Origin of the sequence: Bacteroides sp. Ga6A2, assembly GCF_000702225.1 — a bacterium.
Classification (GTDB): domain Bacteria; phylum Bacteroidota; class Bacteroidia; order Bacteroidales; family Bacteroidaceae; genus Ga6A1.
Genome location: NZ_JNKX01000015.1, coordinates 1 through 57,671, shown reverse-complemented (window position 1 = coordinate 57,671; position 57,671 = coordinate 1). Strand labels below are relative to the sequence as shown.

Here is a 57,671-nt window from a genome sequence, read left to right as displayed (position 1 = left end):
TGAGACGGTTCAGAAATTCGGGCTTGAAAGTCTTTTTCACTTGCTTCATCATGCTTTCGCCGCTCGATGCCGATGGGAAATATCCGATGCTTGCCTGACTTGCGAACTGTGCTCCTGCATTCGATGTCATGACGAGCACGACGTGCCTGAAGTCGGCCTTCTGACCTTTGTTGTCGGTCAGTCGGGCATAATCCATAACTTGCAGAAGGATGTTGTATATGTCGCCGTGAGCCTTCTCAATCTCGTCGAGAAGAAGCACGCAGTTTGGCGATTTGCGGATGGCATCGGTCAGCAGTCCGCCGTCCTCGTAGCCGATGTATCCGGCTGGTGCGCCAATCAGTTTGGCAACGGTATGCTTCTCGGTGTATTCGCTCATGTCGAAGCGCACGAGCTGGATGCCCATCTGTTCGGCAAGAACCTTGCACAACTCCGTCTTTCCAACGCCAGTCGGTCCGACGAAGAGGAAGCTTGCGATGGGCTTATTCTCGTCCACCAATCCGGCTTTCGACATCTGGATAGCCTCAACAACCTGTTCTACGGCCTTGTCCTGACCGTATATTTTCTGCTTGATGTTCTGTTCCAAGTTCTTTATGTCCTTGTCTTCCTCCTTCTTTATCGCCATTGATTCAACCTTGCAGACCTTGCTCAGAATATCGGCGATATGCTGTTTTGTAACTGTCTGCTGCTTTTTTTCTTCCAACGGATGCATTTCGAGAAATGCTCCAGCTTCGTCGATAAGGTCTATGGCTTTATCTGGAAGAAAACGGTTGTTAATGAATCGCGCGCTCATGTCAACGGCATATTCGATAACGCCCTTGCCATATTTCACGTTGTGATATTTCTCGTATTTGTTTTTCAGACCATTGATGATTTTTACACACTCGTCGGTCGAAGGTTCGGCAATCTCGATGTCTTGGAAACGTCGAATCATGCCCTTGCTTTTGGCGAAATAGCGCTTGTATTCATCGAACGTGGTTGAGCCGATGAAGCGTATGCTATTTTCCTCGAGGTAAGGCTTCAGAATGTTCGAAGCATCCATCGAGCCGTCGTTGCTTGCACCTGCGCCAACAAGGTTGTGAATCTCGTCGATGTAGGCGATTGCCTTGCCGTCTTTCATCATGCCGTCCATAACCATCTTGATGCGCTTCTCGAACTCTCCGCGATACTGAGTTCCGGCGAGCATTCCGGCGAGATCAATCTGGTATATTCGGTAATTGCGCAGACGCTCTGGAACCTTTCCGCCTTCGATGAGTGCTGCCAGTCCACGCACTATTGAGGTTTTTCCGACTCCCGGCTCGCCGATGTGCAGCGGATTATTTTTGTCCTTTCGGCAGAGAACCTGAATTGTTCTTTCAAGTTCTTTCTCCCTGCCAATCAACGGATTGTAATTCTTTATATTGTCGTTCAGGCAGACGGTAAATTTTTTCCACTCGTCTTCCGTCTTTTCATCAGTATTGTTGTTCATTTCATCAAAGTCAGAGTCGTAAAAATCCTCATCTTCGTCGTGCTCAAAATGTTTGTCGTGGGCAAAGTCGCGGTTTCTCTTAACCTCGAACGAATTGTTCATCTCAGCCCATTTGTATGATTTCGACAGTTCGCTCAGGAACAGCGTAGTGTCCGAAACGACGCTGTTCAGAAGGTTTGAAACCATTGAGTTTGTGAGCGATATCGCAGCAAAGACAAGTCCCGGAACGCAGAGGTCAGCCTGAACGCCGTCTTCCTCGGCATAGAAATCGATGCAGTTCTGCATGATGTATTCGGCCTGATAAGACCTTTCGAGCATGTATTCGATGTCGTCGCTAACATGCTCGTACTTATATATTTCGTCGGCAAGACATGTCGAGATTTCGTCGATGTCGTAGTCCATCTTCTGGCACACCTCCCTGAACGGAACGTGCTCGGTTATGGCATAGATTATATGCTCGGGCGTTACGAACTCGTTTCGCTGAATGCTGGCAATTTCGAAAGCACGGTTAAGTGCGTTTATTACAAAATCTTTCTGACTCATTATTCTGCGGGTTCTACGTTTATAACTAAAGGAAAGCCGAGGTTTCGTGCCATGGATGTTGCCTTTCGCTGCTTAGAGCGGGCAATGTCGTAGGAGTAGATGCCCACGACAGCCTGTCCGGTGCGGTCTATCTTCATTGTCAGATATTCTGCTTCGTCGGACGGCTTCATGAATACGGTTTTCAGAATCATTATTACGCAGTCGAAGGTTGTGATGTCGTCGTTCATCATTATCACCTTGAACTTCTTGGGTTCTTGGAAATCGATTTTCTGACGGTCTTTTATAGCGGTCTGTCCTTGTGCCATATTTATTCTTTAGAAATTGCCATTACAATAGTTTTCTTTTAACACATCAATATATGTGCCATTCTTCTTGATGTAACTCAATAATTTGCTGAATATCGAGTTTTTCGAGAGCAGACGGCTGTTGCCTGTTATTATCATGTGCTCTCGTGCCCGTGTCAGAGCCACGTTGAGTTTGCGGTCTATAACAACGCCGTCGGTATCGGTAAACACGTTGCTGGTGAGGAAGTTGAGTTGATAAATCTTCTGAACGGTAAATCCGTAGATGATGTAGTCTCGCTGGCTTCCCTGAAAACGTTCTACCGTGTCGATGGTTATGCCGTTGAGAGCCTTGATGCCGAGTTTCTGAACCGTTTTTCTCACGGCAGAAATCTGGTTTCGGTACGGAACTATGACTCCCACGGTCTTGTCGGCATCGAATCTGTCTTTTTCTATTTCGAAAATCGACTTTATCGTGGCGGCTATGATGTCAGCCTCGTTCTGATTGACTTTTTCTGATACCGAATGTTCGGGCAGTTCAGCCTCGACGAAGGCTACTCGGCTTGTCTTCAGCATTCGGGCTATGCCGTTGCTTTCTTCTGCCTCTTCAGAAAGTTCTTTTGTCTGATGGGGTAGCGGAACGATTCCGAGTTTGCCGTTGTAGAATGCTTGGTTTGTGAAGAAGGCTATGTCGGTGTGCATTCGTCCTTGCTTGCTTAGCAGATGAATGATGTCGTCGTTGTCGCGGTTCAGCCTCAGAAGTCGTTCGAAGAGCGACAGACGGCAGTTTGTCAGTCCTATTTCCGTCAGAACCTCGTCGTCAACGGCAGATTCGTATTCTTCTTGCTGAACTACCGCCGGGAGTTGCTTGTGGTCGCCAATCATCACAAACTTCCTGACTGCCACCTCGTTGCCGTTCTTTGCCGAGAGGATGGCGAGAAGATGCGGTTCGAGAATCTGCGAAGCCTCATCGATGATGGCAAGGTTGAATTTCTTCAGGTCGAACAGATTAGTGTTGCTGCTCAGACTCGTCGTTGTGCCCACGATTACGCGCGTCTGCGCCACCGCCTGCCTTATGCTCGTTATGTTTCTGCAAGATTTCAGTTTGTTTTCCATCAGAAACGGGCGATATTCCTTGGCGCACGACAGTTTTGTGCCGATGCGCATAAAGTCGATGTTGTTCTCGACCAACTTGCTGCAAACCTCGTCAACCGCTCTGTTGGTGAATGATACAACGAGAACCGTGCCGTCGGGTTCAGAGAGTTCTTCTTTCAGCACGTTCAACATTCCGTAAGATGTCTTTCCTGCTCCCGGAGGACCGATAATGATAAAGTAGTCCTTTGCCTGTTTCGCTTTCAGAACCAGAGTGTTGAAGTCGTCGTTGCCGTAGTCGTTGTTTAGCGAAACAGATTTGTCAACCTCTGGCATTCGTTGTGCCAAGATAAGGTCGCGGCGGTCTTCGGTGGTAAGCAGAAACATCTGCATAGCCTTGTATTGCGCGTTGTACGACGAGTCTATAAAGTCGTGCTCAACCGCCCATTTGTAGTTTTTCGGCGTGTCGAACACCGATTCGTTGCGTTGCGCCGCCCTCAGCAGAAGCGTTATCTCCTCGTTCGTGATGTCCTCGATTGATGCTCGATGAACCATCGTCTTTCGTGCATCGGGAATCTCCGTTGAATTGTATCTGTAAAGAATCACCACATCGCCCACGCGGAAGTTCGGATTGTCGAACGTGTCGCTTTCCGGAATCTTCAGAGTGATGGTTGTGATGCCGTCGTCGCCTGTTTTCTTGTTGCAGATAGACAGACTGTCGTAGATGTTTCCGGCAAGATGCTTCTCGGCAAGCGACGAGTTCCAGAGGGCTGCAAAGCCCGATGCTGGCTGCTGACGGTTGCCTATTTTCGACAGGATATGCTCCGTGGCAATAAATTTCATAAATTGCAGATAGTATTTCTGCTCAAGACTGATGGCATTGTGCAGCGGCGCGAGAACTTCCTGAATCTGAGGCTCTTGATATCGCTCCCAGAAGAAGCCGTAGTTGCATTTTGTGTTCAGCGAATCGGGCGTGATGTCGAGCAGTTGCGACATCGTTCCCTGCGGATACGAAAGTTCGTTGGCTACAATCTCGTTGCGCAGTTTGAAAGCCTCGAAAAGTTCTTTCGGGGCAGGCGAGCACTTGACCAGACTCTTGGCATATTTCGAATAAAGCAGAAATGCGTAGATGTTTTCGTTTCTGAGGCCGTAATTGTAGTGAATCAGAGCCATGTAGAGCAGAAGTTGCACGAGATGTTTCTCCTGTGGCTGCGGAACGGCAGAATCAGACGAGAACGTGTTTGCCTTTCCACTTTTCTGCTCAATCAAAACGGTATTGTCGTTGAGCAGAAGGTCCATTCTCCCTTGAATTCCGAGCTCCTCGCTGAAGAACGACGGTTCGAGCAGGACTTTCTCTATATCGAATGTCTTTACACTCTCTTTCAGTGCGTTTCTTACGGTATTTCTGATGTATTGCTGCTGTCGTCGTGCCTCTTCGTGAAACGAGCCGTCGAGTTCGCAGCACGTTGCAAAGTTTATGGCATTCTTCTTGAAGAATCGGTTTATGCTGTCCTCGTATCTCACATCCTTGTCGAGGTTGTGAATCTCCTCATCGAGGAATTGTCCGGCAAGATTTCCAAGAAGAATGTATTTCGTGTTTGGATACAGTTTTATCTTATTCAGCAGATATTGCTCCGGGCTGTGTCCGTAACTCTCGAAGCACGCTGCAATCTGCGAGATGTCGATAAGGTAGTCTGGCTCGAAAATGATTAGTTCGGGATAATAGATTTCGTTGGCTATTCGCGGCTTGACGATGTTCAGCTGGCAGCCTTCCGACAGCATCGGCTCAATGTAAGTCCAGTCGCCAAGGCTGTACTTGTCGCTAAAGTTATAGCAGATTTTCACCTCGTTAAGGTCGTTGTATTCTGCCGTTCCGTAGATATAAGTGCTGTCCCAGCTGCTCACCACTATTCTGAAATATTCGGCGGCGAGTTTCCTGCCCGAAATCTTGCGTGTTACGAGCGGAAAATGCTTCTGCAACTCGGCAGGAATGTGAACCGAGAAAATGTCGGCAATAAATTCGCACAGAGTCTGTAGGTCGTGCGGACAAAGTTCAATCAGTTGGTTCTGGTTGAATTTCGTCGTGTCCTTCAGTCTTATTCTCAGGTCGTGAATCCGATAGGAGAGTTCGCTGCTGGTGTTGTGCTGCTTCAGCAGATAGTCTATTTTTGCAAACTGTCCGCTGAATAGAATCTTCAGTTCTCGTGTGCAGTCGTCGGCAATTCGTGTGAAAATATGGCTGAAAATATCGTATATTTCAGCAATGTCAACATCGTTCGTTCTGTTGAACAAGTCCTCAAGTTCCGCAAAGTAGTCATCGGCCTTTATATCCATATTTTCTCAATCAACTTTTCTGTAAATTGTTATAATCCGCAAAAATATTAAAACTTTTCCGAATAATGCCTAAAAAATGTGAAATTGGTAGTCCGTCCTTCCGATTTTCGGTAGTGGTATCTCGTAGTATTTTCTGCGATGCAATATGGATTTGTTGAATAATGTGCTAAAAATGCTTCTCCCTCGTCAATGCAGATGCTGACGTCGCCAATTCAAGAAAGCATGATGAGGGATAAATATTACAATCTTATTAAAGTGAAGATCTTCATAAATTGGTCTGTAATAAATCTTGCCAATTCGAGTACAAGGAAATATGTCATAACAGACTTCCAGTTTGTACCCTTTAAGCCTTTTTCTAACTTTTTCCACTCTGACGTTTTTTTTAGCATCTTGTAGAGAATTGTGAAACTTGCAATATATAGCAAATGTATGACGGCAAGATAAGTCTCAGCTATTGGTATTGACGAAAATTGGAATAACTTCGGATAGGTGCTGATATATCCTATTGTATTGATAAAAGTAAAAACGCCACCGCAAGTAACTAAATAAAATCCAACTTTCCGATAATGTAAAAGCAAGAGAAAACCTACGAAATAAATTGTACTAAACGTGGTTTGTAATGTCATTAATGCCAAATTTGCCTGACCATAATCGACTAAAATCTTATACCAATGAATAAGGTTTATTGTTATGCCACATGTATAGAGTAGCATCAGGCAGATATAGAATCGAACATAGGTGTTCTGTATAGTGCATACTTTATTTTCGATATTGCACTCATCGTCTTTTTTATCTCCTTCTAAGAAAAGTAACGGAAGAACCTTAAATGGTACGCTTGATAGTTCGAAGTCATGAGTTCGCTTGATAGTCTGCGCCAACAAGAACCAGAGAGCCAAGGTGAGCAATGGATATTCAATATTGTTGATAAAAATTTCGATATCTGCATTTATAAGATACGGCCTATATATAAAGGCTAAGATTGCTGTAAATACGATAAGGAGTGTCAGAAAATACTCCAACCGTCCAATTCTGCCGTCGAAAGAGAGCGGTGCTGCAAACATTTTTCTGCTTTTCATACTTTTTTAGTTTGGATAAAATTAGTTGTTATTGAGGTTTTGATTAAAATCTCGACAAAAATAATGCTTTTTGGGGGCATATCTGGTTGTTTTTTATGATTTTCTTTGCCCATGTCCTTGTAGTTCGGTTGGAAAGCCTTGCAGTCAGATGCAGAAGAAAGTCGAAACAGACATGCGTTTTTTGCAAATGTAGAAATGTTTTTTAGGATAGCAACTTTTTTATAGCGGCAATCGCATCATCACCAATTCTTGAAAACCTTTATTTCGCGAATTAAAACCCATCGGATTGCGCCCAAATTCTATGAAGCCAAGGCGGCGATAGAGGTTCAAAGCCTTTTGATTTTCTGCCACACATTCGAGTTCCAACTGACTGTAACCTGCTTTTCGCGCACATTCGATACAGGCTTCGGTGAGAGCCTTGCCGATGCCCAAACCCCAATATTTTTGGTCGATGCCGATACCAAATTCGGCGCGGTGCTTTACCTTTGCGTGCTTGCCGATTTTTGAAATTCCCGCTGTGCCAACCACCTTGCCGTCGATTTCTGCGAGGATTTCAATCTCGTCTTGGCTGTCGGATTTTTCTTTAAGATACATCGCCTCATCGTTGGCTGTAAAAGTGTTTTCATCGGGATACGAGAGTAAGTTATCTGTTTGAGCGTGAGTGAGTAAAAACACTTCGAGCACCGCCGCACCATCGGCAAAATCAGCATTGCGGAGAGTGCAGACGGCGGAGTTTTTTAGGGTGATAATTTTGTTGTAATGCATAGTTGACGAATTTATATCTCCTCCAACATTTGTCCCGGATTTTCAGCCGCCTTGACGTTTGAGAAAGCCTTTACGATTATTCCGTTTTCGTCGATTAGATACGTGGTGCGCACTACGCCGAAAGATTTTTTGCCGTAGAGGGTTTTCTCTTTCCAAACGTCGTAGGCTTGGATGGCGGTCTTTTCGGTGTCGGCGAGGAGGGTGAACTTGAGGTTGAATTTCTCCTGAAATTTTTTGTGCGAGGCAACGCTGTCTTTGCTGATGCCGATGATTTCTGCGCCCTTTTCGCGAAAATGCGGAAAGAGTTCCGAAAAAGCGCAAGCCTGTTTTGTGCAGCCCGAAGTGTTATCCTTTGGGTAAAAATAAAGCACAATCTTTTTGCCTTTGTAGTCGCTCAGACTATGTATTTTTCCGTCCTGATCGGGCAGAGTAAAATCAGGAGCTTGTGTGTTGATTGTCAGCATTGTTGATATTTGTTTTTATTTATTCTGTACGTCTGTTCGTGATAGGGCAGTGCTTCGGACTTTCAGTGCGTATGTAATATAACGTAAAATGAGTTCTTTTATTGCATTGTGCCGCACAGTGACACAGCTCGAAATTTTGATTGTAGGAGGCAGATTTACTGTTTATTAACTTGTTTCTCTAAATCTTTCTTCGATACTCTGTCCGTGATGGCTGGGCGAGATGACTTATCCTGCATCTCTACGCTGCTACGGCTCTGCTTGTCACGCCAGTCGAGGTCTGCATCTGTGTAGGGCTGTGCTGGCTTGATTTCGTGCAGTGTTCCACCTGTTACCTCTGCCAACTGCTGGGCCACATCCTTTGTCACACCTGAAGCCGAGAAATAGGCAACTAATACTTTGTTCATGTTTTTACTCTCATTCTTTTGTGAGCATACACTCAGACTCATAGCCAAGAGTGCCGTCAATATCCTTACTATCTTTTTCATATCTTACTGTAGTTTGTTGTATATCTCATCCGTTACAGGTTCCAGCCACTCATGGCTTGCACCTTCTTTTACGTCTTTATGATACGTCAGATGCTGGAACCATGAGTCTTTGGCTGCACCGTGCCAGTGCTTCACCTCGGCGGGAATAGCGATGACGGTGCCAGGAGTCATTTCCACAGGCTCCTTGCCCCATTCCTGATACCAGCCGCGACCTGCTACGCAGATCAGTACCTGCACCTGTTTGTGATGGATATGCCAATTGTTGCGGCAGCGTGGCTCGAAGGTGACATTATGTACATCACCGCCAACGTTGGACAAATAACTATTGCCGATGAAATACTGCGCATAGCCCGTGTTGGGTTCGCCCTTCGGCCATTTACTCTTCAGCGTGTACCCTTCTTTATCAAGCCAAGCACAGAGCTCGTCGACGAGTTCTTGCGGGTTGCCCATATTTACGGCGCCCTTCTTGTGGGCAGTCAACTGAGGAGCAACACCTTCGAGACCGCTCAGTGCTGCAACGGTCACTATCTCGCGGTCGGCATTTGTGAGTTGGTCGCCGGCGAAAATGTCGCCAAAGAGGTGTGCTTTCAAATAGTAATCGTCTTGCGGACAGAAGGTGTAATCGAACGGACTGCCAGATAGCTGCGTCTGGTTCTTCGTGCCCAGTTCATATGCCTTGCGGGCATTATCCCACTCGGCAGGGCGCATCCAAGGCTTACCCTCCTGCCAGTTTTTACTTCTATTCTCTAATACCTTGTTCAATACGCCCAGTGCATTCAGACTACGCGGAAAGCCCGTGTAGGCATATAGTTGCGAGAAAGCCTCTTTCACTTCATTGATGGTTACGCCGTTGTCGAGTGCTTGTCGCACGACTGGTTCCAAGCGTTCCAAGTTACCTTGTGCCATCAGACAGGCACATGCCGCCAATCCCTTTTGACGTTCCGTCAGCGTCTGTGCATTTACTGTTGTCATCATTAATAATGCAAATAATAATGTTGCGACTCTTTTCATTGTTCCCTTATTCCTTATTGATAACCTTTGTACCGTATGCTTTCCCCATCCTCATGCAGTCGCCGATGATGTCGCCTGTACGCAGATATTTATAGGTAGGCATCTCGAACAGTACGGGGCGCAGTTTCTCGTAGTTGGGCTTGCCTTTCTCGTCCAGTTTATCCTCATCCACGTAGTTGTTCAACACGTTGCAAATGTAGTTCTTAAAACCGTCGATCTCGTACACGTCTATGACTTCGCACTCCATCACCATAGGCGACTGTTCAATAACTGGCATACCTGCCTCGCCCAAATGAAACTCAAACACTTGCGATTTGTTGGTATTGGCTCCGCTTACTGTTCCTGTGTAGTCGGCTTGAGCCACAAAATCCTCGCTGATGATGTTGATTGAGAAACGCTTGCTCTCGTCGATGGCTGCGATGCTATGGTGCGACGAATGTACGCTTAGCAATAGCTTTGAGTGGCTTACGATACCCACATGGGCTACCAAGAGCCAGTTTACTTTTCCTTCGCTATCCACAGTGCCAACAACTGTTGCTGGTGTGGGATAGAGTGTCATTTTCTGTCCGATATTCTGTTTCATGTTCTTTCTGTTTTTATTGTCGTTTAAAAATCATATTCATTGTTTCTGGTGTTAGCGGCTGGAAGTCTTGCAGCTTCAGGTGCTTCACCATGTGTAGGGTGCCCTGCTTGTACTTCAGGAAATGGGCAGTCTGGATGTGGTGCTGGTAGGCCTGCTGCGAGGCGTAGATTTCGAGGATACGAATTTGGCAGCTATCTTCCTTTGTTTGTGTTGGGAACAGGCAGATTACGCCTGGTTCTTCGGCAAGGCTCGCTTTCTGAATTTCTGCGGCTGCAGCAAGGTATTCCTTCAAGTATTGCGGATGAATCTCGATTTCAGCCAGGCGATACAACATCGTATCAGCGTGAGGTACGTCAGCGGTTGGCTTATTGGTGGTTTGACCAAAAAGCCAACGGGCATTCTCCGAAAGAATCATCTTTTGGAATGGCGCAAGGTCGGGCTCTTTCGATAGATACTGCTTCATGCGGGCGAGGCTCTGGGTGAGCACCTGTGTAGCAACGTAAGGATAGTCGGAACCGTAGAACAGATGGTCGGGCGTGGTGATGGTGAGCATCATGCGGATGGTCTCTGGACTGTGTGCGCCTGCGAGGTCGTAGTACAGGGCGCGAAGGTTGGCCTCCCAGTCTATCTCACCCACCATCTTGTTGGCCTGCATCACGGGTGTCAGCGATTTCATGCGAGGCACGGCAAGCGGTAGATAGGCTCCACAATGGGGCACCACCACCTTTACATTCGGAAAACGGGCCAGCACGTTGCGACTAATCATATTCGTTACGGCACGAGTGGTCTCAGATAGGTATTCCTGCATAGCCAGCGGCGTCTGTATCATTACCTCCTTGTTCACTGGCTCAGGGCGATGCGGATGCTGAATCACCACCGCCTTGCGCTCGTTCAATACAGAGAACAGCGTGTCGAGTTCAAGTGCGCCGAGATATTGCCCGTTCACATTGGTAGCCAACTTGATGCCGTCGGCCTTCAGCACGTCGAGGGCATACTTCGCCTCCCCGATGGCTTTCTGCACATCAGGTAGCGGCAGGGCGGCACAGAACAGAATCGCCCAGGGTGCTCGCGCTTTATGCGGGCAGCGGTCTCGTTGGTCTTACGAACCACTTCGGCTGATGTCGGCTGTGGTGCCGCTAATGTCAGCACCGATGTTTCAATGCCAGCTTCGTCCATCCACCGCAGATGCTCCGTGACGTCATACTTCGGCAAGGGGAATCCCTCGTCCATCAGTTTGCCCTCGTTTTCCAATGCCGACACAAACTCAGAGGTGATAAGATGTGAATGTACATCGATTATGCCTTGAGCATGCACCATTGCCGCATACAGCAGTGCGATTAGTGTTACAATCTGTCTCATACCTTTTTGTTTATTATTCGATTTCAATCTTCTTAATCACTTTGGCAGGGACACCACCGACAATCGTGTTTGCCTCGACATCCTTTGTCACGACGGCACCGGCTGCTACCACTGCACCATCGCCGATGGTAACACCTGCAAGTACAGTAGCGTTTGCGCCAATCCATACGTTCTTGCCGATGTGGATGGGCGCATGTGTCATTCCCGCTCGCATGCTTGGTTCAAGCATGTGGTTGAGCGTGGCCAGCACGACATTATGGCCTATGAGTGCGCCTTCATCGATGATGATGCCGCCTTGATCCTGGAACTTGCAGCCCATGTTGATAAAGACGCGTTCGCCTACGACAGTATTCTTGCCGCAGTCGGTATGGAACGGTGGAAACATCCCAACACTCTTCGGCACCTCGCGTCCCCAAAGTTGCTCCAACAGGTCATGTAATTCCTCGGGCGTGTGATACTTGCTGTTAATGTCTGCCGTAATCTGCAAAGCCTCTTGGGAAAGTTTATGAAACATCATGTGAACTTCAGACCCGCCTTCAACGGGCTTGTCAGAGGCCATGTAATCCCTGAACTCTTGTATCGTCATTTTATTTCAGATTTGTCTTGAAGAATTCCTCCATCTTGTCGTATGGAATCTTCCCGTTCTTGTCGTCGTAAAGGTCGGTGTGGACAGCATCGGGGATAATCATCAGCTCCTTGTTGCCGATAGTTATGCTTTTGCCGTCTGGATTCTTGCCCGTCATCTTTTCGAAGGCGTATTCAGAGAAGTAGCGGCTGTGGGCCTTCTCGCCGTGAATGAGCAGGACGGGCGACTCAATCTCGTGTGCCCAAGCCAATAGGGGCTGGTTGAGGAACGACTGACAGCCGATGACGTTCCAGCCATCAGTGGAGTTGCCGCTGCGCTCGTGGTAGCCGCGTGGGGTCTTGTAGTAGTCGTAGTAGTCCTTCACGAACTGCGGTGCATCGTCGGGCAGCGGGTCAATGACACCGCCAGCACGCTTGTAGGTACCGTTTTTGAAGTCCTCGGTACGCTGCTGGGCGATGGCCTTGCGCTTCTCCATGCGCTGTGCCTGGGTGTCCTCGCTCTTGAAGTAGCCCTCCACGTTCACCTTGCTCATATCGTACATCGTCGAGGCAACGGTGGCCTTGATGCGGGGGTCGATGGCGGCAGCATTCACTGCCATTCCGCCAAAGCCGCAGATGCCGATGATGCCAATTCTTTCAGCATCCACATTGTCCTGATTGCTCAGGAAATCGACGGCAGCGAGGAAGTCCTCGGTGTTGATGTCGGGCGAGGCCATGCGGCGAGGCTCGCCAGCACTCTCGCCAGTGAACGATGGATCGAAGGCGATGGTCAAGAAACCACGCTCAGCCATGTGCTGGGCATAAAGACCGCTTGTCTGCTCCTTCACTGCACCGAACGGTCCGCTCACTGCGATAGCTGCAAGTTTGCCCTCAGCACCTTTTGGCGTGTACATATCGGCAGCAAGTTCAATGCCGTAGCGGTTCTTGAACGTGACTTTCTTGTGGTCCACCTTGTCACTCTTGGGAAACGTTTTGTCCCACTCCAGAGTCAACTGCAATGTCGTATTCATACCTTTTTCATTTTGATTGTTTTCACTTTTCTGATTGCACCCCGTGAGCGTAAAGCCCATCAGTACTGCGGCTAATAATGCTTTCTTCATAAGATAATCTTGTATTTTGTTTGAACTCGTTCATGTTCGGAATGTAAGCGAACTTCCATTTCTCTCACTTAATCACAACCTTGTTACCATTTCTGATGAATATTCCTTTGCTAGGGCTATTTGCACGCAGACCATTCAGCGAATAGTGTACATCGTTTTCTGCATTGGAGCGAACGTTGCTGATACCCGTAGTGTTGATGAGCGACAGCGTTACGGTGATATTACCTTGTCCGGCTTTCAGAATCTGCTTCAGCTCGGCTTGCGTCTTGCCTTCAATTTTGCCAATACTGGTAAACGTCCATGTATTTGTGTCGTAATAGAGGCAGAGATTCGAGCCTTGGTATAGGATGATGTCGCCCGGCTCAGTGGTGATGCTCTTATTGTTCTCAGGGAATGACTGTTCCAATGGACCGACCTTCTCGAAGTTGCCGTAGTCGTGGGCCTCGTAGGTAATGGGCGCCTGCTTTAAGGCCTCCATTAGTGCCTGTGCCGAAGTGTTGTTGGCGAGCGTGGCAGTCAGTGTCTGTTCACCGTCGATGGTGATATATATCTTGTTCATAGTAGTTTGTTTTTCTGCGAAATTTAGTGTTGGTAGCCAGTTCTGAATTAGCGAGGCACGGTTACTATGATTGCTGGCGTTAATCCACAATGCATCGCCCATCCAAGTGATGTTCTTCACCAAGCGTTCTGCATCGGCCACCACACCGCTAATGCCGCTGCTGTGGCTCGATACAATCAGCGCGACATTCTTATCTGTCATCTGCGTACCGTAATTAAAGAGGAACGTCTGCATGATGGCTGCCATCTGGCTCCACCACAAGGGCGTGACGATGACGATATTCTCATACTGCGAGAGGTCGGTGATGCTTACGGGGGCGATGGCGGGATAACTCGCCGCATCATTGGGCGCAGCCTTAATGGCGTTCAGCAGCGCCGTGCCAATAGCATAGTTGTTTGCCTCGTACTTCTGCGTTTTGTCGGCAGGTTCAATACGCATCACATCAGCCTGAATCAGGCTCGTTAGGGAGGTCACTATCTCGTGACAATTATTTGTATAACTGTAGTACACCACCAGAGTCTTGGCGCTTATGCTCACAGCAAGGAGCATCATGCAAAATACTGAAAATAATCGTCTCATGTCCTTTTCTATTATTAAATCCACTGCAAAGGTACGCGCTATTTTCAACACATTGATTACCCAAATCTTGGATAGAATTACCAATATTACGGAAGATTCTATTTTCCGATGCAGAAATCGTCCATTACCCATTGAAAATTGCAATTGACGAGATTTCCCAACAGTAAATCTTCTGCTTACCCATCACCTAATCTGGCTAAACCTTGCATATATCTTACATATAGTTTACATATAGCCAACATATAGTTTACATATAGCTTGCATATAGCTTGTATATAGCTTACATATAGCTTACATATACCCTACATATACCTTGTCACTATTTTGTATTTACCAAACGAACAATTCCATTAGAAATTGTTCGTTACAAGTTCTAAGTTATGAATTTTGAATTGTGAATTCCCCAAATTTTCAACTTTAAATTTTCAAGTTTCAAGTTCAAATATTGTTAACACCATTGCATCAATATACGCTTCGCCGAACCTATCCTCTTGCTACCATCTTGCTACCATCTTGCTACCCTGAACCTACCGGCTACCTTAAAAGTCGATTTTTGCCTACTTTCTGCATAATGATACAGAATGCCATTGCATATTATTACAGGGTACGATTTATCCCGGACTTACGTAATCTGTGCAAATATAGTATTTTCTGTTGACCGTAACAAGCCTTTGGCATCATGAAAAATGACGTATGGGGCTGCCCTACGGAAAAATAGGTGGGAATCTTACAAAATAATATCGCTGTTGTTAAAATTTTATTATCTTTGCACGCTGGTTCAAAAAATAACAAAATAGAAATGAATAATCAATATCTTCTCGAACACTTGCGTTCGATAAAGGATTTCCCTCAGAAGGGCATCAACTTCCGCGACGTTACAACGCTTTTTAAAGATGCAAAGGCTCTTGAGATTATGGACGAGGAGCTGTACCAACTCTACAAGGATAAGGGCATTACTAAGGTCGTTGGTATTGAGTCGCGCGGATTCGTAATGGGTTCGTGCCTTGCGCGCAGACTGAATGCCGGACTGGTTATGTGCCGCAAACCGGGAAAACTGCCAGCAAAGACCATTCAGGAGACATATACAAAGGAATACGGCACCGATACAATCGAGATTCATGCCGATGCCATCAACGAGGACGATGTGGTGCTTATCCACGACGACCTTCTGGCAACAGGTGGAACGATAAAGGCTGCATGGAATTTGGTTAAGAAGTTCAACCCAAAGAAGTGCTACATGAACTTCATCATCGAAATCCGCGATGAGGGTCTGAAAGGTCGTGAGTTTATTGGCGACGACATCGAAGTAACATCATTGTTGAGTTTGTAATTTAGGTTTTAGATAGCTGAAGCCCCGGGCGATTCCATTGCGAAATGCACTCGGGGCTTTATTGTGTCTTTACGCCAGTTTCTCGATATCAAGCGATTTCTCTTTTACTATTATCAGCTTGCCGCATTTAAGCGATACGTCAAGAAAATCTTTGCCTATGAACTGCCTTTTAATTTTGTTGTTTTCGACAAGGTAAAATTCGTGACCATTACATGCGCTTTTGTATAGAAGTCTGTTAGGATTTTCTTCTGAAGTCTCGCGTGTATAGATTGAGTTTCTCTTGTATTGGCGTAAAATGTTCAAGTTTATGTCTACTACAATGATGTTGCCGCTTACGGTTCTTAAAGCATATTCGTTCTGTTTGAATGTCATTTTGCTGAATTTCTTTGATGTCTCGTCGAAATAGTATAAAGTGTCGGTGACAAAGCGGATTGCCTTGCCGAAAATTTCTTTGTTCCATTTCTTCGGGAAGAGTTCTTTTGAGATCAGTTCGCCGTTTTCTCTGTTGTATTTTGCTATATACGGAACGCCGAATTTCTTCAGTTTTTCTTCGCGTTTGTTGTTCGCCTTTACTTTGTTTTGCACCGAATGGGCTTCGTTTATCATAATTACAGTGTCGCCGCTGAAGCAAAGTTTGGTATGTCCTATTCTGTCTTCTTCAAAGGTGTTTTGCCATATATTCTTCATTTTTTTATCGAAGCAGAAGAGTTGCTTTTGGTCTGCCAGAAAGATGTTGTCACCGTTCTTCACAAATTCCATTTGTGAATCTCCTAAAACATATCCTTGCGACATAATGGTTGCTCCAATCATTCCTCCTAGCGCTCCTCCTCCAATTCCAAATGCTACAAAGTATGAAGGATTACCGCCGCTGGTTTCGGCTTCGGAATACACTAAGTCGTGTACAAGCTTTATATTTTTCCCTGTATTGATGTCGAGATAGTTTAGCGATTTTGATGTGAATGCAATATGGTCGTCGTCCATTCTTAAAATGTTGTTTAACTGCTCGTTTGCATTCTTTGTTATCTCACATTCCCATAGACTCTTTCCTGTTGAAAGTCTGTATCCGTATATGTAATTGTTTGAAGACTTTAGAACGCCAATCATGATGTCTTTTTGCACATCGATGAAGAAAGGTAGAATTCGTTTCGAATACGTCTTTTTGTACGTCTTCGTTTCAATAAGTGTGGCTCGAGATTCGAAGTCGCTAAGAGTCAGAATATTGTATCCCGATTTGCTGTAGCAATACTCTAATGGGACGCAGTCGCCCTTAGTCTTGAACATGCCATAAGGTAGTCTGAGAAACATAAGTTGTTCGGGAGATGTCTCTTCCCAAGTCAGCTCTCCAGAGTCGATGTTGTATATTCTGTAATGTGCCTTCTTGTGTCCACCTAGTCCACCTTTTACACGTGTGTCGACTACGATTTCTCTCGACCCTTTTGGAATAGAAATTCTGTTAATGGAATCTTCTATTTCTATGTGCACGATATTCTGCGCAAAGGCAGTAGCGCAGCAGAACATCATGGTGCACAGAGATAAGTTTCTAGTTATTCTTTGCATTACTTGTAATTTTGAATGATAATTTATGATGCAAAGAAAACTAAAATATACCAGACGGACAAACTATTCTGAAAATTATTTCACGCTGAACATCTTACTGAATCCTATGCCGTAGCCGAATGTCTTCAGTCTGCCGCTTCCTTCGGCAATTGATGGAAGCGAAGCATAAGCGCAGTAGAGTCGAATGTTCTGCTTCAGTCCGCCCAGAAGCCACGACAACGATGCGCCAGCGCCATATCCAAAGCCGTCGCGTCCGCCAAGACGATAGTCTATGGTGTTGAGGTCGCAGTTAGGGTAGGCGGTATAGCTGGCAGTTGCATTTGCGCCAATCAGCAGCGTGTTTGTAACGGGAAACGAGAAGTAAGGGCCGCAGCCAATTACGGCGCAGTCGAAAGCGTGGTCTTGTGCCTCGCCGTTCACCTTTACTTGGTTCGTGGTGACGTATATTTGTCCGCCTGCGCCGACGTACGGGTTGAAGAAGTAAGCCGATTCAAGACCGCCCTTGTTTCCTTTCTTGAAGGAAATCTTGTCGTTGCCGATATTGAATTCTGAATTTATGTACGACATTCCCATGAATGAGTTGGCGAACGAAGGTCGGAACGACTTGTCGATGACAGCCTTCTGCAATCTTGCCTTTCCGCCTTTTGGTGACTTGAACAGAAGGTCGGTAATCCAATATCCCAGTTCGGTAGAAGTGATTCCGATGCTTGCACCCATCGACAGGTCGCTATACCAATGCATGTCGTTTGTTCGGCGCATCAGAGCCGTAAGCGTAGCGCATGCATATCCGCCCACGCCAATCCACGGATGCTTCCACGCATATTCGTTGCTGAGGATTGTTGCGCCCGTGAAAGCCATAACCGCGTGAGTAGACGGAAAGCAGTTCGTGTCGCTTCCACCCATCGGACGGCGGCGGGTCACGTTGTTTTCTATAATTTTCGATGTTCCCATGGCGATACCAATCGACAATGCGTTTGAGACAGCCATCTTCTGCCATGAGTTTCGGCTTTCTACTCCTGCAAGTTTAAGCGTGTAGGTTGCTGCCAGCGGCGCGAAAACCAGCACATTATCCACCTTGGTGCTGAATGCACTCTTGTATTCGGGCGATGTTGCAGCTCCGCCGTGGTCTTTCTTTATTGTCAGGCCGTAGTAACCAGTCATCACGCCGTAGTAGAGGTGCGCAATTTTCATCTTGTTCTGCGTTGCCTTCTTGTTTGCCTCGTCGTTCTCAATCTCGCCAACCAACTCGGCAGTCTCTTCTTTCAGAATATCAGAAGAGTCAGTTCTGAGGCATGTTTCGGCATCAGCCGTAGCATTTGCCATCAGGCTTGCAGGTGCTGTCATCATAGCAACGGCAACGGATATAGTCTTAAAAAATGTCACTTTTCAGAATCTTTTTGCTTTAACGCTGCAAATATACTAATAAACGCCCAAATGTGCAAAAGCATTTGCCGAAACATGAAGGGGTGATTTTCTGCCCTAAAAATATGACAAATCGTAACCCCGAAAAATATTTTGAAAAATAAATCGATATTATGTAGCAACTAAAACAAATAAACATTAACTTTGCAGAGTTTAATTTATATGGAATTTGAAGGTATGAATAAACTTAACTTCGCAGCAATTGATATTGGCACTAATGCTGCACGACTACTTATAAAAAATGAAGAAGGAAAAGTGGTGGAGTTCATCAGATACCCTTTACGATTGGGAGAGGATGTCTTTACCATTGGTGAGATAAGTCGCGAGAAACAAGACATGATGATGCGCATGATGAACGGCTTCCGCCAGATGATGCGCATGTACAAGGTTAAGAGTTATCGCGCCTGCGCCACATCAGCCATCAGAGAGGCAAAGAACGGTAAAACGGTAATAAAGCGCATTGTAAAGAATACAGAGATAGATATCGAGATTATCGACGCTAAGCAAGAAGCCGAATTCTTGTGTTGCAGCCGATTGGTCAACAAGGCTCAGGGCGGCGTCTGGGCTTATGTCGATGTGGGCGGCGGAAGCACCGAGGTTACATTTGCCGAGCATGGCGACGTTCTCGAGACAAGAGCCTACAAAGTCGGAACTCTGCGAATGCTTAACGACAAGGTAGATGCGGCAACAAAGAATCTGCTGAAAACCGAACTCACCGAGTTGAACGAAAAGTATGGCAAGGTAAACATCATCGGCTTGGGCGGAAACATCAACAAGTTGTTCCAACTTATCCCGATAAAGGAGCGCGACAACCTAAACATGCCAATCAAGTCGCTCGTAAAGATTACTAAGGCTCTTTCAGCCCTGAGCGTAGAACAGCGCATGTCCGACTACTATCTCAAGAAGGACCGCGCCGACGTAATCGTTCCGGCAGCCAAAATCTTCATCAAGGTTGCAGAGTGCCTTCAGAGTGAATATATATACGTTCCGAAGATTAGTCTCGCCGACGGCATTTTGGCATCGGTTTACTACGACTATAAAGAAAAAGGTATAGTTAAGATGTTTGATGATTACTCAGACGACGAAATGTAATTATACAATCAAACATTTTTTGCATATTTCTTTCAGAAGTAAAGGAAAAGTATTACCTTTGCAGAAATTTGTAAAGTTCAGACTTATGTATAGAATACAAGGCTGCGTGTACAAGCCTAAAGTTTGTATCGCGCTTGCTTACATAAAAGATATATCGCTGATAACGGAAGTGGAGTTAGCCCTCCGCTCCGTTGTTGGCGATTATTCTATATATAAATTAGATAAACATAAACAGGTAAAAGGATAAAAAGACACGATGGAACCATTGAAGCATGAATGCGGAGTTGTTATGATACGACTGCTGAAGCCGCTCGAGTACTATCAGCAGAAGTATGGCACATGGATGTATGGGCTTAACAAACTCTATCTGATGATGGAGAAACAGCACAACCGAGGACAAGAGGGCGCGGGCATGGCCTGCGTGAAACTTGAGGCTAATCCGGGCGAGGAATATATGTTTCGCGAGAAGGCTCTCGGCTCGGGGGCTATAACCGAGATTTTCTCGAACGTACACGCACAATACAAGGACCTCACGCCTCAGCAACTTACCGATGCCGACTATGCAAAAAAATGTCTTCCGTTTGCCGGCGAGCTTTACATGGGACATCTTCGCTACTCAACAACCGGAAAGAGCGGACTAACATACGTCCATCCGTTTTTGAGACGAAACAATTGGAGAGCCAAGAATCTATGTCTATGCGGCAATTTCAATATGACAAATGTCGATGAAGTCTTTGCTGATATCACGGCAAAAGGACAGCATCCACGAATATATTCGGATACTTACATAATGCTCGAGCAGGTGGGGCATCGTCTCGACCGCGAAAGCGAACGCCTGTACGCTCAGGCTACTGCCAAGGGACTTGAGGGCATGGATATCACCCGCTACATAGAGGATAATATTGACCTCACAAACGTTGTACGCTCGGCAAGTGCCCTCTGGGATGGCGGATATGTTGTATGCGGACTGACGGGAAGCGGCGAGTGCTTCTCGATGCGTGACCCTTGGGGAATCCGTCCTGCCTTCTGGTACAAGGACGACGAGGTGATGGTTCTTGCATCAGAACGCCCTGTAATCCAAACCGCTCTCGACCTCGAAGCCGACCAGATTAACGAGCTGAATCCGGGGCAGGCAATCTTGGTAAACAAGCGAGGCGAGGTTAAACTTTCGCAAATCATTGAGCCGAAGAATCCTAAGCCATGTGCATTCGAGCGCATCTACTTCAGCCGCGGTTCAGACCGCGACATCTACAAAGAGCGTAAGGCTCTTGGCCGCCAGCTTTTGCAGCCGATTCTCGAAGCCATCGATGGCGATGTAGACAATACTGTTTTCTCATTCATTCCAAACACAGCCGAGGTTGCATACTACGGAATGCTCGAGGGCTTCAAGGAGTATATGAATGAGCAGAAGATAAAGGAGATTGAAAGCCTTGACCATAAGCCTACGCACGAGGAACTGGCAAAGATTATGAATCGTTATGTTCGCGGCGAAAAGGTGGCAATAAAGGATATAAAACTGCGCACATTCATTGCCGAGGGCAACACCCGAAACGACCTTGCGGCGCACGTTTACGACATAACATACGGTAGCCTTCGTGCCGGAATCGACAATCTGGTGGTGATTGACGACAGCATCGTGCGCGGAACGACTCTCCGCGAGAGCATCATCCGCATTCTCGACCGTCTGCATCCGAAGAAAATAGTAATCGTTTCGTCTTCTCCGCAGATTCGCTATCCTGACTATTACGGTATCGACATGAGCAAGATGAGCGAGTTCATCGCCTTCAAGGCGGCAGTCGAACTTCTGAAAGACCGTCATCAGGAAAGCCTTATAACCGAAGTCTACGACAAGTGCAAGGCTCAGGTTGGATTGCCTAAGGAGCAGATGGTTAATTATGTTAAGGAAATCTACAGTCCGTTTACCGATAAGGACATCTCTCGCAAGATGGTTGAGATGCTGAAGGCTCCGGAGGTGAAGAGCGATATCGAGATTGTTTATCAGACCATCGACGGATTGCACAAGGCCTGCCCAAAGCATACGGGCGACTGGTACTTCAGCGGCGACTATCCAACGCCGGGCGGAGTGAGAATGGTAAACCAAGCCTTCATAAACTATGTGGAGCAAATTTACAATAAGCAAAAATAAAAGAATATAGATAAATCAAAGTAATGAGAAATGTAACACTAATCCTCGACGACGGGACAAAGTTTCACGGAAAGTCGTTTGGCTACGAAAAGCCAGTAGCAGGTGAGGTTGTCTTCAACACAGCGATGATGGGTTATCCGGAGAGCTTGACAGACCCTTCTTATGCTGGCCAGTTGATGACACTTACTTATCCTTTGGTTGGAAACTACGGCGTGCCTCCTTTCTCTGTTGAGAAGAACGGACTCGCAACTTTTATGGAGAGCGACAAGATTTACGCTTCTGCCATAATCGTGAGCGACTACAGCACCGAGTACAGCCACTGGAACGCAGTAGAGAGTCTTGCAGAGTGGCTTAAACGCGAGCAGGTGCCGGGCATTACCGGAATCGATACTCGTGAACTTACAAAGGTTTTGCGTGAGCACGGTGTAATGATGGGTAAGATTGTGTTTGATGATGAGCCAAACAATATTCCACAGGCTGACTACAACGGAGTGAACTTTGTTGACAAGGTTAGCTGCAAGGAGATTGTTAAGTACAACGAAGGTGCAGGAAAGAAGGTTGTGCTTGTTGACTGCGGCGTGAAGAACAACATCATCAGATGCCTTATAAACCGCGGTGTTGAGGTGATTCGTGTTCCTTGGAACTATGACTTTAACGACCTTGAGTTCGACGGATTGTTCCTTGCCAATGGTCCGGGCGACCCCGACACTTGCGAGGACGCTGTTGTAAACATCCGCAAGTTCCTTGCAAACCCTGTTGTTCGTCCTTGCATGGGAATCTGTATGGGTAACCAGTTGCTTTCTAAGGCTGCCGGCGCAAAGATTTACAAGCTCAAGTACGGTCACCGTAGTCATAACCAGCCTGTCCGCATGGTTGGAACAGAGAAGTGTTTCATAACCAGCCAGAATCACGGCTATGCAGTAGACTCTGACACGCTTGGCGCAGACTGGGAGCCATACTTCGTAAACATGAACGATGGCTCAAACGAAGGTATCCGCCACAAGAAGAATCCTTGGTTCTCAGCACAGTTCCACCCAGAGGCTTGCAGCGGCCCTGTTGACACAGAGTTCTTATTCGATGATTTTGTAAACTTGCTGAACAAGTAGTTCAAAACCGCTAAAAACAGAAAGATGAAACAAGAAAATATAAAGAAAGTATTGCTTTTAGGTTCTGGTGCCCTCAAGATTGGCGAAGCCGGCGAGTTCGACTACTCTGGTTCGCAGGCACTCAAGGCAATGAAGGAGGAGGGCGTAAAGACCATCCTTATCAATCCAAATATTGCAACAGTACAGACAAGCGAGGGCGTTGCCGATCAGGTTTACTTCCTGCCTGTCACTCCATTCTTCGTAGAGAAGGTTATCGAGAAGGAACGCCCAGACGGCATTCTGCTTGCCTTCGGCGGTCAGACTGCCCTTAACTGCGGTGTTGCCCTCTATCAGCAGGGCATTCTCGAGAAATATAATGTTCAGGTGCTCGGTACTCCTGTTCAGGCTATCATTGACACAGAAGACCGCGAACTCTTTGTTGAGAAACTTAACGAAATCGATGTTAAGACCATCAAGTCTGAGGCTTGCGAGAACATCGAGGAGGCACGCAAGGCTGCTGCTGAACTCGGCTACCCAGTCATCATCCGTGCAGCATACGCTCTTGGCGGCTTGGGCTCTGGCTTCTGCGACAACGAAGAGGAACTGAACAAGTTGGCTGAGAAGGCATTCTCATTCTCTCCTCAGGTTCTTGTAGAGAAGAGTCTCAAGGGCTGGAAGGAAATTGAGTATGAGGTTGTACGCGACCGTTACGACAACTGTATCACGGTTTGTAACATGGAGAATTTCGACCCACTCGGCATCCATACAGGTGAGAGTATCGTAATTGCCCCTTCTCAGACACTTACAAACTCTGAATATCACAAACTTCGTGCTCTTGCCATAAAGATTATCCGCCACATCGGAATCGTGGGCGAGTGTAACGTTCAGTATGCATTCGACCCTAAATCAGAGGATTACAGAGTTATCGAGGTTAATGCCCGCCTTAGCCGTTCATCTGCCTTGGCATCAAAGGCTACTGGTTATCCTTTGGCTTTCGTTGCTGCCAAGTTGGGTATGGGCTACGGATTGTTCGAACTTAAGAACTCAGTAACAAAGACAACAAGCGCATTCTTCGAGCCTGCTCTCGACTATGTTGTTTGTAAGATTCCTCGTTGGGATCTCGGCAAGTTCCACGGCGTAGACAAAGAGTTGGGTTCTTCAATGAAGTCGGTAGGCGAGGTTATGGCCATCGGCCGTACTTTCGAGGAGGCAATTCAGAAGGGCTTGCGTATGATTGGTCAGGGTATGCACGGCTTTGTTGAAAACAAGGAGATTGAGATTGCCGATATCGATTCTGCATTGAAGGCTCCTACAGATAAGCGTATCTTTATCATTGCCAAGGCTTTGCGTCAGGGCTACACAATCGATCAGATTCACGATTTGACAAAGATTGACAAGTGGTTCTTGCAGAAACTTAACAATATCCGCCAGACTGACAATGAGTTGCATGCTTGCAAGAGCATCAACGTTCTTGACAAGGAGTTGCTTCGCAAGGCTAAGATTCAGGGCTTCACCGACTTCCAGATTGGTCGTGCTCTCGGTCTTGAGGCAGAGATGGACAGCGAGCAGGCAATCATGGTTGTAAGAAACTATCGAAAGATGCACGGCATTGTTCCGGTAGTTAAGCAGATTGATACGCTTGCAGCCGAGTATCCTGCGCAGACAAACTATTTGTACCTTACATATAGCGGCGTAGCAAACGACGTCAAGTATCTTGGCGACAAGAAGAGTATCGTAGTCCTTGGTTCGGGTGCTTATCGTATCGGTTCGTCTGTAGAGTTCGACTGGTGCGGCGTTCAGGCTCTTAATACTGTCCGCAAGGAGGGTTACAGAAGCGTTATGATTAACTATAACCCAGAAACAGTTTCTACCGACTACGATATGTGCGACCGCCTCTACTTCGACGAGTTGACATTCGAGCGTGTTATGGATATTCTCGAGTTGGAGAATCCTCACGGCGTAATCGTATCAACTGGCGGTCAGATTCCGAATAACCTTGCTATGCGTCTTGATGCACAGCGTGTGCCACTGCTTGGTACAACAGCCCAGAGCATCGATAATGCCGAGGACCGCGACAAGTTCTCTGCAATGCTCGACCGTATCGGCGTAGACCAGCCAGAGTGGAGCGCGCTTACATCTATGGAAGATGTAAACAAGTTCATCGAGAAGGTTGGATTCCCTGTTCTTGTGCGTCCGTCATACGTTCTTTCTGGTGCGGCAATGAACGTCTGCTCAAATCAGGATGAGTTGGAGCGTTTCTTGAAACTCGCTGCAAACGTGAGCAAGAAGCACCCAGTCGTTATCAGCAAGTTCATGCTTAACACTAAGGAGGTTGAGATGGATGCCGTTGCAAGAAACGGCGAGATTATAGCATACGCGATCAGCGAGCATATTGAGTTTGCCGGCGTTCACTCTGGCGATGCAACAATTCAGTTCCCTGCTCAGAAACTTTATGTCGAGACTGTTCGTCGAATCAAGAAGATTTCCGGTCAGATTGCCAAGGAGTTGAAGATTAGCGGTCCGTTCAACATTCAGTTCCTTGCCCGCGACAACGAGATTAAGGTAATCGAGTGTAACCTTCGTGCTTCAAGAAGTTTCCCATTCGTAAGCAAGGTTTTGAAGATAAATCTCATCGAACTGGCCACAAAGGTAATGCTCGGCTTGCCGGTTGAGAAGCCAAACAAGAGCCTCTTCGACTTCGATTATGTCGGAATCAAGGCGAGCCAGTTCTCATTCAACCGTTTGCAGAAGGCCGACCCTGTTCTTGGTGTAGATATGGCATCAACTGGTGAGGTAGGCTGTCTGGGCGAGGATTCTAACTGCGCTCTTCTGAAGTCAATGCTTTCGGTAGGTATGCGTATTCCTGAGAAGAATATCTTGATCTCTGCCGGAGACTCTAAACAGAAGGCAAGTATGCTCGACAGTGTCAAACTGTTGGTTAAGAACGGCTACAAGATTTTCGCAACAGGCGGAACAAGCCGTTTCCTTTCGGATAATGGCATCGAGAACACTCTTGTTTACTGGCCAAGCGAGGAAGGCAAGCAGCCACAGGCTCTCGACATGCTTCACAACAAGGAAATCGATATGGTTGTAAATGTTCCAAAGAACCTCACGGTAGGCGAAATTGGCAACGGTTACAAACTCCGTCGTGCAGCGGTCGACTTGAATATTCCTCTTATCACAAATCCACGTCTTGCAAGCGCGTTTATCAATGCATTCTGCACAATTAAACTCGACGATCTTGCAATTCGCAGTTGGGAAGAGTACAAGTAAAAAAACGCTAACATTATAATTATGGGCAGTATCATCTCGATATTGCCCATTTTTTTCCTTACGACTGCTGAATATATGCTATATAACATGTTTATTCTTGATTAAAATCAATAATTTACTAATTTTATGCTAAAAAACATAGTTTTATTTGCATGATTTAGAAAGTTGTCGTATCTTTGCAATGTCAAAAGGAAAGAACAACAGTTCAGAGCTTGAGACAGAAAATAGGTAAAAAAAAGGTAAGAAATTGAGTTAAAATTGGGTAAAATGAAGAAGATATTTTTGACAGCGGTAGCTGTATTGGGATTTGCGGCAGCAGGTATGGCAGAGGATAAGGATGCTAACACTGCAAAGATTAAGGTCAACACTGCAAGATTGAGCACATACTTGAATCTTAGCGCATCACAGTATGACACAGTTGACGAGATTAACGCTTACTTCGAGAGTCAGATGGAAGATGCAAACCGCATTGCTGATGACTCAAAGAAAGCCGCAAAGGTTCGTAAAGCCGTAATGGGCAACTGCAAACTGATGAAGGAGAATCTTACAAAGGAGCAGTATGCTAAGTACCTTGAGGTAATCAATGTTACCTTGAACAACAAGGGCTTGAACGGCTATATGAAGTAATTATTTTTGAAGGTTATAGTATTTGTATTAAGGTTATAGTTAGTAATTTGGTGGAGACGCTGTGAAGCATCTCCACTTTTTTGTTTGTACTGAATCTGATTTTCTGAAATCATTTATTTCGAAGATTTTTTTGTAAAACCGCAGAAAAATGAAAATTTTGCATTATATTTGCACAATAACGTAATATAAAATGGGGATTTTCAATATTATGAAAAAAATAGCTTGTTTATTATTGGAGGTGACATTTGTTATGGCTATTATTGGTTGCTTTAGCGTAAAAGAAAAAGAACCAACTCCTAAGAAGGTAAATAAGAATCTTCCAGCCATAAGGGTTGAAGGAAAGTGTTTTATGAATGCCTACGGCGATACCGTCGTGTTTCGTGGTGTGTGCTGTTCCGACCCTGTCAAGTTAATTCGCGATGGAAAGTGGGACGAGCATTATTTTGAGGAGGCTTCGAACTTTGGGGCAAACGTGGTTCGTTTTGCCGTTCATCCCGAGAACATCAACAGCATGGGATGGGATTCGACCTTCGCTGCAATCGACAAAGGCGTTGAGTGGGCAAAGAAGCACAAAATGTATGTCGTTATGGACTGGCATTCAATCGGTAATCTGAAGGACGAGAAGTTCTTCAAGCCTATGTACAAGACAACAAAGGCTGAGACTTTCAAGTTCTGGAAAGAAGTAGCCATAAGATATCGAAGCGAGCCAGCCGTTGCCCTTTACGAACTTTTTAACGAGCCAACGACAAAGGCTGATGTCGATCTTGGTACGTGCCAATGGTACTCGTGGAAAAGTTTGATGGAAGAACTTATCGATACAATCAGAACATATAATCCTGAGGCAATTTGCATGTGTGCCGGCTTCAACTGGGCATACGACCTGACTCAGATTAAAAAGACTCCGATTGACCGCAAGAATATTGCTTACGTCTGCCATCCTTATCCGATGAAACGTGAGAAGCCTTGGGAGGAAAAGTGGGAGAAGGATTTCGGCTACGTGGCTGACACTTATCCTCTGTTCTGCTCGGAGATTGGTTATTGCCTGAAGGACGAAAAGGGTGCGCACATTCCGGTTATCTCGAACGATGAGTATGGTGTGGCTATTACAAGGTATCTCGAAAAGAAAGGTGCATCGTTTACGGCATGGTGTTTCGACCCTGATTGGGCACCTGTTCTCATTACCGACTGGAACTATACTCCGTCAACGCAGGGCGTGTTCTTCAGAGACTATCTGAAAAGAGTAAACAACAGATAAAGGCGCGAAAATCGGAAAAAGAATATCTGTAACTATTACATTGTTACCGTGGTTACGAGTAGGTGGGTTTGTTGTAACAAACAAGTATGTCATTTGTTACATGCTATTGTTTGAAGAACCCGAAAACCGTAATTTTGTAATCAAATTTTTATAACCTATGTACAAATTTTTAGTTACAGTATTTCTGTTTATGACGAGCGTGGCATCGATAGCCGCGCCGCGTTTCGTTTCTTTCAAATCAGAAAAAAACACGTTTGCGGTTGCCAGCAAGGGCAAGGCTCTGAACATTCTTTTTGACATGAATGATGATGAGGGCGTTGCAATGGCAGCCAATAATCTGTGTGCCGATTTCAAGGCAGTTTCGGGAAACAAATCAAAGATTGTAGATAGTCCCGAAGCGCATTGTATCATTGTCGGCACGCTCAATTCTAAGTTTATCAGCCAGATTGTAAAATCGGGCAAGATAAATGAAAAAAATCTAAAAGGAAAGCGCGAGAAGTATCTCCTTCAGGTTATCGACAAGCCTATACCGGGCGTGAGCAAGGCTCTTGTCATTGCCGGAAGCGACAAGCGAGGCGCAATCTACGGAATCTACGAGTTGTCTCACCAGATGGGCGTTTCGCCTTGGTATTGGTTCATGGATGTTCCGACGAAGCATCGCGATGATGTGTTCATTAAGAAAGGTGTCTATACCGATGGTGAGTCAAAGGTTGAGTATCGCGGAATTTTCATTAACGATGAGTGGCCGGCGTTTGGTAACTGGGCTAACGAGAAATTCGGCGGAATAAACAGTAAGTGCTACGAACATATCTTCGAACTCGTCCTTCGTCTGAAAGGCAATTTCATGTGGCCTGCGATGTGGGGAAGTGCATTCTTCGACGATGACAAGGAGAACGGCGTTCTTGCAAACAAAATGGGCATCGTTATGGGAACATCGCACCACGAGCCTATGGATTTGGCTCAGCAGGACTGGAAGCGTCGCGGCAGCGGAGCGTGGAACTACGTTAAGAATGCCGAAGGACTGAAGAAGTTCTGGCAGAGCGGCATTGAGCGCAGCAAGAACTGGGAAACAATCGTAACCGTAGGAATGAGAGGCGATGGCGACGAGGCGATGGATGATACAGGCAACATCAAACTGCTGAACCAGATTATCGACGACCAGCGTAGCATCATCGAGAAGGTAACTGGTAAGAAAGCCGAAGAAACTCCGCAGGTGTGGGCATTGTATAAAGAAGTGCAGGATTATTACGACAACGGAATGAAAGTTCCTGATGACATTACGCTGCTTCTATGCGATGACAACTGGGGCAACGTGCGCCGTCTGCCTGCGCTCGACAGCAAGCCACGCAAGGGTGGTTATGGAATGTACTATCATTTCGACTATGTTGGTGCTCCGCGAAATACAAAATGGATTAACACGAACTCTGTTCCGAGAGCGTGGGAACAGTTGAATCTGACTTATAACTATGGAGTTAAGAAACTCTGGATTGTGAATGTAGGTGACCTCAAGCCGATGGAATATCCTATCACTTTCTTTTTGGATATGGCTTGGAATCCCGAGGCTTTCAATGCCGGAAACATTACTGCTCACACAACAAATTTCTGCAAGGAAATCTTTGGCGAGGAATATGGCGAAGAGGCATCTCGTCTTTACAGAGAATATGCTCAACTTATTCATCGTGTGACTCCCGAACTTCTGAATGCAACGACTTATTCGCTCGAGAATGGCGAATGGGAACTTGTTGCAGGTCAGTTTGCACAACTTAAGAATGATGTCGAGGCACTCGAAAATAAACTTCCTGCCGAATACAAAGATGCTTATTTTCAGTTAATTGGATATTCTGTTAAGGCAATGGCGTCAATCTATAATATGTATTATGCTCAGGCAATGAACCACAAGATGGCTCGCAAGCGCGATTTGAGTGCAAATGCGTGGGCAGATTGCGTAAAGAAGTGCTTCGATTACGATACTGAGTTGAAAAATCAGTATCACAGCATCGCCGGCGGCAAGTGGAATCATCTTATGGACCAGTCGCACATCGGCTACCGATTCTGGAACGAGCCGGGACCATACAACGTAATGCCCGATGTGGTTGTGTTCGGTGGCAAGTATGACGGAAGCATCAGCCTTCCAGAGCCTGTTAAATTCAAGCAAGAGTTGCCGGAAATCTATCGAGGCGGAAAGAAGTCTTTTGTCTTTGCCGAGTCTGACAGTTGCGTGAGCATCGAGGCTGAGCATTATTCGCGCTGCAAGAACGGTTCTGCCAAGTGGACCGTGATTCCTGAGGTTGGCAGAACGTTGAGCGGAATCACGACGATGCCGGTAACAACTCTGCCAAGCAAAATGTGGCTTGAATATGATTTCGAGACCGTTTCTGAGGCCGACGCATCTGTCGTTATACGCTTCGCTCCGACGCTTAACTTCAACAATACCGGACTTCGCTATGCCATAAGCATCGACGGCGGCGAGGAGAAAGAACTGAACATCAACGGCGACTACAACGGCGAACTCGGAATGATTCAGGCAATGCAGTGCATCGACAGCAAGTCGCAGTTCCACATCGGGAAAGGTAGTCATACGTTGCGCATCCGTCCGCTCGACAATGCTCTTGTGTTCCAGAAAATCATGATTTACCTCGGAGGCGTGAAGAAATCGTTCCTCGGACCGAAGGAAACATTCAAACTCTAAAAAATTATATTAAGAAATAGGATAATGAAGAAATCATTTTTAATTGCAGCCTTGTGTGCCGTAGCCATCGGCGCAAGTGCTCAGAAATGGACAGGAACATGGGCAACAGCCATGGAATACACGGGTAAGGGCGATATGCCTAAGATGAGTCTGGCAAACACATCTGTCCGTCAGATTGTTCGTCCGTCAATCAGTGGCATTGACAATACTTTCCGTATGGAACTTGGCAACGAGTTTGGCTCGGGCGATGTTGAGATTAAGGCGGTGTATGTTGCTCCGGCAAAGGATTCGTGCGACATAAATGTAAAAGAGGCTGTCTATCTGACGTTTGGCGGAAAGCGCAATGTCGTTATCCCAGCCAAGGGAAAGGTCGTTTCTGATGTCTGCAAGAAAGGTATCAAGCCTTATACAAACCTCAGCATCACAGTTTGTTACGGTGCAAAAGTTCCAGAGAATGCAACATCGCATCGCGGTTCGCGCACAACATCATACATAGCGCAAGGCGAGGTTAAGCCGAACAAACCGTTCAAGACTGTTGAGAAGGTTGTACATTGGTACAACATCTCGAAGATTGAGGTCAAATCAGAACTTTCGGCAATCGCTGTTCTCGGAAATTCAATTACCGATGGTCGCGGTACAACTACAGACAAGCAGAATCGCTGGACAGACATCATGTCGCAGTCTCTTTCCGACATGCAGAAGCCTTACGGTGTGCTGAATCTCGGCATCGGCGGAAACTGCGTTCTTTGGGGCGGAATCTCAGAGCCTGCAATGATTCGTTTCGACCGCGATATCCTTGGTCAGCAGAATGTCAGCAAGCTTATTATCTTCGAAGGAATCAACGATATCGGCTGTTCTAACGGCAAGTACGACGAGATTGTTGCAAAGCTCATCGACGGATATAAGGTGCTGATTGACAAGGCTCACAAGGCAGGTATGAAGGTCTACGGCGGAACAATCACTCCGTTCAAGGGCAACGGTTGGTACAGCTATTTCCACGAGGCTATGCGCCAGACTGTAAATGAATGGATTAGAACATCTGGAAGTTTCGACGGAGTTATCGATTTCGACCAGCTTGTTCGCAATCCTGAGCATCCTGATTGCCTGAAGAAGGAATTCAGCGACGACTGGCTTCATCTTAATCCTGCCGGTTACAAGGCGATGGGCGAGTATGCCGCAGGTATTGTAAAAGACTAACAATTAAATATTTATGCTTACACTTTATCTTGCTCGACACGGAGAGACAGAAGAGAATGTAGCACAGATACTGCAAGGTCATCTGCCTGGCTGCCTTACCCCAAAAGGTAGGGAGCAGGCAGATGGTCTTTGCCTTCAGTTGCAGAAAAGCGTTCAGGAGAAAATTGATGTTCTTCTGAGCAGCGATTTGCAGCGATGTCTGGACACGGCTGCGCCTGTGAGCCGCTATCTTGACATGCCGATAGAAAAATGCCGTCTGCTGCGCGAACGCGACTGGGGAAGTCTGACTGGTGCTCACATTCCAGACTTGAAGGGTCGCGAATTTCCAGCCGATGTTGAGTCGGTTGAGCAGATGTTCTCTCGTGCCGCTCAATTCCTCGAGTACGTCAGTCGGGAATACGACGGAAAGTGCGTTCTTGCCATCGGACACGGTTTGTTCGACAGAGTTATTCAGGCTTGTTTCGACGGCTGTACCATTGCCGACATTCCTCGCATGGGCAATGCCGAAATACGCAAACTCGTCATTCCGTCGGACTACAAAAACAGTCTTTCGGGCAACAAAAATGACGTTGAGAAAGCAGATAATTAAAAAATGCTTTTCAACATAAACCATAACTTTAATACATTTTGCTAATATATTGAACAATACTATTGTTACAAAAAAACAATAGTCATATTGTTAAAGAAACTTAATTTTTATTATCTACGAATTAGTAAATTTTATAGATTAAACGCAGATATTTTTAATTAAAGTTTGAAATATAAGCATTATATTTGCAATCGAAAAACAGAAAACATTATTAAAATCTATTAACAATGAGCATTACAATTCCAAGAGGCTACGCAAAGTATGTTTGCGCATCTCAAGATCTTATAGACTGGGCTGTCAACTTTGGTTTAAAAGACGGAATGTATAAGGTAGACAAGTACAGTGTTGAATACAACTCGGCGCATCAACTGTTTGTTTACTATTATAAGCGTAAACCGCTCGATACCGACAAACAATTACCTGCCAATGTTAGAGTACTTTTTGAGGATTAGTCAGTAATCCTCAAAAAGTACTCTGATTTTTCCGAAAAACTATACAATAATATAACAACAAAGCAACAAAGCAACAAAGCAACGACAATGTTATCTAAAGTTTATGGGGCTTCGGTGCAGGGAATAGAGGCATCGACAATAACTATCGAAGTAGACGCATCGCGCGGAATAAAGTTCTTTCTCGTCGGGTTGCCCGATGTAGCCGTTCGCGAGAGTCACGAACGAATAATGACTTCCATAACTCAGGCCGGAATAAAACTCCCGACAAGGCAGATTGTCATCAATATGGCTCCTGCCGACATCAAAAAAGAGGGCACGGTGTTCGATTTGCCTCTTGCCATCGGCATTCTGGCGGCTACCGAGGTTCTGGACGTAGCACAGAGCAAGCTCAACAAGTTTATGATAATGGGCGAGTTAGGCCTCGACGGAACTCTCCAGCCAATCCGCGGTGCTCTTACGATGGCTTTGAAGGCGAAGCGCGAAGGATTTGTGGGCATCGTTCTGCCGAAGGTGAATGCGCGCGAGGCTGCCGTGGTGGGTGGACTTGAGGTCTACGGCGTTGAGTCGTTGTCGGAGGTTATTGATTTCTTCAGATGCGATGTGCCTACCATCGAGCCAACCATTGTAGATGCCGCCGCTGAGTTTGCCGCCGCACAGGTTGACACGCCTTTCGATTTTGCCGATGTAAAAGGACAGGAGAGCGTTAAGCGTGCCATGGAAGTGGCTGCAAGCGGTGGTCACAACCTTATAATGATTGGTCCTCCGGGAGCAGGAAAGTCTATGATGGCAAAGCGATTGCCGGGCATTCTGCCGCCGCTGTCGCTGGCTGAGAGCCTCGAAACAACTCAGATTCACTCCATTGCAGGAAAAATCGGAGGAAACACGTCGCTCATCTCGCAGCGTCCGTTCCGCTCACCGCATCACACCATATCGCAGGTCGCGCTTGTGGGAGGAGGCGGAAATCCTCAGCCGGGCGAGATAAGTCTTGCGCACAACGGCGTGCTTTTTCTCGACGAACTTCCCGAACTATCCCGAACGGTTCTCGAAGTGCTCCGTCAGCCGCTCGAAGACCGGAAAATCACCATCAGTCGCTCAAAATACAGCGTTGAGTTCCCGTGCTCGTTCATGTTGATTGCCAGCATGAATCCTTGCCCGTGCGGATATTACGGCGACCCACTGCATCATTGTGTGTGCTCGCCGGGGCAGATTCAGCGTTATATGAACAGGATTAGCGGTCCGTTGCTCGACCGCATCGACATTCATTGCGAACTTCAGGCGGTGCCGTTTGCCAAACTCTCGCAGATGCAGCCGGGCGAGTCGAGCGCAGCCATCAGAGAGCGTGTAGTGAAGGCTCGCAAGATTCAGGAGGAGCGTTACAAGGATTTCGATGGAATTCATTGCAATGCCCAGATGACCGAGCGGATGATTCATCAGTTTGCCGAGCCTGATGCGGCATCGATGGAGATGCTTCGCAAGGCGATGGAGCGTCTGAAACTATCTGCTCGCGCCTACAACCGAATTCTTAAGGTTGCGCGCACCATTGCCGACCTCGAAGGCTCGGAGAAGATAAAGTCCAACCACATTGCCGAGGCAATAGGCTATCGCAGTCTCGACCGTGGCGACTGGGCAGAAAGAGGAGTTTGAAAAATAGAAAGTGAATATTGAAGATAAGGCGCAAAACGATTGCTAATTTCGTTTTTGCGCCTTATCTTTGCATAGATTTAAAAAGTTCAAAATTTAAGATGATTCTGAAATTCATAAATAGATTCTGGCACTTGTTATTTGTCTTGTTGGAAGTATTGCTGCTTATCCTTGTTATGTTTTGGTTGATGGTGACTCCGATGGTGGCAGAGAATATTGTTTATGTTTTATTACCTCTTGTTTTCGTGATGCTTCTTATAATATTCATAGTGAAAAGGATAAGAAAGATATTCGCCAAAAAGTCAGAAGTTCCGTCGGAAATAACAGTCCCTGATGATTGTGTTGTGTGTCTGCCAGAGTTTAACGTAAAATTAGATTCAATATGCAATATTGTCCCCGACACAATAAACATCTTGTTCCTATTCAAGTCTGGACAATCAATGTCAAAAGAATTTAGATATTGGGCTATGGATATGATGGAGAACGGTTTTCAGACGTCTGGAATAACTCAGTTGGCAGGCGAGGAACTGAATATGAATCCGTTTGAATTCAAGGCGCTTTTCGACAAAATTCTCTGCGAGCTTAACTGGAATTTTACAGATGAAGAAATCTATAGCCATTACGTCTTGTATATTGCCCAGAAGGTTCTTGACGGTGAAATGTCTTGCGATTGTGGCTTGGATTCATTATGTAATATTGCGTTGCCTTATTTCCATGAATTCGATTGGCTACGAGATAATATCAGTTTGTCGAAAGAAGGACTTTGGCCTTTTTGTGGCATAAACCGTGACAATTATGAAGAATGGATGCTGCTTTATTTCCAGAAAGTAATCTGGTATAACAAATTATAAGCATTGTCGGACTTTCCGTCTGCGATATTGAATATTTTTCTTACTTTTGCAAAGCGTTTTTCAGAAAACAACCAGACAACAAGAAAAATATGAATCGCAGTTCGCAGATAATCAGAACAAGCATAGTAGGAATTGTGGCAAATGTGCTGCTTGCAGGCTTCAAGGCGGCAATAGGCATACTGTCGGGCAGCGTTGCCATTGTGATGGATGCCATAAACAATTTGAGCGATGCCTTGTCGAGTGTAATCACAATAGTCGGGACAAAACTTTCGCAGCGTCCGGCAGACCACGAGCATCCTTTCGGTTACGGCAGAGTTGAGTATTTTAGTGCCATCATTATCGCCGTTATCGTTCTGTCGGCTGGCATCACGTCGCTCATCGAGTCGGCAAAGAAGATATTCAATCCAACCACTCCGACATACACCACGGTTACGCTTGTGGTTATTGTCGTTGCCATCGTTGTAAAGCTGATTCTGGGATTCTATGTAAAGCGCAAGGGCGAGTTTCTTGAGAGCGACGCGCTTGTAGCATCTGGCTCCGACGCATTGTTCGATGCCTTCATCACGCTCACAACGCTCATTTCTGCTGGCGTTACAATGCTTTTCGGCGTTTCTTTAGACGGCATTCTTGGCGTTCTGATATCGGCGGTAATCATCAAAGCCGGAGTGGAGATGCTGAAATCGCCGGTGAACGAACTTCTCGGTTCGCGTCTGTCGGCTGAGTTCACAAAGCAGATAAAGCAGGAAGCGGCGGCTGTAGATGGCGTTCTGGGAGTGTACGACCTCATTCTGCACAGTTACGGACACGATGTAATGATAGGCTCTATTCACGTTAGTGTTTACGACACGATGTCGGCTCACGAGATTCACGGAGTAACACGCAAGATAAACTCCATGATGTACGAGCGGCACGGAATTATAATGACGGTTGGCGTGTATGCTGTTGCCACGGGTGCAAACCGAAGAGCAGAACTTCAGTCAAAGGTGATGCAGACGCTGGCGGCTCATGCCGAGATTCTTCAGGTTCACGGATTTTATTATTCCGAGAAGGAAAATCTACTTGCCGTAGATGTTGTTCCCGACATTTCCGTCCACGACGATGCCGCGCTTGTGGCTGCGCTTACAGCCGAGGTACAGCCTCTCGTTCCGGGATTGAACGTGTCTATAGCGGTTGATCATTTTTATTGCGAATAGGAAGATTGTTTGAACATGTATTGAGATGGGAAATTTTGCAAGGTTAAAAGAGAATAAAGGGATAATTTGTGGAATTTTGGCGGCGGTGTTCTACGGAACGAATCCGCTTGGCGCGCTGCCGTTGTATGCCGAGGGCGTAAACACCTCGTCGGTGCTTTTTTACCGTTTTTCGCTGGCTGCGGCAATTTTGGGTGTGTTGCTGATGATTAAGCGCAAGCCGTTAGGCGTAACTCTGCACGAATTTAAAGTGCTGATGACGCTCGGTGTTATGTTTGCCATTTCGAGTATAACTTACTATCTCAGTTTCAGATACATGGATGCCGGAATTGCATCAACCATTCTGTTTGTCTACCCGGTTTTGGTGGCGGTGATTATGTCGATATTTTTCAAGGAACGGGTAACAAAATCTACGGTTTTGTCTATTTTACTGTCGCTTGCAGGCATCGCCTTGCTCTATAGGGGAGGCGAGGGCGCAACACTCAGCACGGTGGGGATCGCGCTCGTGATGCTGTCGTCGCTGTCGTATGCTCTGTACATAATCTACGTTAATCAGTCGAGCATCCGTATGTCGTCGCTCAAACTCACGTTCTATGTTCTGCTGTCGTGTATGCTTACGCTTTTGCTTTTCTCGCTTACTTCGCCCGAGTTGCATTTGCAGTTTCCGCCATCGCCCCGCGCTTGGTTCTTTGCGTGCTGGCTTGGCGTTGTGCCGACAATCCTCTCGCTCGTTCTCATGACCATCGCCGTTCACGAGGTAGGGGCAACTCCAACGGCTATTATGGGCGCGCTCGAGCCTCTAACCGCCGTGGCTGTGGGTGTTCTGGTGTTTGGCGAATCCTTCTCGCTAAGGCTTGCCGTGGGCATTGTGCTCATTCTGTTAGCGGTGGTTATCATCGTCGTTGGAAAGAACTTTCATCTGCGAACCATCGGTCACAGATTGTCAAGACTCTTGCGCAAAACGTGGCGATGGAAGTCTTAAAAATCCTCAGGAGGCACTTTTATGTAATCTTCTGTTATAATTAGCAATAATTCATCCCGAAAAATACGAAAATGAAATTTATTTTACTATTTTTGCGAGGATGTAAAATTTAAGATTAGAAGCTATGAAGAAAACTTTATTTGCCGTAGCCCTGCTGACGGCTCTGTTTGCTTGCAGCGAGCAGAAAAAAAGTCAGAACAACGAGAATGTTAATGTAAACGAAAAGGTGCAGGCGAAAGATGTTGAAGGCCGAAAGAATTTCGGTGCACAGCACCCCGTAATCACTCCACTGCCTTGCATTATGATTGCAACATACGACGAGAAACAGGTTCCCGACGTGATGATGGCTGCGTGGGGCGGTCAGTGCGGAATGAATCAGATAACGTTCGAACTTTCGGCTCACAAAACAACAAGCAACCTTCGCCTGAAGAAGGCTTTCACCGTAAGTTTCGCCACTGCCGACGATATTGAGCAGTCTGACTATTTCGGCCTGGTAAGCGGAAACGATGTGCCTAACAAGGTTGAGCGCGCCGGATTCACGGCAAAGCCAAGTCCAAACGTTGATGCGCCAATCATCGAGCAGTACAAGCTTACGCTCGAGTGCCGCGTCGTTTCTATGGAGGACAACGACAGAGGCGGAGCGCGCGTCGTGGGCGAGGTGGTAAACTGGAGTGCCGACGAGAGTATCCTTACAGATGGCAAGGTTGACCTCACTAAACTCAAGCCTGTTGTCTTCGACTCATCTTCTAACGCATACCGCGTGGTGGGCGACAGCGTAGGTCAGGCATGGGGCTCTGGCAAGAAGTTCAAGTAAAAGCCGAAAAAAATATGTTTTGTTTTTTCTTCTTCAAATATTATGTTTAATTTTGCACTCCGAAAAGAAAACAAATATAATCAATAATATAGATGGGAGAAAATAAATACAAACGAACCTTGGTTACGTCAGCCCTTCCTTATGCCAACGGCGGCGTGCATATCGGTCATTTGGCTGGTGTGTATGTTCCTGCGGATATCTATGTGCGCTACCTGCGCCTGAAGAAGAAGGACGTGATGTTTATTGGTGGCTCTGATGAGCACGGCGTGCCTGTTACTATTCGCGCAAGAAAAGAGGGCATAACCGTGCAGGAGGTGGTAGACCGCTACCATAACATTATCAAAGACTCGTTCGAGAAATTCGGCATCAGTTTTGACATATACAGTCGCACAACAAGCAAAACTCACCATAAGTTTGCAAGCGACTTCTTCAGAACTCTCTACGATAACGGTAAGTTCATTGAGCAGACATCAGAACAGTATTACGACGAGCAGACAGGTCACTTCCTGACAGACCGTAATATCCGCGGCGAATGTCCGCACTGTCATGCTGCCGATGCCTATGGCGACCAGTGCGAGAAGTGCGGTTCAACCCTTAGTCCTGAGGAACTTATCAACCCTTACAATGCCGAGAGCGGTAATCCGTTGGTTAAGAAGGCTACAAGCCACTGGTACTTGCCACTCGACAAGGATCAGCAGTGGCTCGAGAAGTGGATTCTCGAAGACCACAAGGAGTGGAGAAGCAACGTGTACGGACAGTGCAAGAGCTGGCTCGACGGCGGCTTGAAGCCTCGTGCCGTAACACGCGACCTTGACTGGGGAATCCCAGTGCCTGTAGAGGGCGCAGAAGGAAAGGTTCTTTATGTGTGGTTCGATGCACCTATCGGCTACATCTCAAACACAAAGGAACTTTGCGACGCTCATCCAGAGCGCGGCAATTGGGAAACATGGTGGAAGGATGATTCTACACGCCTTATCCACTTCATCGGAAAGGACAACATCGTGTTCCACTGCATCGTGTTCCCTGCTATGCTTAAGGCTCACGGCGGTTACATCTTGCCAGACAACGTGCCAAGCAACGAGTTCCTCAACCTCGAGGGCAACAAGATAAGTACAAGTAAGAACTATGCCGTTTGGCTCGATGAGTATCTGGTTGATATGCCTAACCGTCAGGATGAGTTGCGCTATGTTCTTACAGCCAACGCTCCTGAGACAAAGGACAACGACTTTACTTGGAAGGACTATCAGGCTCGCTGCAACAACGAACTTGTAGCCGTTTACGGAAACTTCGTGAACCGTGCTCTTCAGCTTACTCAGAAGTACTACGATGGCGTTGTGCCAGCTTGCGGCGAGCTTAACGACTACGATAAGCAGACTCTTGCTGAATTTAAGGACGTTAAGGAAAAACTCGAGGCTCTGCTCGAAGCATTCAAGTTCCGCGATGCACAGAAGGAGGCTATGAATCTTGCCCGAATCGGTAACAAGTACATCGCCGACTGCGAGCCTTGGAAGGTTGTCAAGACCGACCCAGAGCGCGTTAAGACTGTCATCAACATAAGCCTTCAGCTTACGGCAAATCTTGCCATCGCATTCGAGCCGTTCTTGCCATTCAGCAGCAAGAAACTCCGCGAGATGATTAACATGGAGACATTCGAGTGGGATGCCCTCGGAAGCACCGACTTGTTGCCAGCAGGCAGGCAGCTTGCAAAGCCATCTCTGTTGTTCGAGAAGATTGAGGACGATGTAATCGATGCTCAGATAAAGAAACTCGAAGACACGGTTAAGGCTAACGAGGCTGCAAACTACAAGGCTGCGCCGGTTAAGGATTTCATAGACTTTGAGCAGTTCGAGAAACTCGACATTCGTGTGGGCAAAGTCCTTGCTTGCGAGAAGGTTAAGAAGAGCAAGAAACTTCTGAAGTTCAGCATCGACGACGGAAGCGGCAAGGAGCGCACAATCCTTAGCGGTATCGCAATGCACTACGAGCCAGAGGAACTTGTAGGCAAGAACGTTCTGTTCGTTGCAAACCTTGCACCTCGTCAGATGATGGGCATGGAGAGCTGCGGTATGATTCTGAGTGCCGAGAATTTCGACGGTTCGCTTAGCGTAACATCTGTTTTGCGCGACGTTAAGCCAGGTTCACAGGTTGGATAATACTTAGTAAAATCTGAAATATAAAAATAGGGAGCGGATTTTTCCGTTCCCTATTTTTTTTTTGCAGAATAGTGCAGAATTTGTCGCCATTCCCAAAATTACTATTCTTACGCTTGACAGCGGAATATTAAGAACTTAACCATATTGGTAGGCTACCTTGATAAACTGTTGTGGCTTATGTACGGCTTACCTGTGGCTTGGATGTTGCAATGAAGAAGCTACCTTCCGGCTTGTTTCTCCGAACCTTGAACGTACCTTCCTCGTACCTTGAACGTACCTTCCTCGTACCTTGAACGAACCTTCCTCGTACCTTGAACGTATCTTGAACGTACCTTCCCCGTAGCTACCCCGTACCTACTCCGTACCTTCCGGCTTACTTGCCTCTATGTTGAATCTTACTTCCTTCGACCTTGAAAGTTGCTTTTGGACTGTTTCCTGCATAACGATTCATTATTTCGCATATTATTGCAAAATCGCGCAGAACACACGAAAAAGCCGATATCAGTTATTTCTTCTTTGAAACCTTTGACAAAAGCCATTTGTAACCGATGGCGAGAACGAGAGTTACGGCCATGTAGGTCAGCGCAGCAAGATAGGGCGATCCGCTCTTTCCCCAGCCAATAGTAAAGAGTCGTATGCTTGGGTGGATTACGAACACATAGCTCGACAATGCACCGAGCCATGCCAGAGCATTTATTCCCTTCGGATGTACGAACTTTATGAAGCACACCGCCATAACCACCACGAAGAACGGTGCGGCAAGCCAGCTAAGTGCATTGAAACAGCACAGCACAGTTATTCCGGCAGCAGGAACTGCCATCCATCGGTTAAACGGAATAGGATAGCGCGCCATCCATACGCCCATGCAGAACGGCAGGAGCGAGCCTACAAAATTATAGCGCAGATACTGAATGGCATCGTGCTGTCCTGGAGCATCGATGTAGAACATTGCCACCGCCTGAAGCAAAATAGATGTTACGATGCTTACGCTCAGAACACGACGTCCGGTGCGCATTATCAGCAGATAGTAGAAAAAGTAAAGTTGAAGGGTTAGCGAGAAGTACCAGTATGGCCCCGGATATACGTTCTTGTCGGGATTTGGTAGAAGATTGACGATATAGGTGAAGTTGCACAGCACATCGACCACATTCCAACGACTGCAAACCGAATAGTTGTGATAGTAGAAATCGGCAACGAAGAAGAGGACGTAGGCAAGAATCATCAGTTTCCAGAACTTCAGAAAGTTGTACGATGTGAACTTCAGAAACGACGGAACGGGCTTTCCGCTCTCATATTTCTTTGCCATTCCGTAGCCGCTGAGAAACACAAAGACAGGCACGCCGTAGTGTCCGAAGTACGAGAAGAAGTCGATAAGTAGATTAGGACTCAGTTGCTTTACATGCTCGTACATGTGGTATGTCTTGTAGTAATTGTACTGATATTCGTTTTCGGATACGGCAAACGGCAGCCAGTGAAAAAAGTTGTGCAGGGCAATGAACAAGATTGCTATTCCCTTCAGAGCCGCGCTTTCCGCCCGAGTCAGTTCGATGTGTTTCATTTTCCTTTTTTGATTATTATATTTGTGCAAAAATAAGAAAAAACGCTCAACTAATCGGGTTTTCTGTGCGATTTATGTCCGAGTGTGCAAAATTAAAACGACAAAAAAACGGTTATATCTGAAAATGGCATCGCGTTTCATTAAAAATGAACGTTTTGACAATATAATTTCCTTGTTGGTAAAAATATTTTGGTAATAATTTCTTAAATTCGTAAAAAAATTGCAATTTTGCAAATTGGTATGTATTGGATAGAAGCATTAAAGTTTTTTGAAATATTAGAGAAGGGATTGCTGATTGGTGTGATTGTGTCAGCCCCGATGGGTCCTGTTGGAATACTCTGCATTCAGCGCACGCTGAACAAGGGCAGATGGTACGGCTTTGTAACGGGATTGGGAGCGGCTATAAGCGATATGCTTTATGCCTTTGTCACCGGTTTTGCATTGAGTTTTGTGGTTGATTTTATAGAGAATGAGCGCAATATGTTCTACCTGCAACTTGTAGGCAGTATTCTGCTGTTCATCTTTGGTGTGTACACGTTCAGAAGTAAGCCGGAAAAGAATATCCGCCCTACGTCAAACAAAAAAGGAACGCTTGTAAGCAACTGCTCGTCAGCCTTTTTTATTACGCTGAGCAATCCTCTCGTCATATTTCTGTTTATAGCATTCTTTGCCCGGTTTAATTTTGTGGTGTCCGACAGCGAGAAGAATCACCATCTTATGCAGATCGTAGGTTTCATAAGCATCTTTATCGGTGCGCTGGCATGGTGGCTGTGTCTCACATATTTCATTGACAAGGTGAGGACAAACTCGCAGGAGAAGACCATCTGGATTCTGAACCGCGTGATAGGTGTTATCGTCATGATTGTGTCAATTCTCGGCTTCATTCTCACATGGGCCGGTCTGTCGTTTCACTAAAAAACGTTTTATTCAGATATGTATATTGCTAAGAAACTGAGAGAGCAGAATATCTGCGAATATCTCATATACATGTGGCAGATTGAGGATATAATAAGAGCGTATAAGTTCGACATCGATGCTCTTAAAGACAACTATCTCACAAAGTTCAACCCAACCGAGCAGCAGATGGCTGAACTTGTTGAGTGGTACGGAAACATCATCGAGATGATGCGCAGCGAGCAGGTGATGGAATCAGGTCACATACAGATAAACAAAAACGTGATTATCAACCTCACCGACCTTCACGACAGTCTGCTAAAGAGCGACAAGTTCCGTTTCTACTCGCAGGCTTACTACAAGGCTCTGCCTTACATCGTGGAGATAAGGAATAAGGGCGACCGCAAGGATATCTCGGAGATTGAAAACTGCTTCGATGCGCTCTACGGCGTTATGATGCTCAGACTTCAGAAGAAGCCTGTAAATCCCGATACCGAGAAGGCTGTCAAGGACATTACAACGCTGCTCGGGATGCTGAGCGACTATTACACACAACAGAAAAAAGGAGAATTAGAACTATAATATCTTTGAAAAGAATGAAGAATATATTGATAACAGGCTGCAATGGTCAGTTAGGAAACGAGATGCAGCTTCAGGCTGCCAAGAATACACAATATAACTATTTTTTTACCGATGTTGCCGAACTCGACATTACAAACCGAGACGCGGTGATGTCGTTCGTTAAGGACAACGAGATTGACTGCATTGTAAACTGTGCAGCATATACGGCCGTAGACAAGGCAGAGGAGAACGAAGAACTTGCCAACCTGCTGAACAATATCGCTCCGGGCTATTTGGCCGAGGCGGTTGAGACACGCGGCGGTGCGCTTATCCAGATTTCTACCGACTATGTGTTCGACGGAACGGCTCACATTCCATACAAAGAAACTGAGTCTACATGCCCTAACAGCGTGTACGGACGCACAAAACTTGCAGGCGAGCAGAACGCTCAGGCTCATTGCAAGAATACAGTCATCATCCGCACGGCATGGCTGTACTCTACATTCGGCAACAACTTCGTTAAGACGATGATTCGCCTTGGCAAGGAAAAGGAACAGCTTGGCGTAATCTTCGACCAGATTGGAACTCCAACATACGCAGGCGACCTTGCCGACGCCATCATGACGGTAATAAACAAGGGCATAGTTCCCGGAGTATATCACTTCAGCAACGAAGGAACAATCTCATGGTATGATTTTACAAAGGCAATACATCGCATAGCCGGCATAAAAACTTGCAAGGTTAATCCTCTCCACACCGAGGAATATCCAACTCCGGCAGCACGCCCACATTACAGCGTGCTCGACAAGACAAAAATCAAGCAGACATATGGCATAGAGGTGCCATATTGGGAAGACAGTCTGGCTGAATGCATTGCTAAACTCAAATAATTTTATTAAATGAACGAAATAGAAAGAAGACGTACGTTCGCGATTATTTCGCACCCTGATGCTGGTAAGACAACCCTTACCGAGAAATTCCTGCTCTTCGGAGGTCAGATTCAGGTGGCAGGTGCAGTTAAGAACAACAAGATAAAGAAGACTGCAACATCCGACTGGATGGAGATTGAGAAGCAGCGCGGTATCTCGGTTACAACATCCGTGATGGAGTTCGACTATGAGGGATACAAAGTGAACATCCTTGATACTCCGGGACACCAAGACTTTGCCGAGGATACATTCCGCACGCTTACGGCCGTAGACAGCGCAATCATCGTGATTGACGGCGCAAAGGGCGTTGAGCAGCAGACACGCCGACTGATGGAGGTTTGCCGTATGCGCAAAACTCCGGTAATCGTGTTCATCAACAAGATGGACCGCGAGGGACAAGACCCGTTCGACCTTCTCGACGAGATTGAGGAGCAACTTCAGATTAAGGTCCGTCCTCTTTCATGGCCTATAAACCAAGGTGCTAAGTTCAAGGGCGTTTACAACATATACGAGCACCAACTCAACCTCTTCACTCCTAACAAACAGAAGGTTACGGAGAAGGTGGCTGTAGATATCAACTCAGACGACCTTAACAATCAGGTTGGTGATGCTGATGCCGAGAAACTTCGTGCCGACTTGGAACTTGTAGACGGTGTTTATCCAGAGTTCGATGTAAATACATATCTCGATGCCGAGGTCGCTCCAGTGTTCTTCGGCTCGGCCCTGAACAATTTCGGTGTTCAGGAGTTGCTTGACTGTTTCGTTAAGATTGCGCCAAGTCCGCGTCCAACAAAGGCAGAAGAGCGTCAGGTTGTTCCAACCGAACCTAAATTCACAGGATTCATCTTTAAGATTACGGCAAATATCGACCCTAATCACCGCTCATGTATTGCGTTCTGCAAGATTTGTTCGGGCAAGTTCGTCCGTAACAATCCTTACCTGCATGTGCGCAATGGCAAGACAGTCCGATTCTCTTCGCCAACACAGTTCATGGCACAGCGCAAGAGTACAATCGACGAGGCTTATCCGGGCGATATCATCGGTCTGCCAGATAATGGAATCTTCAAAATCGGCGATACTCTTACCGAGGGCGAGGATTTGCATTTCGTTGGTCTGCCAAGTTTCTCGCCAGAGATGTTCAAGTATATCGAAAATGCCGACCCAATGAAGACAAAGCAGCTTAACAAGGGTATCGAACAACTTATGGACGAGGGCGTTGCACAGCTCTTCGTAAACCAGTTCAACGGTCGTAAGTTGATTGGTACTGTAGGTCAGTTGCAGTTCGAGGTAATTCAGTATCGTCTTGAAAACGAGTATAATGCGAAGTGCCGTTGGGAACCGGCAAGCCTCTACAAGGCTTGTTGGATTGAGTGCGACGACCCCGCTCAACTCGAGGCGTTCAAGAAGCGAAAGTATCAGTTTATGGCGAAAGACCGCGAGGGCAGAGATGTATTCTTGGCTGATTCTAACTACGTTCTGCAAATGGCACAGAGCGATTTCGACCATATAAAGTTCCACTTTACAAGTGAGTTCTGATGAATTATAACGAAGAAATAAAGAAAGCGGTAGAGGTGATGCGCAATGGCGGCGTCATTCTCTATCCAACAGATACCATCTGGGGCATCGGTTGCGATGCCACCAACGAGGAGGCTGTAAAGAAAGTCTATGAGATAAAAAAACGCGCTGATTCAAAAGCACTTATCTGCCTTGTAGACAGCGAGGCGAAAATTGATTTCTATGTAAAGGATGTTCCGCTAGTAGCGTGGGATTTGATAGAGCTCTCAACCAAACCGCTGACAGTTATCTACGACGGCGCGCGAAATCTTGCTCCAAACCTCCTTGCCGAGGACGGAAGCGTTGGAATACGCGTCACCAACGAGGAATTCAGCAAGCAACTGTGCTTCAGATTCCGCAAGGCGGTTGTCTCAACAAGTGCGAACATCAGCGGAGAGCCTTCGCCAAAGAGTTTTGCCGACATCAGCGACGAGATTAAGAATGCCGTCGATTATATTGTCGGGGTAAGACAGAACGAGAAGGGCGGCGCGAAGCCGTCGAGCATCATCAAACTCGGCGCTGGCGGAGAGGTGCAGGTGATAAGAGAATAAAAATCATTCAAAAGATAATTCCCGAAAAAATATAATCATTCTTAAACAATGACGATTGAAGACCAAACTGAGTTGACAAGGCTGGAGAGATTCATCCAGTGGCGCGAGAAGAATATACCCGAAAAGAGGTTCATTCTTCTCCTTAGTTTCATTGTGGGTATAGGAACGGCTCTTGCTGCGCTTATACTGAAGACTCTTATTGGTAACATAGAGCACTTGCTTACAGAACGCTTCGATTCGACAGGAGCGAACTGGTTGTATCTGGTTTACCCGATAGTGGGTATTTACATCACAAGTTGCTTTATCAGATACATTGTCAGGGATGATATCGGGCATGGAGTAACCAAGATTCTCTATGCCATTTCTCGAAATCAGGGAAAGATTAAGCGGCACAACACTTGGACGAGCGTCATTGCCAGTGCCATAACCATTGGTTTCGGCGGTTCGGTCGGAGCCGAGGCGCCAATCGTGCTTACGGGTTCTGCCATCGGCTCAAACCTTGGAAGCATCTTCAAACTTGAGCACAAGACGCTGATGCTCCTCATCGGATGCGGTGCGGCTGGTGCTGTTTCGGGAATCTTCAAAGCGCCGATTGCCGGACTCGTCTTCACCCTCGAGGTGCTTATGATTGACTTGACGATGGCATCGCTCTTGCCGCTGCTCGTATCGTGCGTAACGGCTGCAAGTTTCACATATCTCTTCAACGGAACGGAGGCGATGTTTCGCTTCCACTTGGACGACCCGTTTCAGGTAAGCCACATTCCGGCGTGTGTATTGCTCGGCATCGTGTGCGGACTGGTTTCGCTCTACTTTACGAGAGCGATGAATGCCTACGAGGATATCTTCCGCAAACTGAAGAAGTGGTACGTCAAGTTTGCCATTGGTTCGGTTGTTCTGGCGGCTCTCATCTTCCTCTTTCCACCGCTCTACGGCGAGGGTTACGAGACTATCGAGCTTCTGCTCAACGGAACGAATCTGGACGACTGGAACGAAGTAATGAAAAATTCGCTCTTTGCCGGCAGCGCGCGATTACTGATTCTGTATCTTATTCTGATTGTGCTGTTTAAGGTCTACGCTTCGAGTTCTACCAACGGCGCGGGTGGTTGCGGTGGAATCTTTGCACCAAGTCTGTTTCTCGGCTGCGTTTCGGGCTTCATTTTCTCGCGAATGTGGAACTCGTACATCGGCGGATGGTTCTTCATTCAGGAGAAGAACTACGCGCTTCTTGGCATGGCAGGACTGATGAGCGGCGTTATGCACGCACCTCTGACGGGCGTCTTTCTGATTGCCGAACTGACAGGAGGATACGACCTCTTCATGCCGCTGATGATTGTTGCGGTATGCGCATATCTCACCATCATCATCTTCGAGCCTCACAGCATCTACTCAATGCGACTGGCAAAAAAGGGCGAGTTGCTTACGCACAACAAAGACCGTGCAATATGGACTCTGATGAGCCTCGATACGGTTATCGAACATGTGTATGACCCAGTTACAGTTGGTATGAATTTGGGCGATCTCGTAAAGGTGATAAGTAACAGTAAACGAAATATATATCCAGTCGTAGACGGCGCAGGACATCTGCTTGGAATGGTAAAGATGGACCAGATTCGCCATCTGATGTTCCGAACCGAACTATATCAGCGTTTCCGCGTTGAGGGACTGATGATTTCTTGTCCCGAAAAACTTCTTACAACCGACACGATGGAAGAAGTTATGCAGAAATTCGAGAAGAGCAAGGTATGGCATCTGCCAGTTGTCGACGGAGATGACAAGTATGTCGGTTTTGTGTCTAAGTCGCAGATATTCAGCACTTACAGACAGGTTCTTGCCGACATGTCAGAAGATTAGTATTAACCCCTAAAAACACTTGAACATGACGAAAGAAGATTTGCGTATAGTATATATGGGCACTCCCGAGTTTGCTGTGGAGAGCCTAAAACGCCTTGTTGAAGGCGGATATAACGTTGTAGGTGTGGTAACGATGCCCGACAAGCCGATGGGTCGTCATCAGGATGTGCTTTCGGAAAGTGCGGTAAAGAAATATGCCGTGGAGAAGGGCTTGAAGGTGATGCAACCTGTAAAACTGAAGGATGAGGCCTTCGTTGAGGAACTTCGCTCTCTAAAGGCCGATTTGCAGATTGTTGTAGCCTTTAGAATGTTGCCCGAAGTTGTGTGGAGCATGCCACGTTTCGGCACGTTCAACGCTCACGCATCGCTTCTGCCTCACTATCGCGGAGCAGCCCCAATCAACTGGGCTGTAATTAACGGTGATACGGAAACAGGAATGACAACCTTCTTCCTGAAGCACGAGATTGATACTGGCGATGTTATCCAGCAAGTTAAGATTCCGATTGCCGATGACGACAATGTGGAGGTGGTTCACGACAAACTTATGGCCTTGAGCGGCGACCTCGTTCTTGAAACAGTCGATAACATCATTGCCGGAACAGTCAAGTCTATTCCACAGAGCGAGATGTGCGATTGCACGGAACTTCGTCCTGCTCCAAAAATCTTCAAGGAGACTTGTATGATTGACTGGAACAAGGCAACAAAGCAAGTTTACGACTTTGTGCGAGGATTGTCGCCATACCCAGCCGCATGGACAACTCTCGTTGCTCCCGATGGCAAGGAATTGGTTATGAAACTATTTGCAACCGAAAAACTGATAGGCGAGGGCGGAACGGTCGGCTCTGTTCGTACCGACGGAAAGAAGTCGTTCGACATCGCATTGCACGACGGCTACCTCCGCATAAAGGAACTTCAGATTGCAGGAAAGAAACGCATGGACGTTGAAAGTTTCCTCCGCGGATTTAAACTTAGCAATGAATTTAAGGTGAAATAAAGTTCTCGGATTCTTTCAGAACAAAAAATGCAATTCGCCAGTTTCCCGAAAGTAATTCTGGCGAATTGCTTTTTTATTCTTTATGACTGACTGTTTTTTGTGTAGGCACGATTATATTGCTCTTTTTTTCGTTTTATATTTCTTTTTCTTTCGTTCCTATCTTTCCAATAATAATATATTCTGAAAACTGAAGCAAATCCAACGACGATAGAAAAGCATACAAAAATAATTTCCCAATGGCATTCTTTTGATTTTTTAGCTTCGAACACTTCGTTGTGTGTTTTGTCATAGTATAATTTCATTTTCTGTATAGAGTTATCATTACATTGTTCTCTATTAATTAAAACATCATATATCTGATTGTTATACGAAATGATTAAATAATAATATACATTCATTTTGACTTGTTTTTTAGTAACACCCTGTATGATGTACTCCTTTATTGGTTTCTCATTCTTTACGATTCTATACTTGGTAATATACTTATTTATGCTAATATAACAAAGTACAAAGAAAGTTATAGTCAAAGAACTCAGAATTATATGCATAAATATAATCCTTAAACAGTCAAAAAATTTTCTGTGTCTTGGAATAATGAAGTGTTCAAAAATATAAGAAATCAAGAACCACCCAAGTACCCAAACTAATAAAATAATCCAAAAAAGCATTTTCATTTTTTTTAGTATTCGTATCTAATTTTTCCCAATTCGGCAGTCTTGTGCTAGCGCGAAGATATTACCAGTATCAATAAAACTACGAGAATGTGAGAAATTTTTCATATCGAAAAGTTTAAGCAGATTATTCCGCTATCAAAATGCAAATCTAACAGAAAAAGAGGGTAGAAGCAAAGGATATTTGCTAATTCCGTGCTTATTTAATGTTTATTAACAGAAGTAGTCGGCTTACTGCTTTAAAGTTGTAAACGAGATGAGTGAAGCATGATATTGTGCTTTCGAATGTGTCATTTTGTCGTTTTTATTGTCGCAAACGACGTATTTTTCGAATCCGACTAAAATATTTAAATAAATCGCTTGCGATATAAATTATTTCTCTTATATTTACAACCAGAAAACATCGCAAACGATATAAAATTATAAGATATGGCAAAGATTTATGATTTCAAGGCTTTAACAAGCAAAGGAAAGGAGATTGATTTCTCTCAGTTTGAAGGTAAGGTGCTGCTGATTGTAAACACAGCAAGCAAGTGCGGATTCACACCTCAGTTTGCAGGACTGGAGGAGTTGAACCAGAAGTACAAAGACAAAGGTCTCGTAATCATCGGCTTCCCATGCAACCAGTTTAAGGAGCAAGATCCGGGTACAGACGGACAGATTGAGGAGTTCTGCCAGATAAATTACGGCGTTACCTTCCAGATTATGAAGAAGACCGACGTGAATGGCGCAAATGCAGAACCGATTTTCGAGTACCTTAAGGCACAGGCTCCAACCGAGGAGTATAACGGTTTGAAGGCAAAGGCAGCCAAGGCTCTCTTCAAGACCATCAGCAATAGTGTGGAGAAGGACAACGACATCAAGTGGAACTTCACTAAGTTCCTTATCTCAAAGGACGGCGAGACAATCAAGCGTTACGCTCCAACCACAGAGCCTAAGGACTTTGAGAAGGATGTTGAAACTATGTTGGCATAATTGAGAGTGCGAACAGCACGACGGCACAAAAAACGATTTAATAATCGAAACATAAAAAATAGGATAAAAATGGCAACAAACGAGACACTTGATTTAAGAGCCTACATGAGCAACAGCATCCGCAACATTATGGCGAAAGCCTATAAAAGCGTACTGTCAAATCCGCGCGAGGCAAAGTTCGCCTACCGTATGCAGACGCTCTTTCAGAAGTCGGAGAAGCGGCGCAAGAAGATGCTGGAGCAGGAAGAACTTGAAGTGCCGCCATTCCTCATCAGCAGCATCTCTACCACCTGCAACCTGCATTGCAAAGGATGCTATGCGCGCAGCAACGGAATTGCCGAGGACGAGGAGGCAAATCAGAAAGCAACTCTGACTCCCGAACAATGGCAAACCATCTTCAACGAGGTTGCCGACTTGGGCATCAACTTCTCGCTTATTGCCGGCGGCGAGCCTTTCATGAGGAAAGACATTCTTGAAAAAATTGCCGAGGTGAAAGACATGATTTTCCCGATTTTCACCAACGGAACGCTCATCGGTCCTTCTTACATAAAATTCTTGAAGGAGCATCTTAACATGGTGCCCATCATCAGCATCGAAGGAACGGCTATGGGTACAGACGAGCGCCGAGGTCAGGGAGTTTTCAAGCGTGCCATGCACTCTATGGAAATGCTGAAGGAGGAAGACCTCTTTTTCGGCACGAGCATCACGGTAACCACAGAGAATTATCGTCTTGTGACTTCGCCGCAATTTATCGACACGTTGCGAGGATATGGCTGCAAAATCGTGTTTTATGTAGAATATGTCCCGACAGAAAAGGGTACTGAACATCTTGCTTTCGACGATGAACATGTGGCAGAAATGGAGTCCATTTTGGAAGAGCGTCGTAATGCCTATGCCGACATTATCTTCCTGTCGTTCCCCGGCGACGAGAAGGCTCTTGGCGGATGTCTTGCATCTGGTCGTGGATTCTTTCACATCGGTCCTGACGGCTCGGCCGAACCTTGTCCGTTCTCGCCTTTCAGCGACAGCAATGTTGCCACTATGGGCATCCGAAAGGCACTCCAGTCGCCTCTGTTCCGCAAGATTCGTGCAGCCAAGGCACTCGGCTGGGAACATACAGGCGGATGCACGCTCTTTGAGCATAGAGAAGAAATAGAGAATATGATAGTTTAAAAACAAAGTAAGAATATGAAAATAGCAATCCGTTATTATAGCAAGTTCGGTCATTCAGCCCAGATGGCGCAGGTAATTGGCGATGTAATGGGCGTGAAGCCCGAAAGCATAGAAACACCGTTGACCGAAGAAGTGGATATTCTCTTTGTTGGTGCAGGCTTGTTTCTTGGCAAGGTTAATGGTGGCATCAAGGATTTTGCCCGCTCGCTCAATCCGCAGAAAGTAAAGAAGGTGGTGTGTTTCGGCTCGTCGGCAATCGTTAACTCTCCCGTGCCTCAGTTGCGCAGTATCTTCGAGGATTTGGGCTTCAGCGTAGCCACAGAGTCATTCTCTTGCCACGGCTCTATGGGACCTATTTATGGCGGACATCCCAACGCCGACGACCTGCAGTCTCTTCGGGAGTTTGTAAGCAGAAATTACAAATAACTCTTTTTTTGTATGAAGCACCATAGGCTTTGTGCCGATAATGATATATTTAAATTGTGTTGATATAAGACAAAAACAGAAAAAAGGGAGCAAACTTTTTACGGTCTGCCCCCTTTTTCTATCAGAAAGTGTTATTTAATCTCAATAAACTTAGTCTCTTTCTCCTTCTCCTCTTCGGTAAGTTTCGGAATCTTTATGTCAAGGATTCCGTTGTTCATCGAAGCCGAGATGTTTTCTTTGTCGGCATTGTCTGGAAGAGTAAGGCATTGTTCGTACTTGCTGTAACTGAACTCGCGACGCAGATACTTCTTGTCCTTTTCCTCCTCCTTGTTGTCGCTTTTCTTCTCCATTGCAATTACGATGTCGCCATCTTTTGTAAGCGAAATGTTGAAGTCTTCCTTGCACATTCCCGGAGCAGCAACCTCAATCTCGTAGTTCTGCTCGTTTTCTGTAACGTTGATGGCTGGCGTCGTGCCGCTGAACTTTGGTACAGAAACCCAGTTGTCGTTAAGGAAATCGTTGAAGATTGACGGTAACCACTCTTGATTGCGTGTTGAATAAATTGTAGGCATCATAGTTAAATCCTCCTGTTAAATTGTTAAACATTTAGTTAGGGTTGTTGCGGATCTGTTGCCTTGTTGGGGACTGGTCTTTCAACCTTTCACAACAAATGATGCAATAGGCGTGCCAACTGACAAAATTGTCATGAAAAATATTGTCAGTCGAGAAAAAATGTTATTTTTGCATAGTATATAAATCAAAACAGACATCAAAATGAAAAAAACATTATTATTCTTTGCAATTACCGCGCTACTATGCAGTTGTAAGGCACAGCCAACCATCACGGTTACTCTCGAAGATGCAGCCAACGATACCGTTCGTGTACAAATGTTAAAGGCTGATTTGAGCGATGCCGAATCGCGTACGCCCGAGATAATTATTGCCAAAGATGGCAAGTTTTCATATTCTTTGCCCGAAAAATCGGATGTGGCACGCATAGCCTACTTCTCGTACGCAACAAAAACAGGCGGGGGCCAGAACAACGGAATCCTCTATCTTGTGCCGGGCGAGAACGGAACTTATTCGGCAAACATCACATTAGGAAAATACGACGGCTCAACCTTCTACAAGGACTTGATGCAGATGATGGAAGGTTTCTACGATCTGAATGTGCAGATGGCCGAGATTCAGCAAGATGCGATGAGCCGACTCCGCAAAGGTGAGGACAGAGCCGCTCTTGCAGCCGAGGTTGAAGGCAAAGTGAACGAACTTATGGCAAAATCGGACGAGAAGGCAATCGGCTACATCAAGGCTCATGCCGACAACGATGTTTCTGCCATCGTTCTTACGCGAATCTACGACTACAAGGCAGCCAAGGAAGCCCTCGGACTGATTTCTGACAAGGTGCGAAACGGCAGATGCCGCAATTTTGTAAAGGCTATTAAGCAGAATGCCGAGCAGAAGGAGCGCGAGGAGGCTGGAAAAATGCATGAGGGCGATGTGGCTCCCGACTTTACGCTGAAGTCTATCAACGGTAAGAACATCTCGCTGTCTAGCCTTAGAGGAAAATATGTGATGCTCGATTTCTGGGGCTCGTGGTGCGGATGGTGCATAAAGGGAATTCCCGACATGAAGGCTTGCTATGCAAAGCACAAGGATAAACTCGAGATTCTGGGCATAGACTGCAACGATCCTGTCGACCGCTGGAAAAATGCCGTGGCAAAGCATCAACTTCCGTGGCTTAACGTTAGGGCCGATGAGGGAAGCGACATCTTTACGAAATACGCTATACAAGGCTTCCCAACAAAGATTATTCTTTCGCCAGAAGGCAAGGTGGTAAAGGCGTTCGTTGGCGAAGATCCGCAGATGTACAAATTCATCGACGAACTTCTCTCTAAATAAACCACTCCGACAACTAACATCATGTAAAACCATAGATAAAAAATGAAGAAAACACTTTTGATTCTAATGCTTGCCCTTACTGCTATTGCAGTAGGGGCGCAAAACAAAAAACAGATTATCTGGAACAATGTGCAGACTGGTTATTCGGTTGCACGCGATTTTTTGAAAGTAACCAACGTGGCGATGTACGACGACCGTACGGAGGTTTCTTTTTCTCTCAACTTTTACGGAGACCGGCGTGAGGTTGGTTTCTCGAAAGACATATCAATCTATGTCAACGACGACGAGAAGAAGGCGTACAAAGCAAAGTCGGCTACCGTGATTGAACTTGACAAGCCGTACAAGATGACATCCGACACGCTGAACTTTGCAATTATTTTCGAGCCAGTTCCTGCTGATGCAAAGATGCTTACGATTTTTGATAAGAAATTTGGATTCGGCATAACCAATATTCGCAACGCCGATTTCATTCCCGAAGGCATCACGAACACTTACTGGCGCAACAATGCCACGGGCGACTGGCTTATTGGCATAGCAAAGCACCATCTAATTTTCGACAGCAAGGTTTGGGACATCGAGAGCAGAACCGAGGAGAAAGGCGGCTACACAATAAAGACGACCGACGGCAAGACTGTTAAGATAGGAAAGCTGAAGAAAGGCGTTCGAACCTTCGCTATCGATGGCAGAAAGCCTGTTGTGTGCAGCCCAATTGTTACAAACGGTCTGCCCGACTATCCGCAGAAAGACAACCGCGAGGATTTTGTAGATAACGATTTTGCCGATGGCGACAGCGTTACAATTGTGGGCTGGCTTAAGGATATGCCGCAAAATGAATGGAAGGTAGGAAAGGAGTTTGAGATAGCCTTTAACAACATCTTTACCCGCGAGCAAGAGACATTCTATGCTAAAATGGATTCTCTTGGCAGATTCACCTTGAAGTTTCCGCTTGTAAATACGACTACGATTTTTATGGACTGGAAACGAACAACGCATTCAACTGTGGTAGAGCCGGGAAAGACTTACTTTTTTCTGAAGGATTTTATGAATAATCAGATACTCTTTATGGGCGACGATGTGCGATTGCAGAACGAGATTGCCGCATGTCAACACTTTGGTTCAATCAATCTTCGTGATGAATCTTTTGAGGCTTCGGAAAACGGTGCAATGGCATACAAGCATCAGATTGACAGCCTGACGGCGAAGGCTTTTGCTAATTTGCAGAAATATGCGGAACAGCATCCAAACATCTCGCAGCGATATATCAATCGCTTTACCAAAGAACTGAAATCGAAGCAGGCTGAAAAACTCATGCTATTCCACTATCGCATGAGGACGCTGCCACAAGAGTATGTCGATTTTGTAACCAACGAGTTGTGGGACAGAAAGTACATTATCGGTAGCGGGTATGCTACATTTATGCGCTACTTCTTTGAATACCAAAACGATAACTACAACGACAGATCAGCCCCTGCGATGCTTAAATTTCTGAAAGAGAAGGGCGTAACCTTTACGGACAAGGAAAACAAAATAATCGAAGAATATCCCGAGAAATTAAAGAATATTATTGCTGAAATCGATGCTGCAAAAAACGATGACGAAAAGAGAAAATTGGCTAATGCCTTTAACACTTCGGAACACGTTACAGTCGTAAATTCGCTGTTGCAGAAATACGACGAACAGATTTCAGTTTTGGGCTACAAAAACATTCTTGCCATAGCCGATTCTGTTTGTGGCAACGACAAGATTTTACGCGACGTTTGCATAACTCAGCTTATTTACGGCGATGCAATCTTTAATCAGCGAAAGTCTCTGAATCCGTCGCTTCTGGCATTTGCCGAAAAAGAAATCCAGCTTCCTTCAGCAAAGAAATTTCTGATGGAGCAGCACAAGAAATACCTCGCATTCGAGCAGAAGGGGGCAAATCTGCCAGTCTTCAAGTCGGCAGACAATGTTGCAAACATGACCGACGGCGAGAAGATTCTCCGCAAGATAATAGAGCCTTACAAAGGCAAGATTGTTTTGCTCGATGTTTGGGGCACATGGTGCGTTCCGTGCAAAATGGCTCTCAAAGATAGTCAGAAAGAGTTCGAAGCCCTAAAAGATTACAATATTCAGTATCTGTATCTGGCAAACCGAAGTCCCGAGCAGGCTTGGAAGAACGTGATAAACGAGTATAATGTTACGGGCGACAACGTGGCTCACTACAATCTGCCAGCCGACCAACAGTCTGCCGTTGAGAATTTCCTGAAAATTCATAAATTCCCATCGTTTAGAATTATTGATACCGATGGAAACATTATCGACCTTGACGTTGATGCCCGCGATTTTGAAGCCACAAAACGGATTCTTGATAAACTAAAGAAATAACTTCGCGTGAGCGCATATAAGAAAGAGGCATACATCGAAAAATGTAAAAGTTAATCGATGAGCCTCTTTCAAAATAAACCATTTTGACAACTAAACCATTTATAAAATATAACTTAAATGAAAAAAACACTTTTGATTCTAATGTTTGCCATTGCTGCTATAGCAGCAGGGGCACAAAACAAAAAACAGATTATCTGGAACAATGTGCAGAACGGCTATTCGAATGCAGGCGATTACGTGAACATCACCAATGTGGCGATGTTCGACGACCGTACTGAAGTATCTTTTTCTCTCTACTTTAACGGAGAACGGCATGAGATTAGTCTCTCGAAAGACATGTCGCTCTATGCCGATAACAACGAGAAGAAGGCGTACAAAGCAAAGTCGGCTACCGTGATTGGATTTGACAAGCCGTACAAGATGACATCCGACACGCTGAACTTTGCGGTTACTTTCGAGCCTGTTCCTATTGATACAAAGATGCTTACGGTTGTCGAAAAGAAATGGGGACTTGTTGTGACCAACATTCACAATGCCGATTTTGTTCCCGAAGGCATCACGAACACTTACTGGCGCAACAATGCCACGGGCGACTGGCTTATTGGCATAGCAAAGCACCATCTAATTTTCGACAGCAAG

47 protein-coding genes and 1 pseudogene (1 of these 48 running past the window's edge) are annotated in these 57,671 nt (G+C 46.0%); 30 read left to right on the top strand and 18 right to left on the bottom strand.

The window, feature by feature from the left end; translation table 11 throughout:
- The 14 genes from T538_RS0104925 to T538_RS18570 form a co-directional block, all read right to left on the bottom strand.
- Positions 1 to 2,008, bottom strand: the 5' portion of a protein-coding gene (locus tag T538_RS0104925; RefSeq protein ID WP_031532473.1) for an AAA family ATPase. It extends 299 nt beyond the left edge of the window; only the first 2,008 of its 2,307 coding nucleotides appear in the window; it begins with the start codon at positions 2,006 to 2,008; its stop codon lies beyond the left edge, outside the window.
- Complete coding sequence (locus tag T538_RS0104920; protein ID WP_031532472.1) at positions 2,008 to 2,313, bottom strand: ATP-dependent Clp protease adaptor ClpS; 306 nt, start codon at positions 2,311 to 2,313, stop codon at positions 2,008 to 2,010. The genes T538_RS0104925 and T538_RS0104920 overlap by 1 nt, the downstream gene beginning before the upstream one ends.
- Positions 2,314 to 2,322: 9 nt before the next feature.
- Positions 2,323 to 5,715 (bottom strand): AAA domain-containing protein, encoded by a 3,393-nt coding sequence (locus T538_RS0104915; protein WP_031532471.1) that lies wholly within the window; start codon positions 5,713 to 5,715, stop codon positions 2,323 to 2,325.
- Between the two features lie 239 nt (positions 5,716 to 5,954).
- On the bottom strand, positions 5,955 to 6,791 hold the full coding sequence (locus tag T538_RS17605; RefSeq protein WP_051655883.1) for a DUF805 domain-containing protein: 837 nt from the start codon (positions 6,789 to 6,791) through the stop codon (positions 5,955 to 5,957).
- A 219-nt stretch (positions 6,792 to 7,010) separates the two neighbouring features.
- On the bottom strand, positions 7,011 to 7,556 hold the full coding sequence (locus tag T538_RS0104905) for a GNAT family N-acetyltransferase (protein WP_031532469.1): 546 nt from the start codon (positions 7,554 to 7,556) through the stop codon (positions 7,011 to 7,013).
- 11 nt (positions 7,557 to 7,567) lie between these two features.
- The gene (locus T538_RS0104900; RefSeq protein ID WP_031532468.1) at positions 7,568 to 8,020 is read right to left on the bottom strand and encodes a peroxiredoxin; all 453 of its coding nucleotides are present in this window, start codon (positions 8,018 to 8,020) and stop codon (positions 7,568 to 7,570) included.
- A gap of 155 nt (positions 8,021 to 8,175) precedes the next feature.
- On the bottom strand, positions 8,176 to 8,424 hold the full coding sequence (locus tag T538_RS0104895; RefSeq protein WP_231497064.1) for a flavodoxin: 249 nt from the start codon (positions 8,422 to 8,424) through the stop codon (positions 8,176 to 8,178).
- Between the two features lie 84 nt (positions 8,425 to 8,508).
- Positions 8,509 to 9,516, bottom strand: a complete 1,008-nt coding sequence (locus tag T538_RS0104890; protein WP_031532466.1) for a carboxymuconolactone decarboxylase family protein — start codon at positions 9,514 to 9,516, stop codon at positions 8,509 to 8,511.
- A 7-nt stretch (positions 9,517 to 9,523) separates the two neighbouring features.
- Positions 9,524 to 10,099: a flavin reductase family protein gene (locus T538_RS0104885; RefSeq protein WP_031532465.1), complete on the bottom strand. Its 576-nt coding sequence runs from the start codon at positions 10,097 to 10,099 to the stop codon at positions 9,524 to 9,526.
- A 13-nt stretch (positions 10,100 to 10,112) separates the two neighbouring features.
- Complete coding sequence (locus tag T538_RS18805) at positions 10,113 to 11,120, bottom strand: amidohydrolase family protein (protein ID WP_231497063.1); 1,008 nt, start codon at positions 11,118 to 11,120, stop codon at positions 10,113 to 10,115.
- The gene (locus T538_RS18575; protein WP_197025751.1) at positions 11,075 to 11,458 is read right to left on the bottom strand and encodes an amidohydrolase family protein; all 384 of its coding nucleotides are present in this window, start codon (positions 11,456 to 11,458) and stop codon (positions 11,075 to 11,077) included. Before T538_RS18575 ends, T538_RS18805 begins: the two co-directional genes overlap by 46 nt.
- Positions 11,459 to 11,471: 13 nt before the next feature.
- Positions 11,472 to 12,044, bottom strand: coding sequence for a DapH/DapD/GlmU-related protein (locus tag T538_RS0104875; RefSeq protein WP_031532464.1), 573 nt, complete (start codon positions 12,042 to 12,044; stop codon positions 11,472 to 11,474).
- Between the two features lies 1 nt (position 12,045).
- Positions 12,046 to 13,143, bottom strand: a complete 1,098-nt coding sequence (locus T538_RS0104870; RefSeq protein WP_081834867.1) for an alpha/beta hydrolase — start codon at positions 13,141 to 13,143, stop codon at positions 12,046 to 12,048.
- Positions 13,144 to 13,207: 64 nt separating this feature from the next.
- A complete protein-coding gene (locus T538_RS18570) occupies positions 13,208 to 14,281 on the bottom strand; it encodes a cyclophilin-like fold protein (protein WP_231497062.1) in 1,074 nt (357 codons plus the stop codon).
- A gap of 799 nt (positions 14,282 to 15,080) precedes the next feature.
- On the opposite strand from T538_RS18570, the gene T538_RS0104855 reads away from it, so the two are divergent.
- Complete coding sequence (locus tag T538_RS0104855) at positions 15,081 to 15,611, top strand: adenine phosphoribosyltransferase (RefSeq protein ID WP_031532462.1); 531 nt, start codon at positions 15,081 to 15,083, stop codon at positions 15,609 to 15,611.
- Positions 15,612 to 15,680: 69 nt separating this feature from the next.
- Here T538_RS0104855 and T538_RS0104850 read toward each other — a convergent pair whose 3' ends face one another.
- Both T538_RS0104850 and T538_RS0104845 read right to left on the bottom strand, forming a co-directional pair.
- Positions 15,681 to 17,168: a hypothetical protein gene (locus T538_RS0104850; protein ID WP_155992995.1), complete on the bottom strand. Its 1,488-nt coding sequence runs from the start codon at positions 17,166 to 17,168 to the stop codon at positions 15,681 to 15,683.
- A gap of 75 nt (positions 17,169 to 17,243) precedes the next feature.
- Positions 17,244 to 18,551 carry a phosphatase PAP2 family protein gene (locus T538_RS0104845; protein ID WP_031532460.1) on the bottom strand — a complete coding sequence of 436 codons (1,308 nt, stop codon included), beginning with the start codon at positions 18,549 to 18,551 and terminating at the stop codon, positions 17,244 to 17,246.
- Positions 18,552 to 18,767: 216 nt separating this feature from the next.
- Between T538_RS0104845 and T538_RS0104835 the strand changes: the two genes are divergently transcribed.
- From T538_RS0104835 to metG, 16 genes are all read left to right on the top strand, one after another.
- Complete coding sequence (locus tag T538_RS0104835) at positions 18,768 to 19,682, top strand: Ppx/GppA phosphatase family protein (protein ID WP_031532459.1); 915 nt, start codon at positions 18,768 to 18,770, stop codon at positions 19,680 to 19,682.
- Between the two features lie 256 nt (positions 19,683 to 19,938).
- Positions 19,939 to 21,828 (top strand): amidophosphoribosyltransferase, encoded by a 1,890-nt coding sequence (locus T538_RS0104825; protein WP_031532457.1) that lies wholly within the window; start codon positions 19,939 to 19,941, stop codon positions 21,826 to 21,828.
- A gap of 23 nt (positions 21,829 to 21,851) precedes the next feature.
- Positions 21,852 to 22,934 carry a glutamine-hydrolyzing carbamoyl-phosphate synthase small subunit gene (gene carA, locus T538_RS0104820; RefSeq protein WP_031532456.1) on the top strand — a complete coding sequence of 361 codons (1,083 nt, stop codon included), beginning with the start codon at positions 21,852 to 21,854 and terminating at the stop codon, positions 22,932 to 22,934.
- A 24-nt stretch (positions 22,935 to 22,958) separates the two neighbouring features.
- Complete coding sequence (gene carB / locus T538_RS0104815; RefSeq protein ID WP_031532455.1) at positions 22,959 to 26,186, top strand: carbamoyl-phosphate synthase (glutamine-hydrolyzing) large subunit; 3,228 nt, start codon at positions 22,959 to 22,961, stop codon at positions 26,184 to 26,186.
- Positions 26,187 to 26,453: 267 nt separating this feature from the next.
- Positions 26,454 to 26,813 (top strand): hypothetical protein, encoded by a 360-nt coding sequence (locus T538_RS0104810; RefSeq protein ID WP_031532454.1) that lies wholly within the window; start codon positions 26,454 to 26,456, stop codon positions 26,811 to 26,813.
- A 208-nt stretch (positions 26,814 to 27,021) separates the two neighbouring features.
- Positions 27,022 to 28,068, top strand: a complete 1,047-nt coding sequence (locus T538_RS0104805; protein ID WP_197025749.1) for a glycoside hydrolase family 5 protein — start codon at positions 27,022 to 27,024, stop codon at positions 28,066 to 28,068.
- A gap of 157 nt (positions 28,069 to 28,225) precedes the next feature.
- Positions 28,226 to 30,757 carry a glycosyl hydrolase 115 family protein gene (locus T538_RS0104800; RefSeq protein WP_031532452.1) on the top strand — a complete coding sequence of 844 codons (2,532 nt, stop codon included), beginning with the start codon at positions 28,226 to 28,228 and terminating at the stop codon, positions 30,755 to 30,757.
- Positions 30,758 to 30,781: 24 nt separating this feature from the next.
- The gene (locus tag T538_RS0104795; RefSeq protein WP_031532451.1) at positions 30,782 to 31,954 is read left to right on the top strand and encodes an SGNH/GDSL hydrolase family protein; all 1,173 of its coding nucleotides are present in this window, start codon (positions 30,782 to 30,784) and stop codon (positions 31,952 to 31,954) included.
- A gap of 13 nt (positions 31,955 to 31,967) precedes the next feature.
- A complete protein-coding gene (locus T538_RS0104790) occupies positions 31,968 to 32,543 on the top strand; it encodes a histidine phosphatase family protein (RefSeq protein WP_051655880.1) in 576 nt (191 codons plus the stop codon).
- Between the two features lie 227 nt (positions 32,544 to 32,770).
- On the top strand, positions 32,771 to 32,995 hold the full coding sequence (locus T538_RS0104785; RefSeq protein WP_031532449.1) for a hypothetical protein: 225 nt from the start codon (positions 32,771 to 32,773) through the stop codon (positions 32,993 to 32,995).
- Positions 32,996 to 33,082: 87 nt separating this feature from the next.
- Positions 33,083 to 34,639: a YifB family Mg chelatase-like AAA ATPase gene (locus T538_RS0104780; protein ID WP_031532447.1), complete on the top strand. Its 1,557-nt coding sequence runs from the start codon at positions 33,083 to 33,085 to the stop codon at positions 34,637 to 34,639.
- A 98-nt stretch (positions 34,640 to 34,737) separates the two neighbouring features.
- Positions 34,738 to 35,487 (top strand): hypothetical protein, encoded by a 750-nt coding sequence (locus T538_RS18800; protein WP_031540856.1) that lies wholly within the window; start codon positions 34,738 to 34,740, stop codon positions 35,485 to 35,487.
- A gap of 89 nt (positions 35,488 to 35,576) precedes the next feature.
- Positions 35,577 to 36,680 carry a cation diffusion facilitator family transporter gene (locus T538_RS0104770; RefSeq protein ID WP_031532445.1) on the top strand — a complete coding sequence of 368 codons (1,104 nt, stop codon included), beginning with the start codon at positions 35,577 to 35,579 and terminating at the stop codon, positions 36,678 to 36,680.
- 25 nt (positions 36,681 to 36,705) lie between these two features.
- A complete protein-coding gene (locus T538_RS0104765; protein WP_031532444.1) occupies positions 36,706 to 37,659 on the top strand; it encodes a DMT family transporter in 954 nt (317 codons plus the stop codon).
- Positions 37,660 to 37,783: 124 nt separating this feature from the next.
- Entirely contained in the window at positions 37,784 to 38,473 is a 690-nt protein-coding gene (locus tag T538_RS0104760) for a flavin reductase family protein (protein ID WP_081834865.1), read from the top strand.
- A 92-nt stretch (positions 38,474 to 38,565) separates the two neighbouring features.
- Positions 38,566 to 40,626 (top strand): methionine--tRNA ligase, encoded by a 2,061-nt coding sequence (gene metG, locus T538_RS0104755; RefSeq protein ID WP_031532442.1) that lies wholly within the window; start codon positions 38,566 to 38,568, stop codon positions 40,624 to 40,626.
- A gap of 505 nt (positions 40,627 to 41,131) precedes the next feature.
- Here the strand turns inward: metG and T538_RS0104745 are convergent.
- Positions 41,132 to 42,184, bottom strand: coding sequence for an acyltransferase family protein (locus tag T538_RS0104745; protein WP_031532441.1), 1,053 nt, complete (start codon positions 42,182 to 42,184; stop codon positions 41,132 to 41,134).
- Positions 42,185 to 42,424: 240 nt separating this feature from the next.
- On the opposite strand from T538_RS0104745, the gene T538_RS0104740 reads away from it, so the two are divergent.
- The 10 genes from T538_RS0104740 to T538_RS0104690 all read left to right on the top strand — a co-directional run bounded on the left by T538_RS0104740 (position 42,425) and on the right by T538_RS0104690 (position 52,763).
- Positions 42,425 to 43,099, top strand: coding sequence for a LysE family translocator (locus T538_RS0104740; RefSeq protein ID WP_031532440.1), 675 nt, complete (start codon positions 42,425 to 42,427; stop codon positions 43,097 to 43,099).
- An 18-nt stretch (positions 43,100 to 43,117) separates the two neighbouring features.
- Positions 43,118 to 43,660, top strand: a complete 543-nt coding sequence (locus tag T538_RS0104735; protein ID WP_031532439.1) for a DUF4924 family protein — start codon at positions 43,118 to 43,120, stop codon at positions 43,658 to 43,660.
- Between the two features lie 14 nt (positions 43,661 to 43,674).
- Complete coding sequence (gene rfbD, locus T538_RS0104730) at positions 43,675 to 44,529, top strand: dTDP-4-dehydrorhamnose reductase (protein WP_031532438.1); 855 nt, start codon at positions 43,675 to 43,677, stop codon at positions 44,527 to 44,529.
- 9 nt (positions 44,530 to 44,538) lie between these two features.
- Positions 44,539 to 46,104, top strand: a complete 1,566-nt coding sequence (locus tag T538_RS0104725) for a peptide chain release factor 3 (protein ID WP_031532437.1) — start codon at positions 44,539 to 44,541, stop codon at positions 46,102 to 46,104.
- Positions 46,104 to 46,673 (top strand): L-threonylcarbamoyladenylate synthase, encoded by a 570-nt coding sequence (locus T538_RS0104720; protein WP_031532436.1) that lies wholly within the window; start codon positions 46,104 to 46,106, stop codon positions 46,671 to 46,673. The genes T538_RS0104725 and T538_RS0104720 overlap by 1 nt, the downstream gene beginning before the upstream one ends.
- A gap of 48 nt (positions 46,674 to 46,721) precedes the next feature.
- A complete protein-coding gene (locus T538_RS0104715; protein ID WP_031532435.1) occupies positions 46,722 to 48,524 on the top strand; it encodes a chloride channel protein in 1,803 nt (600 codons plus the stop codon).
- A 25-nt stretch (positions 48,525 to 48,549) separates the two neighbouring features.
- The gene (gene fmt, locus T538_RS0104710; protein WP_031532434.1) at positions 48,550 to 49,518 is read left to right on the top strand and encodes a methionyl-tRNA formyltransferase; all 969 of its coding nucleotides are present in this window, start codon (positions 48,550 to 48,552) and stop codon (positions 49,516 to 49,518) included.
- A gap of 1,100 nt (positions 49,519 to 50,618) precedes the next feature.
- On the top strand, positions 50,619 to 51,164 hold the full coding sequence (locus tag T538_RS0104700) for a glutathione peroxidase (protein ID WP_031532432.1): 546 nt from the start codon (positions 50,619 to 50,621) through the stop codon (positions 51,162 to 51,164).
- A gap of 69 nt (positions 51,165 to 51,233) precedes the next feature.
- On the top strand, positions 51,234 to 52,337 hold the full coding sequence (locus T538_RS0104695; protein ID WP_031532431.1) for a radical SAM/SPASM domain-containing protein: 1,104 nt from the start codon (positions 51,234 to 51,236) through the stop codon (positions 52,335 to 52,337).
- 15 nt (positions 52,338 to 52,352) lie between these two features.
- On the top strand, positions 52,353 to 52,763 hold the full coding sequence (locus T538_RS0104690) for an NADPH-dependent FMN reductase family protein (RefSeq protein WP_031532430.1): 411 nt from the start codon (positions 52,353 to 52,355) through the stop codon (positions 52,761 to 52,763).
- A 131-nt stretch (positions 52,764 to 52,894) separates the two neighbouring features.
- Here the strand turns inward: T538_RS0104690 and T538_RS0104685 are convergent, their stop codons facing one another.
- Positions 52,895 to 53,338 carry an Hsp20/alpha crystallin family protein gene (locus T538_RS0104685; protein WP_031532429.1) on the bottom strand — a complete coding sequence of 148 codons (444 nt, stop codon included), beginning with the start codon at positions 53,336 to 53,338 and terminating at the stop codon, positions 52,895 to 52,897.
- 199 nt (positions 53,339 to 53,537) lie between these two features.
- Between T538_RS0104685 and T538_RS0104680 the strand changes: the two genes are divergently transcribed.
- The 3 genes and pseudogenes from T538_RS0104680 to T538_RS0104670 all read left to right on the top strand — a co-directional run.
- Positions 53,538 to 54,665 carry a peroxiredoxin family protein gene (locus tag T538_RS0104680; RefSeq protein WP_051655879.1) on the top strand — a complete coding sequence of 376 codons (1,128 nt, stop codon included), beginning with the start codon at positions 53,538 to 53,540 and terminating at the stop codon, positions 54,663 to 54,665.
- Positions 54,666 to 54,707: 42 nt separating this feature from the next.
- On the top strand, positions 54,708 to 57,032 hold the full coding sequence (locus T538_RS0104675; protein WP_081834864.1) for a TlpA family protein disulfide reductase: 2,325 nt from the start codon (positions 54,708 to 54,710) through the stop codon (positions 57,030 to 57,032).
- A 117-nt stretch (positions 57,033 to 57,149) separates the two neighbouring features.
- A pseudogene (locus T538_RS0104670) lies at positions 57,150 to 57,671 on the top strand (hypothetical protein); the annotation flags it as partial.

Bases quoted from the DNA above. Each gene is read 5' to 3' on its own strand.
- metG (WP_031532442.1), top strand. From the start codon at position 38,566: ATGGGAGAAAATAAATACAAACGAACCTTGGTTACGTCAGCCCTTCCT.
- T538_RS0104690 (WP_031532430.1), top strand. From the start codon at position 52,353: ATGAAAATAGCAATCCGTTATTATAGCAAGTTCGGTCATTCAGCCCAG.
- T538_RS0104735 (WP_031532439.1), top strand. From the start codon at position 43,118: ATGTATATTGCTAAGAAACTGAGAGAGCAGAATATCTGCGAATATCTC.
- T538_RS0104805 (WP_197025749.1), top strand. From the start codon at position 27,022: ATGAAAAAAATAGCTTGTTTATTATTGGAGGTGACATTTGTTATGGCT.
- T538_RS18800 (WP_031540856.1), top strand. From the start codon at position 34,738: ATGATTCTGAAATTCATAAATAGATTCTGGCACTTGTTATTTGTCTTG.
- T538_RS0104685 (WP_031532429.1), bottom strand. From the start codon at position 53,338: ATGATGCCTACAATTTATTCAACACGCAATCAAGAGTGGTTACCGTCA.
- T538_RS0104780 (WP_031532447.1), top strand. From the start codon at position 33,083: ATGTTATCTAAAGTTTATGGGGCTTCGGTGCAGGGAATAGAGGCATCG.
- T538_RS0104680 (WP_051655879.1), top strand. From the start codon at position 53,538: ATGAAAAAAACATTATTATTCTTTGCAATTACCGCGCTACTATGCAGT.
- T538_RS0104870 (WP_081834867.1), bottom strand. From the start codon at position 13,143: ATGAAGAAAGCATTATTAGCCGCAGTACTGATGGGCTTTACGCTCACG.
- T538_RS0104825 (WP_031532457.1), top strand. From the start codon at position 19,939: ATGGAACCATTGAAGCATGAATGCGGAGTTGTTATGATACGACTGCTG.
- T538_RS0104890 (WP_031532466.1), bottom strand. From the start codon at position 9,516: ATGAAAAGAGTCGCAACATTATTATTTGCATTATTAATGATGACAACA.
- T538_RS0104810 (WP_031532454.1), top strand. From the start codon at position 26,454: ATGAAGAAGATATTTTTGACAGCGGTAGCTGTATTGGGATTTGCGGCA.
- T538_RS0104790 (WP_051655880.1), top strand. From the start codon at position 31,968: ATGCTTACACTTTATCTTGCTCGACACGGAGAGACAGAAGAGAATGTA.
- T538_RS0104740 (WP_031532440.1), top strand. From the start codon at position 42,425: ATGTATTGGATAGAAGCATTAAAGTTTTTTGAAATATTAGAGAAGGGA.
- T538_RS0104850 (WP_155992995.1), bottom strand. From the start codon at position 17,168: ATGCAAAGAATAACTAGAAACTTATCTCTGTGCACCATGATGTTCTGC.
- T538_RS0104695 (WP_031532431.1), top strand. From the start codon at position 51,234: ATGGCAACAAACGAGACACTTGATTTAAGAGCCTACATGAGCAACAGC.
- T538_RS0104770 (WP_031532445.1), top strand. From the start codon at position 35,577: ATGAATCGCAGTTCGCAGATAATCAGAACAAGCATAGTAGGAATTGTG.
- T538_RS0104905 (WP_031532469.1), bottom strand. From the start codon at position 7,556: ATGCATTACAACAAAATTATCACCCTAAAAAACTCCGCCGTCTGCACT.
- T538_RS0104920 (WP_031532472.1), bottom strand. From the start codon at position 2,313: ATGGCACAAGGACAGACCGCTATAAAAGACCGTCAGAAAATCGATTTC.
- carB (WP_031532455.1), top strand. From the start codon at position 22,959: ATGAAACAAGAAAATATAAAGAAAGTATTGCTTTTAGGTTCTGGTGCC.
- T538_RS17605 (WP_051655883.1), bottom strand. From the start codon at position 6,791: ATGAAAAGCAGAAAAATGTTTGCAGCACCGCTCTCTTTCGACGGCAGA.
- T538_RS0104675 (WP_081834864.1), top strand. From the start codon at position 54,708: ATGAAGAAAACACTTTTGATTCTAATGCTTGCCCTTACTGCTATTGCA.
- rfbD (WP_031532438.1), top strand. From the start codon at position 43,675: ATGAAGAATATATTGATAACAGGCTGCAATGGTCAGTTAGGAAACGAG.
- T538_RS0104760 (WP_081834865.1), top strand. From the start codon at position 37,784: ATGAAGAAAACTTTATTTGCCGTAGCCCTGCTGACGGCTCTGTTTGCT.
- T538_RS0104765 (WP_031532444.1), top strand. From the start codon at position 36,706: ATGGGAAATTTTGCAAGGTTAAAAGAGAATAAAGGGATAATTTGTGGA.
- T538_RS0104700 (WP_031532432.1), top strand. From the start codon at position 50,619: ATGGCAAAGATTTATGATTTCAAGGCTTTAACAAGCAAAGGAAAGGAG.
- T538_RS18570 (WP_231497062.1), bottom strand. From the start codon at position 14,281: ATGAGACGATTATTTTCAGTATTTTGCATGATGCTCCTTGCTGTGAGC.
- T538_RS0104785 (WP_031532449.1), top strand. From the start codon at position 32,771: ATGAGCATTACAATTCCAAGAGGCTACGCAAAGTATGTTTGCGCATCT.
- T538_RS18575 (WP_197025751.1), bottom strand. From the start codon at position 11,458: ATGAGACAGATTGTAACACTAATCGCACTGCTGTATGCGGCAATGGTG.
- T538_RS0104715 (WP_031532435.1), top strand. From the start codon at position 46,722: ATGACGATTGAAGACCAAACTGAGTTGACAAGGCTGGAGAGATTCATC.
- T538_RS0104895 (WP_231497064.1), bottom strand. From the start codon at position 8,424: ATGAACAAAGTATTAGTTGCCTATTTCTCGGCTTCAGGTGTGACAAAG.
- T538_RS0104795 (WP_031532451.1), top strand. From the start codon at position 30,782: ATGAAGAAATCATTTTTAATTGCAGCCTTGTGTGCCGTAGCCATCGGC.
- T538_RS0104855 (WP_031532462.1), top strand. From the start codon at position 15,081: ATGAATAATCAATATCTTCTCGAACACTTGCGTTCGATAAAGGATTTC.
- fmt (WP_031532434.1), top strand. From the start codon at position 48,550: ATGACGAAAGAAGATTTGCGTATAGTATATATGGGCACTCCCGAGTTT.
- T538_RS0104915 (WP_031532471.1), bottom strand. From the start codon at position 5,715: ATGGATATAAAGGCCGATGACTACTTTGCGGAACTTGAGGACTTGTTC.
- T538_RS0104875 (WP_031532464.1), bottom strand. From the start codon at position 12,044: ATGACGATACAAGAGTTCAGGGATTACATGGCCTCTGACAAGCCCGTT.
- carA (WP_031532456.1), top strand. From the start codon at position 21,852: ATGAGAAATGTAACACTAATCCTCGACGACGGGACAAAGTTTCACGGA.
- T538_RS0104745 (WP_031532441.1), bottom strand. From the start codon at position 42,184: ATGAAACACATCGAACTGACTCGGGCGGAAAGCGCGGCTCTGAAGGGA.
- T538_RS0104725 (WP_031532437.1), top strand. From the start codon at position 44,539: ATGAACGAAATAGAAAGAAGACGTACGTTCGCGATTATTTCGCACCCT.
- T538_RS0104720 (WP_031532436.1), top strand. From the start codon at position 46,104: ATGAATTATAACGAAGAAATAAAGAAAGCGGTAGAGGTGATGCGCAAT.
- T538_RS0104835 (WP_031532459.1), top strand. From the start codon at position 18,768: ATGAATAAACTTAACTTCGCAGCAATTGATATTGGCACTAATGCTGCA.
- T538_RS0104800 (WP_031532452.1), top strand. From the start codon at position 28,226: ATGTACAAATTTTTAGTTACAGTATTTCTGTTTATGACGAGCGTGGCA.
- T538_RS0104885 (WP_031532465.1), bottom strand. From the start codon at position 10,099: ATGAAACAGAATATCGGACAGAAAATGACACTCTATCCCACACCAGCA.
- T538_RS0104900 (WP_031532468.1), bottom strand. From the start codon at position 8,020: ATGCTGACAATCAACACACAAGCTCCTGATTTTACTCTGCCCGATCAG.